Source organism: Micromonospora endolithica, assembly GCF_003626595.1.
Lineage (GTDB): Bacteria > Actinomycetota > Actinomycetes > Mycobacteriales > Micromonosporaceae > Micromonospora > Micromonospora endolithica.
Map to the genome: position 1 here is coordinate 57672 of NZ_RBAK01000016.1, position 57324 is coordinate 114995.

General features: G+C 73.6%; 52 protein-coding genes and 1 riboswitch (2 of these 53 running past the window's edge). Of the genes, 29 read left to right on the forward strand and 23 right to left on the reverse strand.

What is annotated here, in order from left to right:
- The 6 genes from D7223_RS28355 to D7223_RS28380 form a co-directional block, all read left to right on the forward strand.
- Nucleotides 1-613, forward strand: partial view of an alpha/beta hydrolase family protein gene (locus tag D7223_RS28355; protein WP_120732099.1) — the 3' portion only. It extends 284 nt beyond the left edge of the window; the window shows 613 of its 897 coding nt (coding positions 285-897); its start codon lies beyond the left edge, outside the window; its stop codon occupies nt 611-613.
- A gap of 180 nt (nt 614-793) precedes the next feature.
- Complete coding sequence (locus tag D7223_RS28360) at nt 794-1576, forward strand: ABC transporter ATP-binding protein (RefSeq protein WP_120731961.1); 783 nt, start codon at nt 794-796, stop codon at nt 1574-1576.
- Complete coding sequence (locus D7223_RS28365; protein ID WP_186832227.1) at nt 1573-2301, forward strand: ABC transporter ATP-binding protein; 729 nt, start codon at nt 1573-1575, stop codon at nt 2299-2301. The genes D7223_RS28360 and D7223_RS28365 overlap by 4 nt, the downstream gene beginning before the upstream one ends.
- A gap of 20 nt (nt 2302-2321) precedes the next feature.
- Nucleotides 2322-3200, forward strand: coding sequence for a branched-chain amino acid ABC transporter permease (locus tag D7223_RS28370; protein ID WP_120731963.1), 879 nt, complete (start codon nt 2322-2324; stop codon nt 3198-3200).
- Nucleotides 3197-4309, forward strand: a complete 1113-nt coding sequence (locus D7223_RS28375; RefSeq protein WP_120731965.1) for a branched-chain amino acid ABC transporter permease — start codon at nt 3197-3199, stop codon at nt 4307-4309. Before D7223_RS28370 ends, D7223_RS28375 begins: the two co-directional genes overlap by 4 nt.
- A gap of 67 nt (nt 4310-4376) precedes the next feature.
- Nucleotides 4377-5663: an ABC transporter substrate-binding protein gene (locus D7223_RS28380; RefSeq protein WP_120731967.1), complete on the forward strand. Its 1287-nt coding sequence runs from the start codon at nt 4377-4379 to the stop codon at nt 5661-5663.
- A 72-nt stretch (nt 5664-5735) separates the two neighbouring features.
- Here D7223_RS28380 and D7223_RS28385 read toward each other — a convergent pair whose 3' ends face one another.
- Complete coding sequence (locus D7223_RS28385; protein ID WP_120731969.1) at nt 5736-6956, reverse strand: acetyl-CoA C-acetyltransferase; 1221 nt, start codon at nt 6954-6956, stop codon at nt 5736-5738.
- A 129-nt stretch (nt 6957-7085) separates the two neighbouring features.
- On the opposite strand from D7223_RS28385, the gene D7223_RS28390 reads away from it, so the two are divergent.
- The 3 genes from D7223_RS28390 (at nt 7086) to D7223_RS28400 (ending at nt 11370) form a co-directional block, all read left to right on the forward strand.
- A complete protein-coding gene (locus D7223_RS28390; RefSeq protein ID WP_120731971.1) occupies nt 7086-7856 on the forward strand; it encodes an SDR family oxidoreductase in 771 nt (256 codons plus the stop codon).
- A gap of 106 nt (nt 7857-7962) precedes the next feature.
- On the forward strand, nt 7963-8574 hold the full coding sequence (locus D7223_RS28395) for a TetR/AcrR family transcriptional regulator (RefSeq protein ID WP_120731973.1): 612 nt from the start codon (nt 7963-7965) through the stop codon (nt 8572-8574).
- A gap of 63 nt (nt 8575-8637) precedes the next feature.
- Entirely contained in the window at nt 8638-11370 is a 2733-nt protein-coding gene (locus D7223_RS28400) for a helix-turn-helix transcriptional regulator (protein WP_238162266.1), read from the forward strand.
- Between the two features lie 23 nt (nt 11371-11393).
- On the opposite strand, the gene D7223_RS28405 is transcribed toward D7223_RS28400, so the two are convergent.
- From D7223_RS28405 to D7223_RS28415, 3 genes are read right to left on the reverse strand one after another with little or no spacing between them, the layout of a single operon-like run.
- Nucleotides 11394-12467 (reverse strand): alcohol dehydrogenase catalytic domain-containing protein, encoded by a 1074-nt coding sequence (locus D7223_RS28405; protein WP_120731977.1) that lies wholly within the window; start codon nt 12465-12467, stop codon nt 11394-11396.
- Complete coding sequence (locus tag D7223_RS28410; RefSeq protein ID WP_120731979.1) at nt 12464-13882, reverse strand: aldehyde dehydrogenase family protein; 1419 nt, start codon at nt 13880-13882, stop codon at nt 12464-12466. The genes D7223_RS28405 and D7223_RS28410 overlap by 4 nt, the downstream gene beginning before the upstream one ends.
- A 48-nt stretch (nt 13883-13930) precedes the next feature.
- The gene (locus D7223_RS28415; RefSeq protein WP_120731981.1) at nt 13931-14596 is read right to left on the reverse strand and encodes a TetR/AcrR family transcriptional regulator; all 666 of its coding nucleotides are present in this window, start codon (nt 14594-14596) and stop codon (nt 13931-13933) included.
- Nucleotides 14597-14731: 135 nt separating this feature from the next.
- Between D7223_RS28415 and D7223_RS28420 the strand changes: the two genes are divergently transcribed.
- Genes D7223_RS28420 through D7223_RS28440 form a run of 5 tightly spaced genes read left to right on the forward strand, consistent with a single transcriptional unit; the run spans nt 14732 to nt 19873 of the window.
- Nucleotides 14732-15880 (forward strand): acyl-CoA dehydrogenase family protein, encoded by a 1149-nt coding sequence (locus D7223_RS28420; protein WP_120731983.1) that lies wholly within the window; start codon nt 14732-14734, stop codon nt 15878-15880.
- A 16-nt stretch (nt 15881-15896) separates the two neighbouring features.
- Entirely contained in the window at nt 15897-16655 is a 759-nt protein-coding gene (gene fabG / locus D7223_RS28425) for a 3-oxoacyl-ACP reductase FabG (RefSeq protein WP_120731985.1), read from the forward strand.
- Nucleotides 16656-16689: 34 nt separating this feature from the next.
- Nucleotides 16690-17862, forward strand: coding sequence for an acyl-CoA dehydrogenase family protein (locus D7223_RS28430; RefSeq protein WP_120731987.1), 1173 nt, complete (start codon nt 16690-16692; stop codon nt 17860-17862).
- Nucleotides 17859-18323 (forward strand): MaoC family dehydratase, encoded by a 465-nt coding sequence (locus D7223_RS28435; protein ID WP_120731989.1) that lies wholly within the window; start codon nt 17859-17861, stop codon nt 18321-18323. Before D7223_RS28430 ends, D7223_RS28435 begins: the two co-directional genes overlap by 4 nt.
- Nucleotides 18320-19873 carry a long-chain-fatty-acid--CoA ligase gene (locus D7223_RS28440; RefSeq protein ID WP_120731991.1) on the forward strand — a complete coding sequence of 518 codons (1554 nt, stop codon included), beginning with the start codon at nt 18320-18322 and terminating at the stop codon, nt 19871-19873. Before D7223_RS28435 ends, D7223_RS28440 begins: the two co-directional genes overlap by 4 nt.
- 6 nt (nt 19874-19879) lie before the next feature.
- Here the strand turns inward: D7223_RS28440 and D7223_RS28445 are convergent, their stop codons facing one another.
- Nucleotides 19880-21715 (reverse strand): glycoside hydrolase family 15 protein, encoded by a 1836-nt coding sequence (locus tag D7223_RS28445; protein WP_120731993.1) that lies wholly within the window; start codon nt 21713-21715, stop codon nt 19880-19882.
- Nucleotides 21716-21932: 217 nt separating this feature from the next.
- On the opposite strand from D7223_RS28445, the gene D7223_RS28450 reads away from it, so the two are divergent.
- Nucleotides 21933-22592 (forward strand): hypothetical protein, encoded by a 660-nt coding sequence (locus tag D7223_RS28450; protein ID WP_120731995.1) that lies wholly within the window; start codon nt 21933-21935, stop codon nt 22590-22592.
- Nucleotides 22593-22613: 21 nt separating this feature from the next.
- Here the strand turns inward: D7223_RS28450 and D7223_RS28455 are convergent, their stop codons facing one another.
- Entirely contained in the window at nt 22614-23126 is a 513-nt protein-coding gene (locus tag D7223_RS28455) for a DUF6194 family protein (protein WP_120732103.1), read from the reverse strand.
- A gap of 65 nt (nt 23127-23191) precedes the next feature.
- On the opposite strand from D7223_RS28455, the gene D7223_RS28460 reads away from it, so the two are divergent.
- Nucleotides 23192-23914: a MerR family transcriptional regulator gene (locus tag D7223_RS28460; RefSeq protein ID WP_120731997.1), complete on the forward strand. Its 723-nt coding sequence runs from the start codon at nt 23192-23194 to the stop codon at nt 23912-23914.
- A gap of 87 nt (nt 23915-24001) precedes the next feature.
- Here D7223_RS28460 and D7223_RS28465 read toward each other — a convergent pair whose 3' ends face one another.
- Nucleotides 24002-24529, reverse strand: a complete 528-nt coding sequence (locus D7223_RS28465; RefSeq protein ID WP_120731999.1) for a MarR family winged helix-turn-helix transcriptional regulator — start codon at nt 24527-24529, stop codon at nt 24002-24004.
- A gap of 73 nt (nt 24530-24602) precedes the next feature.
- Between D7223_RS28465 and D7223_RS28470 the strand changes: the two genes are divergently transcribed.
- The gene (locus D7223_RS28470; protein WP_120732002.1) at nt 24603-25286 is read left to right on the forward strand and encodes a hypothetical protein; all 684 of its coding nucleotides are present in this window, start codon (nt 24603-24605) and stop codon (nt 25284-25286) included.
- A complete protein-coding gene (locus D7223_RS28475; protein WP_120732004.1) occupies nt 25286-26035 on the forward strand; it encodes a hypothetical protein in 750 nt (249 codons plus the stop codon). The genes D7223_RS28470 and D7223_RS28475 overlap by 1 nt, the downstream gene beginning before the upstream one ends.
- Before the next feature lie 103 nt (nt 26036-26138).
- Here the strand turns inward: D7223_RS28475 and D7223_RS28480 are convergent, their stop codons facing one another.
- Nucleotides 26139-27176: a LacI family DNA-binding transcriptional regulator gene (locus D7223_RS28480; protein ID WP_120732007.1), complete on the reverse strand. Its 1038-nt coding sequence runs from the start codon at nt 27174-27176 to the stop codon at nt 26139-26141.
- Nucleotides 27177-27495: 319 nt separating this feature from the next.
- Here D7223_RS28480 and D7223_RS28485 point away from each other — a divergent pair, with 319 nt between their 5' ends.
- On the forward strand, nt 27496-28461 hold the full coding sequence (locus D7223_RS28485) for an acetylxylan esterase (protein WP_120732009.1): 966 nt from the start codon (nt 27496-27498) through the stop codon (nt 28459-28461).
- A gap of 43 nt (nt 28462-28504) precedes the next feature.
- On the opposite strand, the gene D7223_RS28490 is transcribed toward D7223_RS28485, so the two are convergent.
- From D7223_RS28490 to D7223_RS28520, 7 genes are all read right to left on the reverse strand, one after another.
- Entirely contained in the window at nt 28505-29884 is a 1380-nt protein-coding gene (locus D7223_RS28490; RefSeq protein ID WP_120732011.1) for a pectate lyase, read from the reverse strand.
- A 79-nt stretch (nt 29885-29963) separates the two neighbouring features.
- The gene (locus tag D7223_RS28495; RefSeq protein ID WP_120732105.1) at nt 29964-31343 is read right to left on the reverse strand and encodes a pectate lyase family protein; all 1380 of its coding nucleotides are present in this window, start codon (nt 31341-31343) and stop codon (nt 29964-29966) included.
- 175 nt (nt 31344-31518) lie between these two features.
- A complete protein-coding gene (locus D7223_RS28500) occupies nt 31519-32724 on the reverse strand; it encodes a Gfo/Idh/MocA family protein (RefSeq protein WP_120732013.1) in 1206 nt (401 codons plus the stop codon).
- Entirely contained in the window at nt 32721-34205 is a 1485-nt protein-coding gene (locus D7223_RS28505) for a mannitol dehydrogenase family protein (protein WP_420330352.1), read from the reverse strand. The genes D7223_RS28500 and D7223_RS28505 overlap by 4 nt, the downstream gene beginning before the upstream one ends.
- Entirely contained in the window at nt 34202-35506 is a 1305-nt protein-coding gene (locus D7223_RS28510) for an enolase C-terminal domain-like protein (RefSeq protein WP_120732017.1), read from the reverse strand. Before D7223_RS28510 ends, D7223_RS28505 begins: the two co-directional genes overlap by 4 nt.
- On the reverse strand, nt 35503-36924 hold the full coding sequence (gene uxaC, locus D7223_RS28515; protein WP_120732019.1) for a glucuronate isomerase: 1422 nt from the start codon (nt 36922-36924) through the stop codon (nt 35503-35505). The genes D7223_RS28510 and uxaC overlap by 4 nt, the downstream gene beginning before the upstream one ends.
- A 30-nt stretch (nt 36925-36954) precedes the next feature.
- Nucleotides 36955-38283: a Gfo/Idh/MocA family protein gene (locus D7223_RS28520; RefSeq protein ID WP_120732021.1), complete on the reverse strand. Its 1329-nt coding sequence runs from the start codon at nt 38281-38283 to the stop codon at nt 36955-36957.
- Between the two features lie 250 nt (nt 38284-38533).
- Between D7223_RS28520 and D7223_RS28525 the strand changes: the two genes are divergently transcribed.
- The 7 genes from D7223_RS28525 (at nt 38534) to D7223_RS28555 (ending at nt 44844) form a co-directional block, all read left to right on the forward strand.
- Nucleotides 38534-39664, forward strand: coding sequence for a LacI family DNA-binding transcriptional regulator (locus D7223_RS28525; RefSeq protein WP_120732023.1), 1131 nt, complete (start codon nt 38534-38536; stop codon nt 39662-39664).
- A gap of 19 nt (nt 39665-39683) precedes the next feature.
- Nucleotides 39684-41030, forward strand: coding sequence for an ABC transporter substrate-binding protein (locus tag D7223_RS28530; protein WP_120732025.1), 1347 nt, complete (start codon nt 39684-39686; stop codon nt 41028-41030).
- A 28-nt stretch (nt 41031-41058) separates the two neighbouring features.
- Nucleotides 41059-42039: a carbohydrate ABC transporter permease gene (locus D7223_RS28535; RefSeq protein WP_120732028.1), complete on the forward strand. Its 981-nt coding sequence runs from the start codon at nt 41059-41061 to the stop codon at nt 42037-42039.
- A gap of 122 nt (nt 42040-42161) precedes the next feature.
- Nucleotides 42162-42923 carry a carbohydrate ABC transporter permease gene (locus D7223_RS28540; RefSeq protein ID WP_238162274.1) on the forward strand — a complete coding sequence of 254 codons (762 nt, stop codon included), beginning with the start codon at nt 42162-42164 and terminating at the stop codon, nt 42921-42923.
- A complete protein-coding gene (locus D7223_RS28545) occupies nt 42920-43549 on the forward strand; it encodes a hypothetical protein (RefSeq protein WP_120732032.1) in 630 nt (209 codons plus the stop codon). The genes D7223_RS28540 and D7223_RS28545 overlap by 4 nt, the downstream gene beginning before the upstream one ends.
- On the forward strand, nt 43546-44388 hold the full coding sequence (locus tag D7223_RS28550) for a DUF6807 domain-containing protein (RefSeq protein WP_120732034.1): 843 nt from the start codon (nt 43546-43548) through the stop codon (nt 44386-44388). The genes D7223_RS28545 and D7223_RS28550 overlap by 4 nt, the downstream gene beginning before the upstream one ends.
- Nucleotides 44389-44430: 42 nt before the next feature.
- Nucleotides 44431-44844, forward strand: a complete 414-nt coding sequence (locus D7223_RS28555) for an MmcQ/YjbR family DNA-binding protein (protein WP_120732036.1) — start codon at nt 44431-44433, stop codon at nt 44842-44844.
- A gap of 35 nt (nt 44845-44879) precedes the next feature.
- On the opposite strand, the gene dinB is transcribed toward D7223_RS28555, so the two are convergent.
- The 8 genes from dinB to D7223_RS28595 form a co-directional block, all read right to left on the reverse strand.
- Complete coding sequence (dinB, locus tag D7223_RS28560) at nt 44880-46067, reverse strand: DNA polymerase IV (RefSeq protein WP_120732107.1); 1188 nt, start codon at nt 46065-46067, stop codon at nt 44880-44882.
- Nucleotides 46068-46134: 67 nt separating this feature from the next.
- On the reverse strand, nt 46135-47706 hold the full coding sequence (locus tag D7223_RS28565; protein WP_120732038.1) for an FMN-binding glutamate synthase family protein: 1572 nt from the start codon (nt 47704-47706) through the stop codon (nt 46135-46137).
- Nucleotides 47707-47757: 51 nt separating this feature from the next.
- Nucleotides 47758-48171, reverse strand: coding sequence for a VOC family protein (locus D7223_RS28570; protein ID WP_120732040.1), 414 nt, complete (start codon nt 48169-48171; stop codon nt 47758-47760).
- A gap of 90 nt (nt 48172-48261) precedes the next feature.
- On the reverse strand, nt 48262-49392 hold the full coding sequence (locus tag D7223_RS28575; protein WP_120732042.1) for a peptidoglycan recognition protein family protein: 1131 nt from the start codon (nt 49390-49392) through the stop codon (nt 48262-48264).
- 125 nt (nt 49393-49517) lie between these two features.
- On the reverse strand, nt 49518-50255 hold the full coding sequence (locus D7223_RS28580; RefSeq protein ID WP_120732109.1) for an amino acid ABC transporter ATP-binding protein: 738 nt from the start codon (nt 50253-50255) through the stop codon (nt 49518-49520).
- A gap of 2 nt (nt 50256-50257) precedes the next feature.
- On the reverse strand, nt 50258-51031 hold the full coding sequence (locus D7223_RS28585) for an amino acid ABC transporter permease (RefSeq protein WP_120732044.1): 774 nt from the start codon (nt 51029-51031) through the stop codon (nt 50258-50260).
- A 92-nt stretch (nt 51032-51123) separates the two neighbouring features.
- A complete protein-coding gene (locus D7223_RS28590; protein ID WP_120732047.1) occupies nt 51124-51969 on the reverse strand; it encodes an ABC transporter substrate-binding protein in 846 nt (281 codons plus the stop codon).
- 234 nt (nt 51970-52203) lie between these two features.
- Nucleotides 52204-52315, reverse strand: a riboswitch (SAM riboswitch).
- Nucleotides 52316-52391: 76 nt separating this feature from the next.
- Nucleotides 52392-53084, reverse strand: coding sequence for an RraA family protein (locus D7223_RS28595; protein WP_120732111.1), 693 nt, complete (start codon nt 53082-53084; stop codon nt 52392-52394).
- A gap of 296 nt (nt 53085-53380) precedes the next feature.
- Between D7223_RS28595 and D7223_RS28600 the strand changes: the two genes are divergently transcribed.
- The 3 genes from D7223_RS28600 to D7223_RS28610 form a co-directional block, all read left to right on the forward strand.
- Nucleotides 53381-55048: a serine/threonine-protein kinase gene (locus D7223_RS28600; RefSeq protein ID WP_120732049.1), complete on the forward strand. Its 1668-nt coding sequence runs from the start codon at nt 53381-53383 to the stop codon at nt 55046-55048.
- Between the two features lie 42 nt (nt 55049-55090).
- The gene (locus tag D7223_RS28605) at nt 55091-56326 is read left to right on the forward strand and encodes a hypothetical protein (protein ID WP_120732052.1); all 1236 of its coding nucleotides are present in this window, start codon (nt 55091-55093) and stop codon (nt 56324-56326) included.
- Nucleotides 56327-56410: 84 nt separating this feature from the next.
- Nucleotides 56411-57324, forward strand: partial view of a mechanosensitive ion channel family protein gene (locus tag D7223_RS28610; RefSeq protein WP_120732054.1) — the 5' portion only. The gene runs 79 nt beyond the window's last position; the window shows 914 of its 993 coding nt (coding positions 1-914); it begins with the start codon at nt 56411-56413; its stop codon lies beyond the right edge, outside the window.

The window sequence follows — 57324 nt, forward strand, 5'->3', positions numbered from 1 at the left end:
CGCCATCTCGCCCGGCTACACCGCCTCGTGGTCCAGCATCAGCTGGCTCGGTCCGCGGCTGGCCTCGCACGGGTTCGTGGTCATCGGCATCGAGACCAACAGCCGGTTCGACCAGCCGGACAGCCGGGGCCGGCAGCTGCTGGCCGCGCTGGACTACCTGACCGAGCGCAGCTCGGTGCGCGGCCGGATCGACGCCAGCCGGCAGGCCGTGGCCGGTCACTCGATGGGTGGCGGCGGCAGCCTGGAGGCGGCGTCGTCCCGACCGTCGTTGCAGGCCGCCGTGCCGCTGGCACCGTGGAACCTGGACAAGAGCTGGTCGGAGCTGCGGGTGCCGACGCTCATCATCGGCGGCGAGTCGGACAGCGTGGCCTCGGTCTCGTCGCACTCGATCCCGTTCTACAACAGCATCCCGGCGTCGGCGGAGAAGGCGTACCTGGAGTTGAACGGGGCGAGCCACTTCTTCCCGCAGACGACGAACACGCCGACCGCCCGGCAGATGGTCGCGTGGCTGAAGCGCTTCGTCGACGACGACACCCGCTACGAGCAGTTCCTCTGCCCGGGTCCGACCGGCTCGGCGATCGAGGAGTACCGCAACACCTGCCCCAGTTCCTGACCGGGGCCGGACGGGGCGGTCGCCGACGGCGACCGCCCCGTCGCCATGCTGCCGTCGAAGTGCAGAAAGCGACCCCCTCGACGGCGGAACGAGCCGAGGAAACCTCGAAGTATTGACGCGGTAACCGAGAAATGTACACTGCGAGTGTAAATAACACCCGCCACGAGCGAGGGATGGGTGATGGACGACGGTCTCGCGTTGCACCAGGTCGGAGTGCGTTTCGGAGGTCTCACCGCCCTCGACGACGTCTCCCTGCGGGTGCCTCCCGGCCGCGTCGTCGGGGTGATCGGCCCCAACGGCGCCGGCAAGACCACGCTGTTCAACGTGATCTGCGGGTTCGTCCGCCCGCAGACCGGCTCGCTCACCCTGGACGGCCGCGAGCTGCGCCCGCGCCCGCACCGGCTCACCCGGCTCGGCATCGCCCGCACGTTGCAGGGGACCGGGCTGTTCGCCGGGCTCACCGTCCTGGAGAACGTGATGGCCGGCGCCACACACACCGCGCGCGCCGGCTTCCTCCCGGCGCTGCTCGGGCTGCCCGGCAGCGACCGGGACGAGGCGCGGCTACGCCGACACGCCCTCGACGTGCTCGACGGCCTGGGCATCGCCGGGCACGCCGCCGCCGCGCCGGGCACGCTTCCGTTCGCCGTACGCCAGCGGGTCGCCCTGGCCCGCGCGCTGGCCGCGCGGCCCCGGCTGCTCCTGCTCGACGAGCCGGCCGGCGGTCTCGGCGCGGAGGACATCACCGCCCTGGCCGAGCTGATCCGGCAGTTGCCCCGCCGCGCCGTCGACCCCTGCGCGGTGCTGCTGGTCGAGCACCACATGGACCTGGTGATGGACGTGTGCGACGAGCTGGTCGTGCTCGACTTCGGCAAGGTGATCGCCGCCGGCACCCCGGACCAGGTACGCGACGACCCCGCCGTCACCGACGCCTACCTCGGCGCGGCCGTCGAGGAGTCCCGGTGAGCGCGGGCGACGACGGGCTGCTGGTCGTCCGCGACCTGGTGGCCGGCTACGGTGCCGCGCCGGTGCTGCACGCGGTCGACCTCACCGTCCCGGCCGGCACCATCGCCGCCGTGGTCGGCGCCAACGGCGCCGGCAAGACGACCCTGCTGCGCACCCTGTCCGGCATGCTGCGCCCGTCCGCCGGCCGGATCCTGCTCGACGGCGAGGACCTGGGCGGCACGCCGGTGGAGCAGCTGGTGCGCCGCGGCATGGCCCATGTGCCCGAGGGGCGTGGCGTGATCGGCGAGCTGACCGTGGACGAGAACCTGCGCCTGGGTGGCCTGTGGCGGCGCGACCGCGCCGACGCCGGCCGGGCCCTGGACGAGGTCTACCAGCTCTTCGAGCCGCTGGCCCGACGCCGCCGGCACCACGGCCACCAGCTCTCCGGCGGCGAGCGGCAGATGCTCGCGCTCGGCCGGGCGTTGATCGGCCGGCCCCGCCTGCTACTGCTCGACGAGCCCTCGCTCGGCCTCGCGCCCCGGGTGGTCGCCCGGACCATGGCCCTGCTGCGGCAGTTGCGCGACGACACCGGACTGACCGTGCTGCTGGTCGAACAGAACGTCCGCAGCGCGCTCGGGATCGCCGACCAGGGCGTCGTGATGTCCCTCGGCCGGGTGGTCACCACCCGACCGGCCGCCGAGTTGCGTGACGACGCCGACCTGCGCCACGCCTACCTCGGTTTCTGACCCACCCCCCGGAGGAGAACTTGGACCGCTTCGTCTTCCTCACCCTGGACGGCCTGTCCCGGGGAGCGGTCTACGCCGCGTTCGCACTGGCCCTGGTGCTGATCTGGCGGGCCGCCCGGGTCGTCAACTTCGCCCAGGGGGCGATGGCGGTCGCCGCGGCGTACGTCGCCTACAGCGTCTCGGCGGCGACCGGCTCGTACTGGCTGGGCTTCCTGGCCGCGCTCGCCGCCGGCCTGCTGCTGGGCGCGGTCGTGGACCGGGTGGTGATGCGCCACGTCGACCACGCCTCGCCGCTCAACCCGGTGATCGTCGCGCTCGGGCTGGTGCTGCTGATCCAGGCCGTCCTCGGCATGGTGTACGGCAGCGAGTTCCGGCCCGCCCCGGCGCCCTTCTCGCGCAGCGCGCTGACCGTGGGTGGACTCGCCCTGCTGTCCCCGTACGACCTGTTCGTCTTCGCCACCGTCGGGGTGGTGGTGGGGGCGCTCGCCTGGGTCTTCGCCCGCACCGCGGTCGGTCTGCGGATGCGCGCCGCCGCGTTCGCCCCCGAGGTGTCCCGGCTGCTCGGGGTGAACGTGGGCGGCATGCTGACCCTCGGCTGGGCGCTCGCCTCCTCGGTCGGCGCCCTCGCCGCGATGCTGGTGATCCCCACCGAGCTGGGTCTGCACCCGCACGCGATGGACCTGGTGTTCGTCTCGGCGTTCACCGCGGCCGTCGTCGGCGGGTTGGACAGTCCACCGGGCGCGGTGGTCGGCGGGCTGGTGGTCGGCCTGCTGCTGTCCTACGTCAGCGGCTACGCCGGCAGCGACCTCACCCCGCTGGCGGTGCTGGTCCTGCTGCTGGCGGTGCTGCTGGTCCGTCCCGGCGGCCTGTTCGCCACGGTCGCCGCGAGGCGGGTGTGAGCGCCACCCGGGCGGTCGTGCCGCCCCGCGCCCGGAGCACCGCGGAGTCCCCGCGTCGCGCGCCGACGCCGCGCGGCGGCACCCTGCTGCGGCACCTCGCCGTGGTACTGGTCGCCGGTCTGCTGCTGCTCGGGCTGAGCTACGCCGTCGAGCCGTTCCGCAACTTCCAGCTCGCCACCGTGGCGGCGTACCTGTGCGCGACCGCCGGGCTGACCGTGCTCACCGGCCTCAACGGCCAGCTCTCACTGGGGCACGGGGCGTTGATGGCCACCGGCGCCTACACGCTCGCCCTGACCCAGAACGCCTTCGCCGACGCCGGGCTCACCGGTGGCTGGCTGCTGCCGGTCTCGCTGGCCGGGGCGCTGCTGGTCACCCTCGCCGTCGGCGCGGTGGTCGGGGTGGCCGCGGCGCGGCTGCGCGGGCCGTACCTGGCCGGCGTGACCCTGGCGGTGGCCGTCGTGGTGCCGGCGCTGGCGGTCACCTTCGACGGCGTCCTCAACGGCGAGCAGGGGCTGTCGGTGCCGGTGGAGCCGCCGCCGCTCGCGCTCGGGGCGTACTTCCCGTACGAGCGGTGGCAGCTCTGGATCGCCGCTGGGACCACCCTGCTGGTCCTGCTGCTGCTGGCCAACCTGGTCCGCAGCCGGTACGGGCGCACGTTCCGGGCGGTCCGCGACGACGAGGTGGCCGCCCGGCTGGCCGGCATCCACGTCGCGCGTACCCAGGTCCTGGCCTTCGTGGTCAGCGCCGGCACCGCCGGGCTCGGCGGCGCCCTGCTCGCGGTGCTCGCGCAGAGCGTGTCGCCCGGCGCGTTCTCGCTGACCCTGTCGCTGTTCCTGCTGATGGCCGTGGTGATCGGCGGCCTGGGCCGGCTCGCCGGCGCCGTCTGGGGCGCGGTGCTGCTGGTCGCGCTGCCCGACCTCAGCCACGCGCTCACCGAGCTGCTGGCCCTGTCGCCGGCGGCGGCGCAGCGGCTGGAGGGCAACCTCCCGCTGGCGATCTTCGGGATCACCCTCGTCGTCGTCATGATCGCCGCGCCCGGTGGGGTGCAGGGCCTGCTCACCCGGCTCGGCCGCGCCCTGCTCGCCCGCCGGTCCCGTCGGCGGTCCTGACCCTCCGGTCCGGCTCCGGCCGGGCGCTCCACCCCACCACACACACTCGACGAAAGGCCGGTGTTCCATGCACCGTACGGCACGAGGCGGTCTCGCGATCGCCACCACCATCGCCCTGCTCCTGAGCGCCGCCGGCTGCGGTGACGACGGCGGTTCCGGCACCGGGGGCGGATCGGTTCCGGGCGTCACCGACACCGAGATCGTCGTCGGCACCCACATGCCGCTGACCGGTCCGGCCTCCGCGGGCTACTCGAAGATCGCCCCGGCCACGAAGGCGTACTTCGACCACGTCAACGCCAACGGCGGCGTGCACGGTCGCAAGATCACCTACAAGGTGATGGACGACGGGTACAACCCGGCGAACACCCAGCAGGTCGTGCGTCAGCTCGTCCTTCAGGACAAGGTGTTCGCGATCCTCAACGGCCTCGGCACGCCGACGCACTCGGGCGTGCTGGACTTCCTCAAGAGCAACCGGGTGCCCGACCTGTTCGTGGCCTCGGGCAGCCGCAGTTGGGACCAGCCCGACAAGTATCCGTCCACGTTCGGCTTCAACCCGGACTACACGGTGGAGGGCAAGATCCTGGCCAACCACGTGAAGACCGCGCTGCCCGGCCAGAAGGTCTGCTTCCTCGGCCAGGACGACGACTTCGGCCGGGACAGCCTGGCCGGCGTGGAGAAGGTGCTGGGCGCCGGCGGGGTGGCGGTCAAGCAGACGTACGTCACCAGCAACACCAACGTGGCGCCGCAGATCGGCGCGTTCAAGGCGGCCGGCTGCCAGGTGGTCGTGCTGGCCACGGTGCCCGGCTTCACCGCCCTGTCCATCGGCACCGCGGCCCGGCTCGGGTTCAAGCCGCAGTGGGTGGTGTCCAACGTCGGCGCCGACCACCCGACGCTGGCCAAGCAGCTCGGCGAGGCGGCACCGCTGCTGGAGGGCATGATCGGCGCCAACTACCTGCCGATGCAGAACGCCACCACCGACCCCTGGATCCAGCTCTTTACGAAGATCAACAAGGAGTTCAACGGGGACGCGCCGTTCGACGGCAACACCGTCTACGGCATGGCCGTCGGTTACCTCTTCGTGCAGGTGCTCCTCGCCGCCGGCAAGGACCTCACCCGCGAGTCGGTGGTGGAGGCGGTCCGCAAGGGTGGCTACCAGGGGCCCGGCCTCGCGCCGCTGCGGTTCTCCGCGACCGACCACTCCGGCTACGGCGGGCAGCGCCTGAACCGGGTCAGCGGGGGAGTGCAGAGCTACTTCGGACCGACGTACGAGACCGACGAGGGCGACGGCGCGGTACGCGAGTTCACCGCACAGCCGGCCCCGCCGCCGGCCAACGGCGTACCGACCGCGCCCTGACCCACCACAACGGGCCGGCCCGGTCGCGGCACGTCGCCGTCGACCGGGCCGGCCGGTCCGTGCCGGTCCTGGTCAGCTCAGTCGCTCGATCACCATGGCCATGCCCTGGCCACCGCCGACGCACATGGTGGCCAGCCCGATCTGCCGGTCGTGCCAGCGCAGTGAGTTGATCAGGGTGGTGGTGATCCGGGCGCCGGTCATGCCGAACGGGTGGCCGACCGCGATCGCGCCACCGTTGACGTTCAGCCGGTCCCAGTCCACGCCGAGTTCCTCGGCGCTCGGCACCACCTGCGCGGCGAACGCCTCGTTGATCTCGACCAGGTCGACGTCGCCGACGGACATGCCGGCGTGCCGCAGGGCCCGCCGGGACGCCTCCACCGGGCCGAGGCCCATGATCTCCGGGGAGAGGGCACTCAGGCCGGTGGAGACGATCCGCGCCAGCGGCGTGACCCCCAGCTCCCGCGCCCGCTCGTCGGACATCACCACCAGGGCGGCGGCGCCGTCGTTGAGCGGGCAGCAGTTGCCGGCGGTCACCGTGCCGTCCGGCCGGAACACCGGGTCGAGGGCGGCGACCGCGTCCAGGGTGACGCCGGCCCGGGGACCGTCGTCGGCGGTGACCGTGGTGCCGTCGGGCACCGTGACCGGGGTGATCTCGCGGGCCCAGAACCCGTCGGCGATCGCCCGCTGCGCGAGCTGCTGGGAGCGTACGGCGAACTCGTCCTGCCGGCGCCGGGTAACCCCGCGCAGCTGCGCCACGTTCTCGGCGGTCTGTCCCATGGCGAGGTACACGTCCGGCAGGTCACCGTCCTTGCGCGGGTCGTGCCAGTCCGGCGCGCCGCCACCGGCGCGGCTCTCGGTGCGCTCCCGGGCGGTGTCGAACGCGGCGTTGGTGCTGCCCGGGTGCCCGTCGCTGCGACCGCCGCCGTAGCGGGAGACGCACTCCACGCCGGCGGAGACGAACACCCGGCCCTCGCCGGCCCGGATCGCGTGCAGCGCCATCCGGGTGGTCTGCAACGACGAGGAGCAGTAGCGGTTGACGGTGGTGCCGGGCAGGTGGTCGAGGCCGAGCAGGACCGCCACCACGCGGGCCAGGTTGTGCCCCTGCTCGCCGGCCGGTTGCCCGCAGCCCAGCATCAGGTCCTCGATCTCCTCCGGGGCCAGCTCGGGGACCTGGTCGAGGGCGGCGCGGACGATCGTGGCGGCCAGGTCGTCGGCGCGTACCTCGCGCAGGGAGCCCTTGTTGGCGCGGCCGATCGGGGAGCGGGCGGCGGCGACGATGACGGCGTCGGGCATGTCAGGTCCTCTCCGGACGGGGAATCTATTTGCATCGACAGTGCGGTCACCTTCGCGCCGTGTCAACGCGATGTGGCGCGGTCCTCGCGGTCGTTGACCCGCGGCGACCGGCCCCCTACTATCTGCACTGTGCATGCAGATTCTGGCCGGCTCGCCGGTCGCGTCGCTCTCGTCACCGGCGCCAGCCGCGGCATCGGCCTGGCCATCGCGCGGCGGCTGGTCGCCGACGGCGCGCGGGTCGGCCTGACCGCCCGGCGACCCGAGACGCTCGACGAGGCGGTCGCCGCGCTGGGCGGGCCGGAGCACGCCGTCGCGGTGCCCGGCCGGGCCGACGACGCCGCGCACCGGGCGGACGCGGTGCGCCGGGTCACCGCCGCCTTCGGGCCGGTGGACGTCCTGGTCAACAACGCCGGCATCAACCCGGCGTACGGGCCGCTGGCCACCCTGGACCTGGCCGCGGCGCGCAAGATCCTCGACGTCAACCTGGTGGGTGCGCTCGGCTGGGTGCAGGAGGTCTGCGCCGCCGGCATGACCGAGCGCGGCGGCTGCGTGGTCAACGTCTCCTCGGTCGCCGGTCTCGCCCCGCCGCCGGGCATCGCCTTCTACGGGGTCAGCAAGGCCGCCCTCAACCACCTGACCGCGTGCCTGGCCGTCGAACTCGGCCCCACGGTCCGGGTCAACGCGGTCGCCCCCGGGGTGGTGAAGACCCGCTTCGCCGCCGCGCTCTACGAGGGCCGGGAGGAGCAGGTGGCGGCGGCCTACCCGCTCGGGCGGCTCGGCGTGCCGCCGGACGTGGCGTCCGCGGTCGCCTTCCTCGCCGGCCCCGACGCGGCCTGGATCACCGGGCAGACCCTGGTGTGTGACGGCGGCGCCACGCTGGCCGGCCGGGCCACCGGATGACCGCCGACGCCTCCCGCCATCGCCGCCGGCCGGGCCGTGCCGGCGCGCGTCTAGACTCGGCCCTGCCGCCGGAGGGTCCATGGCGGGGGTGAGGGGGCGAGGGCGGATGAACCGGACCGAGGTGCCGGAACGGGTCGACGGGCGGACCGCCCGCGCCGAGCGCACCCGGGCGGCGATCGTCGAGGCGCACCTGACCCTGATCTCCGAGGGTGATCTCCGGCCGACCGGCGAGCGGATCGCCGAGCGGGCCGGCGTCTCGCTGCGCACGCTCTGGACCAACTTCAAGGACATGGAGACGCTCTTCGAGGCCAGTGGCGTCGAGGTGCTCCGCCAGCAGGACGCCGCCCACCGGCCGATCTCGCCCGCGCTGCCGCTGGCCCGACGGGTCGACGCGTACTGCCGGCAGCGGGCCCGGCTGCTCCAGCTGATCGCGCCCTCGGCGCGGGCCGCCCAGATGCGCGAGCCGGTCTCCGAGCAACTGCGGCGCAACCGGCTCAAGCACATCGCGCGGGTCCGCGACGAGGTCGAGGTGCTGTTCGCCGCCGAGTTGGAGCGGGCCGGCGCGGGCCGGCGGCAACTGCTCGACGCGATCGTGTCGGTGAGCACCTGGCAGACCTGGTCGATGCTGCGCGACGGCCTGGGGCTGGGCGTCGACCCGGCGCGGGCGGTGATGGCCCGTACGGTGGGCGCGTTGCTGGCCGAGGTCGCCGAGCGCTGAGCATCTCCTCTTTCCAACTGGTTACCGATAGGTGACACTAAATGCATGGTTACTGCATCAAGAGTGCAATTAACCGTGCTGCGCGGTCGGGACGACGAGTGCCAGGCGATCCGTCGGCTGCTCGACGGGCTGGCCGACGGCGGGAGCGCCCTGGTGGTGCACGGTGAGCCGGGATCCGGCCGCAGCGCCCTGGTCGCGTACGCCCACCGGCTCGCCGCCGGTCACACGGTCCTCGCCGGCACCGGGCTGACCGAGGAGGCCGCCCTGCCGTACGCGGGGCTGCAGCGACTCCTGGATCCGGTGCTCGACCGGGTCGCCGCGCTGCCCGGCACCCCGGCGCGGGTGCTGCGCCGGGCCCTGACCGGCGGCGGCTGTCCGCCCGAGCGCCGGCTGGCGCTCAACCTCGCGGTGCTCAGGCTGCTCGCCGCCGTGGCCCGGGACCGGCCGCTGCTGTGCACGATGGACGACGTCGACCGGGGCGACCGGTCGACCGCCGAGACGCTGGCGTTCGTCGCCCGTCGGCTGGGCACGCTGCCGGTGGCCGTTCTGCTCACCGCGTCGACCACGCCGCCCGGCGGGCTGCCGGGCCACCGCCTGCGCCCTCTGGACGAGCCGGACAGCGTCGCCCTGCTGGCCGACCGGCTGCCCGAGGCGCCGGTGCCGGCGGTGGCCGCCGCGCTGGCCGCCGCCGCCGGCGGCAACCCGCAGGCGCTGGTCGACCTCGCCGGGGTGCTCACCGCCGAGCAGTGCCGGGGGGAGGAGCCGCCTCCCGCCGCGCCGCCGGCCGACGGCGCGCTGGCCCGCGCGTACCGGCGGCGGCTGGACGACCTGCCCGCCGAGACCCGGCGGGTGCTGCTGCTCGCCGCCCTCGCCGACGACGACGAGCCGGACACGCTGGTCCGGGCCGCCCGCGCCGCCGGCACGGCGGTGGCCGCCCTCGCGCCGGCCGAGGAGGCCGGGCTGGTCCTCCTCGAGGCGCACCGGATCACCTTTCCGCAGCCGGTGGTCCGCACGGTGGTCGCCGCCCTCGCGCCGCTGGCCGAGCGCCGCGCGGCGCACCTGCTGCTGGCCGGCGTCCTGGATGGGCCGGCCGACCGGCTGCGCCGGGCGACGCACCGCAGCGCCGAGGCGGCCGGACCGGACCCGGAGCTGGCCGCCGAACTGGAGCAGGCGGCGGTCGTCGGGGACGGGAACTGGACCCGCGCCTCGGTCGCGCTCCAGCGGGCGGCCGACCTCACCGCGGACCCGGCCCGGGCCGCCGAGCGCCGGCTGACCGCCGCCCGGTACGCCTGGCACGGCGGCGCGGCGGCGCGCACCCGGCTGCTGCTGGCCGGTCTGCGGGCCGTACCCGTCCCGGCGTCGGTCGCCGCGCGGGCCGCGTTGCTGCGCGGTGAGGTCGCGCTGCGGTGCGGACCCGTCTCGGCGGCCCTGCCGGAGCTGCTGGCCGCGGCGGACGGCCTCGCCGGCACTGACCGGGCGCTGGCCCTGGCCGCCCTGGCCCGGGCCGGTGAGGCGGTCAGCTTCTCCGGTGAGCAGTACCGGTACACCGACATCGCCCGTCGCGCCGCGCAGCTGTCCCGCCCCGGCGACCCGCCGGACACCGAGCTGATCGGCCACTACCTGGCCGGGGTGGCCGCCACCCTGCGCGGCGACCACGAGCAGGCCGGGCCCGCGTTGCGCCGGGCCGTCGTGCTCGGTGGCCAGTTGACCGGGCCGGCGCTGACCCCCGCGGCGCTGACCTGGGCGGCGGCGGCCGGGCTGCTGGTCGCCGTCGAGGGCGCGGCGCACCGGCTCGCCGACCGGGCGGTCGACCTCGCCCGGGCCCGGGGTGAGCTGTCCGCGCTGCCGCGCGCCCTCGAACTACGGGCCACCGCCGAGTACTGGCTGGGCCGGCACGAGGCGGCGACGGAGAGTTCGCGGGAGGGGCTGCGGGTGGCGCGGGCCACCGGTCAGGCCGACTCGGCCGGCGTACACCTGGGGATGCTCGCGGTGCTGGCCGCCGTCCGCGCGGACCGTGCCACGTGCCTGCGCCGGCTGCGCGAGACCGGTGAGTCGCCGGCACCGCACAGCCGGCCCCGGGCGCTGGCCCAGTGGGCGCTCGCCGTGCTCGACCTCACCGACGGTCGGCACGAGGCGGCCGCCGCGCGGCTGGCCGCGCTGGCCCGGCCCGGCACCGGCCGGGGTCAGATCCTGGTCCAGGTGATGGCCACCCCGTACCTGGTGGAGGCCGCCGCCCACCTGCCGCACCGGCCGGCCGCGACCGCCGCGCTGGCCGTCTTCGACCGCTGGGCCAGCAGCACCGCGAGCCCGTCGCGGCGCGCCCTGTCGGCGCGCTGTCACGCCCTGCTGGCCCGGCGCGGCAGCGCGGAGGCGCAGGAGCGGTTCCGGGCCGCGCTGCGGCTGCACCCGCTGGACGCGGGCACCTTCGAGCGGGCCCGGACCGCCCTGCTCTACGGCCGTGAGCTGCGCCGGGCCCGCCGCCCCCGGGACGCCCGGGAGCACCTGCACGACGCCTGGGAGGCGTTCACCCTGCTGGGCGCCACCGTCTGGGCCGAGCAGGCCACGGTGGAGCTGCGGGCGGCCGGCGAGTCGGTCGGCGCGGTCGACCCGGCCGCGGTGCGGCTGCTGACCGGGCAGCAACTGCGGATCGCGCAACTGGTCGCCGAGGGGGCCACCAACCGGGAGGTCGCCGCCCGGATGTTCCTGTCCACCCGGACGGTCGACCACCACCTGCGCAACATCTTCCACCGGCTGGGCATCCGGTCCCGCACCGAACTGGCCCGCGCCCTGGCCTGACCGGCCGCCGTGGGGCGGGTTCCTCAGGGCACCACGACGGTGCGGGCGCCCTCGCCCCGGGCCATCCGGTCGAACGCCGCGGCCGCACCGTCCAGGGTGGTCCGGTCGGTGATCAGCGGCGTGAGGTCGAGGCTGCCGTCCAGCACCGCCCGGGCCAGTTCAGGCAGGTCCCGGTCCGGATCCGACGAGCCGTACACCGACGAGCGCAGCGTCCGCGCCGAGTGGAAGATCTCCAGCGCGCCGAGCTGTACCACGTCGTCCTTCGCGCCCATGCCCACCACGGTCACCTGGCCGCCGCGCCGGGCGGCCCGCCAGGCGGTACGGATGGTGGCCCCCCGGCCGACGCACTCGAACGCGTGGTCCACGCCCCGGCCCTCGGTCCGCTCCCGCACCGCGCGGCTGAGCGTGTCGTCGGCGACCAGGAACTCGGTGGCGCCCACCGCGCGGGCCAGCTCCGCCTTGGCCGGGGAGACGTCGACCGCCAGCACCGGGTCCGCGCCGGCCGCGCGGGCGGCCCCGACCACCGACAGCCCCACCCCGCCCAGGCCGATCACCGCCACCGACTGGCCGGGCGTGACCGCGGCGGTACGCCGGACCGCCCCGACCCCGGTCAGTACGGCGCAGCCGAGCAGCGCCGCCGCCTCGAACGGCAGGGCCTCGGGAACCGGGATCACCGCCTGCTCGCCGACCACCACCTGCTCGGCGAGGGCGCCGAGACCGAGTGTCACGTGCAGCGCCTCGCCGGACGCGGTCCGGCCCCGGGCGACCGTGGGCGCGCCAAGGTGCGCGCAGAGCCACGGCTCGCCGTTGTCGCAGAACCAGCAGGCGCGGCACGGCGGCGCCCAGTTCAGCACCACGTGCGCGCCGACGGCCACCCGGGTCACGTCGGCGCCGACCTCGACCACCACCCCGGCCGCCTCGTGGCCGAGCGCGAGCGGATACCGGGCGGCGATGGTGCCGTTGACCATCGACAGGTCGGAGTGGCAGACCCCGGCCGCGCGGATGTCCACCCGTACCTCGCCGGGGCCCGGGGCGGGCAGCTCGATCCCGGTCACCTCCAGTGGCGCGCCGACCCCGCGCGCGAGCAGCGCCCTCATCGCTGGATGGCCTTGGTCTGGAGGAACTCGTCCAGCCCGTACCGGCCCAGTTCCCGACCGATACCGGACTGCTTGTAGCCGCCGAACGGGGCGAGCGGGTTGAACGGCGCGCCGTTGACGTCCACCGCGCCGGTCCGCATCCGCCGGGCCACCCGCAGGGCCCGGTCCTCGTCGGCCGACCAGACCGCGCCGGCCAACCCGTACCGGGAGTTGTTGGCCACCGCGACGGCGTGGTCGTCGTCGTCGACCGGGATGACCGCGAGCACCGGGCCGAAGACCTCCTCCTGGGCCAGGGCGCTGTCCGGGTCGACGTCGGCGATCACGGTGGGCGCGACGAACCAGCCCCGGTCGGGCACCGGCGCGTCCGGTCCACCGGCGACCAGCCGGCCGCCGTCGGCCAGCCCCCGGGCGACGTGCCCGCGTACCCGCTCCCGCTGGGCCGCCGAAACCAGCGGGCCCAGCCGGGTGTCCGGCGCGAACGGGTCGCCGAGCCGGTACGCCTGGGCGGCCTTTGCGGCCAGCGTCAGCGCCTCGTCGTACCGGGAGCGGTGCACCAGCATCCGGGTCCAGGCGGTGCAGGTCTGGCCGGAGTTGAGGAAGGCGTTGCCGACGCCGACCTTGACCGCGGTGACCACGTCGGCGTCGTCCAGGATCACGTTGGCCGACTTGCCGCCGAGTTCCAGCGCGACCCGGGCGATCCGGTCCGCCGCCAGGTGCGCGATCCGGGCGCCGGTCGCGGTGGAGCCGGTGAACGACACCAGGTCGACGTCCGGGTGCGCGGCGATGGCCTCGCCGACCACCGGGCCGGTGCCGGTGACCAGGTTGACCACGCCCGGTGGCAGGCCCGCCTCGTGGATCGCGTCGAACAGCAGGTACGACACCAGCGGCGTCAGCTCGCTCGGCTTGAGCACCACCGTGCAGCCGGCGGCCAGGGCGGGGGCGAGCTTCGCCATCACCTGGTGCAGCGGGTAGTTCCACGGGGTGATCGCGCCGACCACGCCGACCGGTTCCCGGACCACCAGCGAGTTGCCGACCGTCTCCTGCGCCGGCGGTCGGGCGGCCAGGTCCACGTAGCCGCGCAGCACGGTCAACGGCAGGCCGGTCTGCACCCGGGCGGCCAGCTTCAGCGGGGTGCCCAGTTCCCGGGCCACCGTCCGGGCGATGTCGTCGGCCCGGGCGGTGAGCGCGGCGTGCAGCCGGTCAAGGTGGGCGGCGCGCTCGGCCGGCGCGGTCGCGGCCCAGCCGTCGAAGGCGGCGCGGGCGGCGGCCACGGCGCGGTCGACGTCAGCGGCGGTGCCCGCCGGTACGGTCGCCACGACCTCCTCGGTGGCCGGATTGTGCACCGGCAGTGTCGCGTCGGCGCAGGCGTCGACCCACCGGCCGTCGAGGTAGAAGTCGGTCCGTGCGAGATCCATCGCGCCCCTCACCCAGGTTGCCCGAAACTAGCAGTGCAAGTTTGGACCCTAGTACGCGTCGGCGACCGGCGGGAGGGGCGGCAGCGGGCCGACGTGCCGCTCGTAGGTGCGGGACAGCCCGTCGATGAGCGCGTCCAGACCGAGCGCGAAGGCGCCCTCGTCCACCCGTTGCTGGTGCTCGGCGAGGCGGTGGGCCTGGGTGAGGTGCGGATACTGCTCGGCGTAGAGGCCCGGGTCCTCGACGAAGCCCCGGGCGAACGAACCCAGCGCCGACCCGGCCACGAAGTAGCGCATCAGCGCGCCGATGTGGGTGGCCCGGGCCGGCGGCCAACCCGCCTCGACCAGACCGCCGTAGACCGCGTCGGCCATGGCCAGCGCCGCCGGCCGCCGCCCGGGACCGCGGGCCAGGTACGGCACGATGTGCGGGTGTGCGGCCAGCGCGGCCCGGTAGGAGTGCCCCCACCGGCGCAGCGCCTCCCGCCAGTCGACGTGGCCGAAGAACGACACGTCCACCTGTCCGGTGATGCTGTCCGCGACCGCGTCGAGGATCTCGTCCTTGGTGGCGAAGTGGTTGTACAGCGACGGTCCGCGCACGCCGAGGTCGGCGGCGAGCCGCCGGGTGGAGAACCCCTCCAACCCGTCGGCGTCGATGATCGCGGCGGCGGCCTCGACGATCCGTTGCCGGCTGAGCAGCGCCTGCCGAGGTCGGGGCATGTGCTCCTCCGTCCGGTGTCGCGGGTCGCGGTGTCCCGGGTCGGGCCGTCGCGGGTCGTGCTTTCCCTGGTCGGGGAGAAACTCTGCCACAGGAGGCCTGGACGGAATTTAACTTGCACCGCTAGTTTATGGGCCATGGACCTGCATCTGTCCGCCGAGCAGGCGGCGGTCCGCCGGCTCGCCGCCGAGTTCGTCGACCGCGAGGTCGTCCCGCACGCGGCGACCTGGGACCGGCGGGAGTCGGTCGACCCCGCCGTCGTCGGGAAGCTCGCCGACCTCGGCTTCCTGGGCCTGACCATTCCCGAGGCCGACGGCGGCTCCGGCGGCGACCACCTCACGTACTGCCTGGTGCTGGAGGAACTCGGCCGGGGTGACTCCGCCGTCCGGGGCATCGTCTCGGTCTCCCTCGGCCTGGTCGCGAAGTCTCTCGCCGCGTACGGCTCGGCCGACCAGCGGGCCCGTTGGCTACCCCGGCTGTGTGCCGGCACCGCGCTGGGCTGCTTCGCGCTCACCGAGCCGGACAGCGGCTCCGACGCCGCCGCGCTGACCACCCGCGCGGTCCGCGACGGCGACGACTTCCTGCTCACCGGCACCAAGACGTTCATCACCAACGGCACCACCGCCGACGTCGCCCTGGTCTTCGCCCGCACCGGCGGACCGGGGCACCGGGGCATCAGCGCGTTCCTGGTGCCCACCGACAGCCCGGGGCTGACCCGCCGGGAGATCCACGGCAAGCTCGGCCTGCGCGGGCAGGCCACCGGTGAACTGCGCTTCGACCAGGTCCGGGTACCGGCCTCGGCGCTGGTCGGCGAACCCGGCGGCGGCTTCCGGCTGGCCCTGGCCACGCTGGCCAAGGGCCGGATGTCGGTCGCCGCCGGCTGCGTCGGCATCGCCCAGGGCTGCCTGGACGCGGCCGTCGGCTACGCCGGCCAGCGCACCCAGTTCGGCAAGCCGATCGCCGGCCACCAGCTCGTGCAGCAACTGCTCGCCGCCATCGCGGTGGACACCGCCGCCGCGCGGCTGCTGGTCTGGCAGGTGGCCGACCTGATCGACCGGGGCGAGCCGTTCGCCACCGAGGCGTCGATGGCCAAGCTCTTCGCCAGCGAGGCCGCCGTCCGCGCGGCCAACAACGCGGTCCAGGTCTTCGGCGGGTACGGCTACATCGACGAGTACCCGGTCGGCAAGTACCTGCGCGACGCCCGCGTCGCCACCCTCTACGAGGGCACCAGCCAGATCCAGCAACTCCTGATCGGACGCGCGCTCACCGGCGTCAACGCCTTCTGACCGCAAGGAGCACACCGTGACCAGATTCGCCGACCGGGTCGCCGTCGTCACCGGAGCGGGGCAGGGCATCGGCGCGGCCACCGCCCACCGGCTCGCCGACGAGGGGGCGGCGGTGGCGGTGGTCGACCTGGACGCCGCCCGCGCCGAGACCGTCGCCGGGAAGATCGCCGCCGCCGGGGGCCGGGCGGTCGGCATCGGCTGTGACGTCACCGACCCGGACGCCGTCACCGCGATGACCGAACGGGTGGCCCAGACGTACGGCGGGCTGCACGTGCTGGTCAACAACGCCGGCATCACCCGCGACGACCTGCTGTTCAAGATGTCCCTGCCGGCCTGGGAGTCGGTGCTGACCACCAACCTAACCAGCATGTTTCTCTGCTGCCAGGCGGCCCAGGGGCACATGGTGGCCGCCCGCTACGGGCGGATCGTCAACCTCGGCAGCCGCTCCGCGCTGGGTAACCGGGGCCAGGCCAACTACGCCGCGGCGAAGGCCGGGGTGCAGGGCCTCACCGCGACGCTCGCCGTCGAGCTGGGGCCGTTCAACGTGACGGTCAACGCGGTCGCCCCCGGGTACGTGGCCACCGCGATGACCGCCGCCACCGCGCAGCGGGTGGGCAGCACCCCGGAGGACCACCAGCGGATGGTCGCCGAGCACACCCCGCTGCGCCGGGTCGCCCAACCGACCGAGATCGCCTCGGTGATCGCCTTCCTGGCCAGCGACGACGCCTCGTACGTCAGCGGCCAGACCCTGTACGTCAACGGCGGCGCGCGCTGACCGGCACACCACCCGAACACCCGGAGGGGACACCATGGACTTCGCTCTGTCCGACGAGCAGCGGGCCATCCGCGACACCGCCCGCGACTTCATCACCCGGGAGGTGGTGCCGCTGGAGCAGGAGCTGCTGCGGCGGGAACGGGCGCACCGGCCCGGCCTGGAGCGCGCCGAGCTGCGCGAGTTGCAACTCAAGGCGCGCAAGTTCGGCTTCTGGGGCCTGGCCACCCCGGTGGAGTACGGCGGGATGGACCTGCCGGCGGTAACCCAGTCGCTGCTCTGGACCGAGCTGGGCCGCTCGTACGTGCCGTTCCGGTTCGGCGGCGAGGCGGACAACATCCTGTTCCACGCCAACGAGGAGCAGAAGCGCGAGTTCCTGGTGCCCACCATCGAGGGCGAACGGCTGAGCTGCTTCGCGATCACCGAGCCGGGCGCCGGCTCCGACGCGGCGAACATCAGGCTCAGCGCCCGCCGTGACGGCGGCGACTGGGTGCTCAACGGCGAGAAGACCTTCATCACCGGCGGCCACGACGCCGACTTCGCCATCGTCATCGCGGTCACCGACCCGGAGCGGGGCGCCCGCCGGGGCGGCGCGACCGCGTTCCTGGTGGACCGGACGATGGGCTGGCGGTCGGAGTTCATCCAGACGATGGGCGAGGGCGGCCCGGCCGCGCTCGTCTTCGACGACGTCCGGGTGCCCGAGCGCAACATCCTCGGCGAGATCGGCCAGGGCTTCACCCTGGGCATGGAGTGGATCGGCAAGGGCCGCTACACCATCCCCTCGCACGCCGTCGGCATCGCCGAACGGGCGCTGGGCATGGCGATCGACCAGGCGAACACCCGGGAGACGTTCGGCCGGCCGATCGGCGAGAACCAGGCGATCCAGTGGATGATCGCCGACTCGGAGACCGAGCTGGAGGCGGCCCGCTGGCTGGTCCTGCGCGCCGCCTGGACGGTGGACCAGGGCAGCGACCCCCGACACGCGTCGTCGATGTGCAAGCTCTACGCCGCCGGCATGGTCAACCGGGTGGTCGACCGGGTGCTCCAGATCCACGGCGGCATGGGTTACACCCGGGAGCTGCCCATCGAACGCTGGTACCGGCAGGTCCGGCTCTACCGGATCTTCGAGGGCACCGACGAGATGCAGCGGCTGATCCTCTCCCGCGACCTGCTGCGCGGCTACACCAAGATCGGAGGGCACCTGGCATGAGGACGTTCGCCTCGATCGACGACCTGGCCGCGGCCGTCGGGCAGACCGTCGGCCCCGGCCCGTGGCTGCGGATCGACCAGGCCCGGGTGGACCTGTTCGCCGACGCCACCGACGACCACCAGTGGATCCACGTCGACCCGGAGCGGGCCGCCGCCGGACCGTTCGGCGGCACCGTCGCCCACGGCTACCTGACCCTGTCCCTGCTGCCGGAACTGGTCGGCCGGCTCTACCGGGTGCAGGGGGTGGGGATGGGCGTCAACTACGGCCTCAACCGGGTGCGCTTCCCGGCTCCCGTCCGGGTCGGCAGCGCGGTCCGCGCCACCGCCACCATCGGCGCGGTGACCCCGGTGGACGGCGGGGTGCAGGTGGTCACCACGGTCACCGTGGACAGCGACTCCGGCGGCAAGCCGGTCTGCGTCGCCGAGACGGTCAGCCGCCTCTACCGGGGCGCCGCCGGATGACCGCCCTGTCGCTGGCCATGATCCTGGCGGAGTCGGCGCGCCGGCATCCGGACACCGTCGCGGTCGTCGACGGCGACATCCGGGTCACGTACGCCGAGCTGTGGCTGGAGGCCCGCTGTTACGCCGCCGGGCTGCGCGAGCTGGGTATCGGGCCGGGCGACCACGTGGCCCTGCTGGCGCCCAACGTGGTGGACTTCCCCCGGGTCTACTACGGCGTGCTCGCCGCCGGCGCGGTGCTGGTGCCGGTGCACCTGCTGCTGACCCCGGACGAGGCCGCGCACGTGCTGTCCGACAGCGGCGCGAAGCTGCTGGTCTGCCACACCTCGCAGCTGGCGATGGGCGCCGCCGCGGCGGACCGGGCCGGCGTACCGGTGGCCACCGTCGGCCGGGCGGCGGGCGGCGGCACCGACGACACCCGGCTGGAGGACGTGAGCGGGTCGCTGCCGGCGCTGCCGTCGTACGTCACCCGGTCCGCCGAGGACGTCGCGGTGGTGCTCTACACCAGCGGCACCACCGGCGTGCCGAAGGGCGCCCAGCTCACCCACCTCAACCTGGTCCTGAACGCCACCGTCAACGTCTTCGACGCCAACGACTCCCGCACCGACGACGTGGTGCTCGGCTGCCTGCCGCTGTTCCACAGCTTCGGGCAGACGGTGGCGATGAACGGCACCTTCCGGATCGGCGCGACCCTGGTGCTGCTCGCCCGGTTCACCGGGCCGGAGGCGGTGGACCTGATGCTGCGCGAGGACGTCACCGTGTTCCACGGAGTGCCGACGATGTACGTGGCGCTGCTCGCCGCCGCCCGGGACCGGCCCGTCCTGCCCCGGCTCCGGTTGTGCGTCTCCGGTGGGGCGTCGCTGCCGGTCGCCGTCCTGGAACGCTTCGAGGCGGCCTTCGGCACCACCGTCTACGAGGGGTACGGCCTGTCCGAGACCTCGCCCACGGCGACCACCAACCAGCCGTACTTCGGCACCCGGCCGGGCTCGGTCGGGCACCCGGTGTGGGGGGTGGAGGTGGAGATCGCCCGCGCCGACCTGGACGACCGTGTGGAGCTGGTGCCGACCGGCGAACTCGGCGAGATCGTCATCCGTGGGCACAACGTCTTCGCCGGTTATCTCGGCCGGCCCGAGGCCACCGCCGAGGCGCTAATCGACGGCTGGTTCCGCAGTGGTGACCTGGGCCGCAAGGACGCCGACGGCTTCGTCACCATCGTGGACCGGAAGAAGGACCTGATCATCCGGGGCGGCTTCAACGTGTACCCGCGCGAGGTGGAGGAGGCCCTGGCCCGGCACCCGGCGGTCGGTCAGGTGGCGGTGATCGGCGTACCCCACCCGCTGCACGGCGAGGAGGTCTGCGCGGTGGTGGTGCCCGACCCGGCCGCCACGGACGTGCCCGGCGAGCAGGACCTGGTGGACTGGGCGCGGGAGCACCTGGGCCGGCACAAGTACCCCCGCCAGGTCCGCTACGTCGACGCGCTGCCGGTCGGGCCGAGCCACAAGGTCCTCAAGCGGGAGTTGCGCCGCACCGTCGTGGCGTCGGGCACCGACTGAGGGCGGTCACCGGCGGCCCTCGGCGTCCAGCAACTCGTTGAGGGCGACCGCCGTGGTGATCAGCGACAGGTGGCTGAACGCCTGCGGGAAGTTGCCGATCTGCTCGCCGGTCAGGGCGATCTCCTCGGCGTACAGGCGCAGGTGGTTGCTGAAGGTGAACATCTTCTCGAACACCAGCCGGGCGTCCTCCAGCCGACCGGAGCAGGCCAGGGCCGCGACGTACCAGAAGGTGCACATGTTGAAGGTGCCCTCGTCGCCGGGGAGGCCGTCCGGCGCGGCGGCCGGCTTGTACCGGTGCACCAGGCTGTCCGAGACCAGGTCCTCGTCGATGGCCCGCAGGGTGGACCGCCACATCGGGTCGGTGGGGGTCACGAAGCCCACCGACGGCATGATCAGCAGCGAGGCGTCGAGCACGTCGTCGCCGTAGCTCTGCACGAACGTCCGGCGGCCCCGGTGGTAGCCGCGCTCCATGATCTGGTTGTAGATGTCGTCCCGGTGCCGCAGCCAGTGGTTGATGTCGCCGGGGCGGCCGTGCCGGTGGGCCAGGCGCACCGCCCGGTCCAGCGCCACCCACGACATCAGCCGCCCGTACGTGTAGTCGCGCGGGTGGCTGCGGCTCTCCCAGATCCCGGCGTCGGGCTGGTCCCAGTTGTCGCAGAGCCAGTCGACCATCCGTACGGTGCTGCGCCACACCTGGTTCGAGGCGCGGATGCCCTGCTCGTCGGCGAGGTGCATGGCGTCCAGCGCCTCGCCGTGGATGTCCAGCTGGAGCTGGTCGGCCGCGCCGTTGCCGATGCGTACCGGCCCGGAACCCCGGTAGCCCTCGAAGTGTTCGAGCACCTCCTCTTCCAGGTCCGACGACCCGTCCACCCGATACATGATCTTGAGCGGGGCGGCGCTGTCGCCGGCCTCCCGGATCCGCTCGTCGAGCCAGTTCATGTACCGGCTGACCTCCTCGGTGAAGCCCAGGCCGAGCAGGGCGCGGACCGAGAAGGACGTGTCGCGTACCCAGGTGTAGCGGTAGTCCCAGTTGCGGGTGCCGCCGATCTCCTCGGGCAGCGCGGCGGTGGGCGCGGCGATCATCGCGCCGGTCGGCGCGTACGTCATCAGCTTCAGGGTGATCGCCGACCGTTCGACCATCTCCCGCCAACGGCCGGTGTAGCGGGACCGGTCCAGCCAGTGCCGCCAGTAGTCGCGGGTCTCCTCGAACATCTCGTCGATCTCGTCGATGGGGATGACCCGGGGCGGCTGGGCGGTGCCCGAGTCCAGCACGGCGCCGCCGGTCTCGCCCTCGTGCAAGGTCACGAACCCGACGACGTCGCCCTCGTCGGCGGCGGTCTCCCGTTCCCGGACGATCCGCCGCACCCGCCCGACCGGGTTGAGGGTCAGCTCCAGCGAGGGGCTACGGAAGACGTAGCCGTCGTGCCGGATCTCCAGGTCGTGCCGGTCCCGGCCGTAGTTGAACCGGGGCCGGCACTCGACCTTGAAACGCATGCTGCCGCGGATCATCCGGACCATCCGCACCAGCCGGTGCCGGTTGGTCGCCCGCTCGCCGGTGACCGGCATGAAGTCGGTGATCTCCGCGACGCCGTCGGCGCTGATGAACCGGGTGATCAGGATGGGCGTGTCGGGCAGGTAGAGCTGCTTGCTCACGTACCGGACGCCCTCCGGGGCGATGGCGAAGTAACCGCCCCGGCGGAAGTCCAGCAGGGCACCGAACACGCTGGGCGAGTCGAACCGGGGTACGCAGAACCAGTCGACGGTGCCGTCCCGGGTGACCAGGGCCGCGGTCTGGAGGTCGCCGATGAGGCCGTGGTCCTCGATGGCCGGGTACTTCTGCATGCCGGCCTCCCCTGTCGCCGATGTCCCTCCGATCGGAACCTAGGCCGCCGGCTCCGCCGTGGGGGCGGGTACCGCCGGAAGCCACTCCGCCGGGGGATGCGACACCACTTCCGCCTGGCGCGGACGGAAGTTGATTCCCGGCGTTCAGAAGTATCGACGGGCGTCACGAAAGACGGTTAGGCTGCGGTCGCCGATCGTCGCCGAGGAGGAGGTCCGGGTGTCCCGTCGCACCGGCAAGCCGTCGTACCTTCAACCGGCGCCCGCCCGGCGCGCAGCCGGCTTCCCGCGGGTGATCGTCGGTGTCGCGATCGGCCTCGCGCTGGCCCTGCTGGGCGGTCTGGGCGGCTGGAGCGTCGGCCGACCGGACGGGACCGAGGCCGCGATCGCCGACATCGAGGCCGCCGACGCCCGGCGGGACGCGCAGCAGATCGCCGAGTTGACCACCACGGCCCGCCAGGTCCGCGACGAGATCGCGCCGGTCCTCACCGCGATCGGCAAGGAGCAGCCGGACGCCGCCCGCGCCCGGGAGTTCCAGCAGGTCCTCCGGCGTGCGGCGGAACCCTTCGCCGACCCGCCGTCGGGCACCACCGCCACCAACGTCGCCCGCGGCGGCCTGCGCGGCGCGGTGGACCAGGCCGCCCTGGCGGTGGACAGCTTCGCGGCGGCGGCCGGCGCGCCGGCCACCCAGCGGGCGACCCTGACCGACCTGGCCCGCCGGCAGGCCACCAGCGCCGCCGCCGTCTGGGCCGTCGCGGCGACGCAGCTGGACCAGATCAACGTCCATGCCGGGTACGGCCACCAGCACGTCTTCCTCACCACCGATCCGGCCAGCGGCGCCTTCACCCCGGACGGGGAACCGGAGGGCAGCGGCGGCTGAGCCGTGCGCCGCCGCGTGCGGTCATCCGGGGCGCGGTGACCGTACCCGGGAGCGGTGGTGCCGCCGCCGGGCCAGCCCGTGGGCGTGGCCGAGCAGCCGGTCCACCTCGGCCCGGCTCGCCGGTCCGGGGTTCAGCACGCAGGCCCAGCCGTGGGTGCCGTACACCGGATGCGGCACCACCCGGTCGAGGGCGGCGAAGTCGACCGACGCGCGGTGGGCCGGGAACTCCGCCGGCGGGTAGCCGAAGCGGCGGGTGAACTCCGCCCGGCCGAGTTCGACGCTGAGCCGGAACACCCCGGGCCGGTCCAGCCGGGACTCCTCGTCGAAGCCGGCGTGGTCGTGGTCGACGAGGGTGGCGAACGGCCGGCGGCGGTCCGGGCCCACGAAGAAGAACCGGTCACCCCAGGCCGCCGCCGGCGCACCGGACGCCTCGTCGGCGATCAGCACCTCGGCCTCGGGCAGCGCGGCGATCCACGCGGTGACGTCGTCGGCACTCCCGCTCGGCTCGGGTACGGGTGCGGGGAAGGAAGCCATGACCTTCACCGTATCGTTGAACCACCTGTGGATACTTCGACGGCATCCCCACCGGGGTAGGCGATGTGAACCCTCAACACGGCCGACGGTCGTACCGGCCGGTCGACCTGGCCCGTGAGCACGGCCTGTCCACCCAGGCGGTGCGCAACTACGAGCGCGCCGGGATCCTGCCCGCCGCCCGCCGCACCGCCAGCGGATACCGCGTCTACACCACGTCACACGTCCTGGCGCTGCGCGCTCACGTCGCCCTCGTCCCCGCGTACGGGCACGGGGTCGCCGCCGAGATCATGCGGGCCGCCAACCGCGGCGACCTGGACGCCGCACTGCGCGCCGTCGACCACGGCCACGCCCAGCTCCTGCGCGACCGGGAGACGCTGGACGCCGTCGCGGCCACCGTCGACGCGCTCACCGCCGCACCCACCGCCGACCGACCCGACCCGCCGGCCCGACCGCTGCCGGTCGGCGCGCTCGCCCACCGGCTCGGGGTGACACCGGCGACCCTGCGCAAGTGGGAACGGGCCGGCATCCTGGTGCCGCCCCGTGATCCGATCAGCCGGCAACGCCTCTACCGTCCCGACGACGTCCGCGACGCCGACCTGGCCCACCTGCTGCGCCGGGGCGGCTACCTGCTGGACCACATCGCGACCGTCCTGCACCAGGTACGCGCCGCCGCCGGGTCGGCCCCGCTGGCGGCGTCCCTGAACGCCTGGCGGCAACGCCTGACCGCCCGGGGACGGGCCATGCTGGTGGCCGACGGCCGCCTGGCCGAACACCTCGACGCGACCTGACCCCGCCCGCGTACCGATCGGGGTTTCCCGTCGTTCACGACGGTGACCGTCGTCGGTGGGTCGCGGGCCGCCCGACGGGCTGCCGCCCTAGCCTTCGACGATCGAGGCGGTGGCGGGGCGGGGCCAGGCAGCGGCGTGGGGCAGGCCGGGATGGACACCCGGCGGGCTTCCGATATCGGCGGCGAGCCTCTGCAGGACAGCGACGAACTGGGCACGTTCCCCCGAGTCGAGCGTGGCGAGAACCTCCTCCTCGTGCTGGTCGGCGATGTCGCGGGCACGGGGTAGCAGTTCGTGCGCGGCCTCGGTCAGGTGGATGGCGTGGGCGCGGCGGTCGCCGGGGTGGCGCCGGCGTTCCACCAGACCGCGTCTCTCGAGGTCGTCGAGCAGCCCGACCATCACCTTGCGGTGGATGCCCAGCGCGTCGGCGAGACGTTGTTGTGAACTGCCCTCGTTCCGCTCGACGTGCGTGAGGAGTCCGAAGTGGTTCGGCGCGATGCCCAGCGGTGCCAACCGCGCGGCGAAGGTCTGCGCGATGTGGAAGCCGAGCTGGGAGAGCAGGAAGTTCGCCCGGTCGGCCAGTGGCCGGCTCTGGCCAGGTGTGGGGTTGTCGAACACACCGCCAATGTACGCCAAGGTTATTGTCCTCTACGGTAACAGTTACCGATACTCCTTATCCTGGAGGACAAGCGTGCCGACCCATCCGCCACCCCCGTTCGTCCACCCCGAGCCGTACGGTTTCGTCTATCTGGGCTTCCAGGCCGAGCCCGCGCAGCGGTCGCCCGTCCACACCGCCACGCCGCGTCGGCGCAGCGAGGTGGCACGCCTGGTACGGGCCGTGCCGGCGCTCGTGCGCCGCCCAGAGGTCGCCGCCGTCGGTGTCTTCCGGGCGGTGTTCGTCCCGCCCCTACCGGGCGCACCCCGGTACGACCTCGCCATGCTCATCCGCACCGTGGGGATCGACCAGGTCGAGAGCGTACGCGGCTGCGCCGAGGTCGCCGCTCTCGACGGAGCGGAGATCCTGGCCGGCGTGAACGTCGCCCGGATCGGTGACACCGAGGCCCGGACCGACGGCACCTTCCTGTTCAACCACTTCACCGCGGCCCCTCACACCGACGCCGAAGCGGTCTGGCGTTCCCTCACCGGCTGGTACACGGCCAAGACCGGAGTCGACAACTCCACCGCCCTGCGACCCACCGAACCGTCGCCCTTCGCGCTGGTCAACTACGTACGCCTGCCGGCCGGCCCGGTCCGCTTCCTGCTCGGGCAGCTCGTGCGGCCGAGCTTCCACCGTGTCGTACGGGCCACGCTGGACGCCCACGGGATGCGCGCCCTGCCCGTCTTCCACCAACTCGTGTACCGGGAGGGACCCTGATGCGCTTCACCCGTGTCGCCGGTATCGCCGGTGTCGGATTCGTCGTCATCCTGATCGCGGCCAACCTGATCCTCACCGCGGCGGGGTATCCCACACCGTCCGAGGCGGTCACCATCGACGAGATCACCACGGTTTTCGCCGTCGGAGGGGGATCGTTGCGTCTGGCGTCGGCTCTCCTGCCGGCAGCCTGGTTGCTGGCCACCGTCTTCGCCGTCGGGGTGTGCGGCCACCTCTGGCGCCACGAGCCGAGCCGGACCCACCCGTGGTCCCTCGTCGGCCTCGCCGGGATTCTCATGCAGTCGGCGGTGTTCACCGGGGTCGAGGCCACCCGACTCGCGCTGGCCGCCGCCGCTCGCCACGACGGCGGTGGCATCGCCGGCCTCTGGGGTCTCCACAACGCCCTGTTCGGTTTCAACCAGGTGTTCCTGGCTACCGCGCTGGTCGGGCTGTCCGCCTCGGGCATCCGGGCCGGGGTCATCGTCCGATGGCACGCCGGGACCGGGTTCCTCGCCGCCGCGCTGCTCTTCCTCGCTGCCACGACAAGTCCCTACGGCATCGAGGACGTCAACCCAGTGGCCCTGTTCGGCCTCGTCGGCTGGCTGCTCTGGTTGGTATGGATCACCGCCTACAGCGTCATCCTGATCCGCGGCCGGCCCGGGAAGGCCGTCCTGAGCGGTGCGCCGCCGTCCGCCGTCCCGCCGCTGGGGCAACCTCCCCGAACCAGGAGCACCATTCCGGCACCTGAGTAGCTGTGGGCGTCCCGGCCGCCCGTGCGCCGTCGGGTGGCGCGGGTCCGGCATTCCCGGAAATGCGCCTGGGAACTACCGGGACGTCGGCCGATCCTTCCGACCGTCACGCGGCCCGGGGCGACCCGGCCGGTGGGGCGGCCGAGCTGTCCCGGACCACCAGCTCGGTGGCCAGTTCCACCCGGGGGGAGTCGATGCCCTCGCCCTGGGCCAGCCGCAGGACGGTACGGGCCGCCAGCCTGCCCATCTCGACCAGCGGTTGCCGCACGGTGGTCAGCGGCGGTGAGGCCCACCGTGCCTCGGGCAGGTCGTCGAAGCCGACCACGCTGACGTCGTCGGGGACGCGCAGGCCACGCCGGCGGATGGCTTCGAAGACGCCGAACGCCATCTGGTCGCTGGCGGCGAAGATCGCCGTCGGCGGGTCGTCGACGTCCAGCAGCGCGGTGCCGGCGGCGAAGCCGGCCGCGTGGTAGAAGTCGCCCGGCTGGATCAGCCGGTCGTCCACCGGAACGCCGGCGGCCTCCAGGCCGGCCCGGTAGCCGTCGAGGCGGGCGCGGCTGCACAGCATCTGGGGCGGCCCGGCGACGAACCCGATCCGCCGGTGGCCGAGGGAGAGCAGGTGCTCGGTGGCGGCGAGCCCGCCGGACCAGTTGGTGGCGCCGATGGTCGGCACGTCGGTGGCCGGCACGCCGGCCGGGTCGACCACGACCACCGGCACGTTCAGCCGGCGCAACTGGGCGTACAGCGGGGGAGTGACGTGGGAGGTGACGAAGATGACCCCGTCGGTGGCCCGGGCCCGCAGGTTCTGCAGCCACTGGCGGGCGGCGGTGGGCTGCCGGTGGATCGCGGAGACCACGGTGCCGACACCCGCGCCGTGCCCGACGTCCTCCACCCCGCGGATGATCTCCACCGCCCAGGGGCTGTCCAGATCGTTGAAGACCAGGTCGACGAGGCCGGCCGACTGCACGGTCCGGCTGGTGCGCCGGCGGTAGCCGTGGTGTCGCAGCAGTTCCTCGACCCGCTCGCGGGTCCCGGGAGCCACATCGGAGCGCCCGTTGAGCACCCGGGACACGGTCGGCACCGAGACCCCTGCTTCCCGCGCGATGGCGGTGATGGTCACCCTGCGCCCGTCGTCCGCGTCCACCCGCGTCTCCTTCACCTTCTCGGGAACGGGCCGGGCGCCGGCATCGGGATGCCCCGGATCGGCGCGCCCGTCCCACCGGTCATCTTGCCGCACCGGTGGGGGTTGACGACACGGCAGGTCGGTTCTAGCGTTCCCCCGAATTGCGGAAATGTTCCGGAAGTCCGGGGCGCCTCCCGCCGTCGCCACGAAGGGGCTCGATGACGCCAGTTCGTACCGCGCCCGTCCGGGCCGTCGCGGTCGGTGCCACGCGGCGCTTCGTCGACCCCCGGCGGACGCACCCGGAGTTCGCCGTGATCCCGGCAGCCGGTTGAGCACGCCGGTGTACACCGACCTGCCCGAGGAGCAGTTGCGGGCGTACCGCGGCGCGGTGCGGGAGCCGGTGGACTTCGACCGGTTCTGGGCCGACACCCTCGCCGAGTCCCGGGCCGCCGGCTCGCCGCCACGGGTCGAGCCGGTGGCGGTCGGCCTGACCGCCGTGGACGTGCACGACGTGATCTTTTCCGGCTTCGCCGGCCAGCCGGTCCGGGCCTGGCTGCGCCTGCCCCGGGCGGCGGACGGGCCGCTGCCCACCGTGGTGCAGTACGCCGGCTACGGCGGCGGGCGCGGACATCCGCTGGAGAACCTGCTCTGGGCCGCCGCCGGGTTCGCGCACCTGGCGATGGACACCCGGGGCCAGGGTTCGGGGTGGTGCCGGGGTGACACCCCGGATCCGGCCGCCGCCGGGCCGGAGGTTCCCGGGGTGGCCACCCGGGGCATCGGCGACCCGCGCACCTACTACTACCGCCGGCTGATCACCGACGCGGTCCGGGCGGTCGACGCGGCCCGGTCCCTGCCGGCGGTCGACCCGGCCCGGGTCGCGGTGCTCGGGCACAGCCAGGGCGGGGCGATGGCGCTGGCGACCGGTGCGCTGGTGCCGGACCTGCGGGCGGTGGTCGCCGCGGTGCCGTTCCTCTGCGACGTCCCGCGGGCGATCACGGTCACGGCGACCCACCCGTACCGGGAGATCCGCGACTACCTGGCGGTGCACCGGGACGCCGAGGACCGGGTGCTCGCCACGCTGTCGTACGTGGACGGGGTCAACTTCGCCCGGCGCTGCCTGCTGCCGGCGCGGTACTCGGTGGCGCTGATGGACGAGATCGTGCCGCCGTCGACCGTGTTCGCCGCGGTCAACGCGCACGCCGGGCCGACCGAGCTGTCGGTGTGGCGTTACAACGGCCACGAGGCGGGCGGCATCGACGACGACGCCGCGGCGCTGCGGTTCCTCGGCGCGCATCTGCGCGGGTGAGCGCCCCGCGGCCGGGTCGGCCGCGGGGCGCTCGGGCGTCGGCTCAGCGGTACGTGATGTCGGACGAGGAGTAGAGGCAGTTGACGCCGTCGGCGCCCTCGCCGATCTCGGTCGGCTCGCTGCCCTTGGCGACGCCCCGGTACTTCACGCAGATCCGGGTGTCCCGGCCCGGGTCGTCGAGGATGGTGATCCGGGTGAACCGGGCGGTGTCGCCCCAGTTGGTGTTGATGCCGGCCAGGGCGTCGGTGTCCCGGGCGGTGATGTTGTCCAGCACCACGTGGCGCTGGTACGAGGTGGAGCAGTTGCCGCAGGCCCGGTAGAGCTTGCCGGCGTTCTCCACCCGGAAGTTGCGGATGGTGACGGTGCCCGAGCCGTTGTGCTGGAACACCTTGTCGCTGGCGGAGCGGGCGCCGCCGCCGTCGACGGTGTACGCGGAGCCGCCCCGGAAGGTGGCGGCGTCCTCGCCGACGTCCTCCCACCACACGTTGACCAGCGTGCAGTTGCCCTCGCAGTGCACGCCGTCGCCGGCCGGTGCGCCGATCACGACGTTGCGCAGCGTGGCACCGGCGGCGAGCACGAACATCGGGTCCTGGCTCTCGCTCTGTCCACCGTCGCCGATGCCGTAGTACCGCTTGAGCCCGCCGTCGAAGGTGCCGGACACCTGGACGGTCGCGTCCACCTTCTGGCTGCCGGTCGGCGTCGGCCAGTTCGCCGGCGGGTTGGTGGGCGGAGCGGTGGTCGGCGGCGGGTTGGTCGGCGGTGCCGTGGTCGACGGCGGCGTGCTGGGTGTGCCGGCACCGCCGGAGTCCACCGCGACGTCGTCGAAGCTGCCGCTGGCGTACGCGGTGACCAGGCCGATCCGGCCGGCGCCGACCAGGCTGTCGCTGCCCGAGCCGACCTGGGTGCCGTTGACGAAGCCGCGGATGGTGCTGCCGCTGGTCTCGATCCGCAGCGTGTACCAGGTGCCGGTGGCGGCGCCGGTCGACGCCGAACCGATCACGGTGATCTGGCTGCCGTTGACCGCCTGCAACTCGGCCCGACCGGAGCCGAGCAGGGCCAGCCGGTACATCCTGGTGCTGCTGCTGGACCGGGCGGCGAGCCCGACCAGGCTGCTGGACGAGGTGAAGGACTGCGGCTTGACCCGCGCCTGCACCTGGTAGTCGGTCCAACTGGTCTGCCCGGCGAACTGGCGGGCCAGTTCGCTGTCCCGGTTGGTCTGCTGAAGGACCCCGGAGCCGTCGGTGACGACCGACCAGGTGCCGCCGGACTTGGACCAGCCGGAGGAGTTGCCGTCGTCGAAGTTGTCGGAGAAGACGGTGGCGGCGAAGGCCGAGGAGCCGAGGCCCGCGGCCAGGACGGTCGCGGTGGCGCCGGCGGTGAACGCCGCCGCCAGCGCCCGTCGGTGGGTACGTCTGACGTGCACGTCATTCCTCCTTGCGAGGGGTGGTGGTGTGGTGCTCGGGTGCGCGTGGGTGGGGCGGGTGCTGCGGCTGACGGGACGGTCAGCGCAGCAGGCGGTCGGCTCCGGCGAGGGTGTCGACGGCGAGGGGGACCAGCGGCGCCGGCAGCACCGGTCCGCGGCGCAGCGTGGGCGTCCAGCCGGCATCGGGGCTCAGGTCCACCTCGTGGGTGGCGTTGTACGCGGCCACCAGGTCGACCGGTCGGGCCCGGTCGCCGGCGGTACGGACCCAGGTGCCCCGGGCGGTGACGGCGGTGCCGCCCCAGTCGTAGAGCAGGTCCTCGGCCGCGACACCCGCGCCGAGGCTGAAGAAGTTGTTCTCCGCGTACACGGCGGACCGCACGCCGACGCCGATGGCGTACTCGAACCCGTCGCCGGCCAGCCGGTAGTGGTTGTTCCACAGGTCGACCTGGCCGAAGCGCACCCGGGGCAGCCGTTGCAGGGTGCCGTCGAACAGGTTGTGGTGCAGGGTGACGTTCAGCCGCCCGACGTCCGGGCCGACGGTGTTGGACGAGCCGATCAGCATCACCTTGTCCCGCCCGACGAACCGGTTCCACGAGGCGGTGACCAGGCTGGCGGTGTGCGTGATGTCCAGCGAACCGTCGTGCACCTGGTACGGCCGGCCGAAGTGCACCGGCTGGGCGCTGTCCGGGTTGTCGCCGTCGGTGAAGGTGTTGTGGTCGATCCACACGTGCTCGCTTCGGCGCACCGAGATCTGGTCGTACTGGGAGTTCCAGTTGCCGGCGTCGCCGTCGGTGGGCGACCAGGCCGGGAAGCAGTCCCGGGCGTCGTCCAGGGTCAGGTTGCGGACGATCACGTTCGCCACGCTGTCGATCATCAGGGTCAGGCCGGTGAGCCGGGCGCCGCCCAGGCCGACGATCGTGGTGTTCGCGCCGACGTTGATCTGGGTCTGCCGGGTCTGGTTGGCCACCGAGCGCACCCGGGCCGCCTCCACCGGCCCGCTCGGCGCCACCCGCCCCCACACCGCCGGCTCGTACGCGGCCAGGTAGGCGTCGAGCGTGTACTCCGGGTCGGCCAGGTCGGCGCAGTCCAGCAGGGTGCCGTCGGGCCGCTCGAAGCCGTCCACGGTCCCGTCCACATAGATGATCTTCGGGATGGCGTTGGTCCGGTTGGTGGCGTTGTCACCGCCCAGCGCGTCGACCAGCTCGGCGCGGGTGGTGACCACGTGCACCTGGTCGGTCGTGGCGGCCGAGCCGCCCGTGGTGCCGGTGCCGTCGGCGGCCCAGCCGTCCCCGGCCGGCAACGCCTGCCGGCCGAGCAGCCGGGCCAGGGTCGGGATCCGGCTGCTCTCCCGTGCCGCCGGGTCGCCGGTCGGCGCGGCGGTCGCCGTCGCCGGGACGAACACCCCGGTCAGCGTGAGCGCCGCGACGACCAGCGCCGCGCCCGTTCCAGGTCTGCGCATGATGGTCACCGTCTGTTCCTGTCGTCTTATCCACACAGGACAACGGTAGGGTTCGTACCGGAAGGTAATCAATGCGTTCGATATGCAGGTTCGTTGCATTCGTCCGGGCGCAGCGACCGCCGCCCCGGGCATTCGCTGCCGGGGTACGCCCCGCTATATCCGATTCGTCAGGCGGTCACCCGCCGAGATCGTTTGCATCGTGTTGCGGTTCCGGGCCGGCCAGGTCGACCCGGTGCGGCGCGGCCGCCCACGGCACCCCGAACTCCGACGGCAGCGCCCCGGTGTCGGCGGCCTCGCGCAGCACCGCGTTCACCCCGCGCACGGTCAGCACCCGGTCCGCGCCCGTACCGCCGGCGTGCACCCGGTCCCCGTCCAGCAGGACCGGCTCGGGCGCGGTCCGGATCACCTCCATGACGGTGGTGAACGGCGCGGTCCGCGCCAGCGGCGCGATCAGCGCCACACCCGCCGGGTCGGCCCGGTGGTCGAGCAGGTTCTCCAGCAGCCCGCGCCGGCCGGGCACCACCCGGGGTGCCGGGTCGCCGGGCAGCGCCAGGCGGTCCGTCGGGTACTCCAGCACCGCCCGGCCCCGGGTACCGGTCACCACCACCTCACCGGGGACGAACTCCTCGGCGGCGAGGGTCACCGCCGCCACCACCGGCGGTCCCACCCGGGGCGTCACCCGCAGCACGGCGGTGTCGTCCACCTCGATCGGTCGGACCCGGTAGCGCTCCAGCTCCACCCGGCGCGGCAGCACCGGGCCACCGGCCGCGGTGGCGGCGATCGCCAGGCTCTGCATCACCGCGTGCGCGAGTGGGTTCGCCAGCGCGCCGTCGAGCACCGGACGGCCGTGCAGGGTGCGCCGCCCGGCCCAGGGCGCCCGCGCGTAGTAGCCGTCGGTGCGCTGCCACGCGGCCACCGTGGACACCCGGGTCACCTCACCCAGCTCGCCGGCGGCCACCGCGGCGGTCAGCTCGGCCAGCGCCGCCGACCCGAGTGCCTGGAAGCCCACCTGACACACCCGGTCGGTGCCGGCCAGCGCGTCGGCGAGGTCCCGGTGCTCGGCCGCCGACAGCACCGGCGGCTTCTCCAGCAGCAGGTCCGCGCCGGCGGCCAGGACGTCCAACGCGATCGGCAGGTGGGTGTGCGGCGGTGTGCACACCACCACCACGTCCGGGCGTACCGTGCGCAGCATCGCCCGGTGGTCGGTGAGCACGGCGGTGCCGCGCGGCACCGGCGCCGCCGGGTCGGCGTCGACCGGGCGTACGTCCACCAGGGCGACCAACTCCACCCGGCCGGTGTCGTGCAGTCCGGCGATGACCCGTCGGTGCCAGCGCCCGTGCCCGTTGGCGCCGACCACCGCGACCCGGGGAACCCCGGTCACCGGACGCCGGTCAGGGTGCCGGCGACCCCGTGCCGCTCCAGGTCGGTGAGCCACGCGATCACGTCGGCGCGGACCTCCGCGTCCCCGGCCACCTCGGCGGGGAAGACCTCGCGCAGCGCGAACAGCGCGTCGGCCACCCCGGTCGGGGTGCGCGGGGCCGCGTCCAGGGCCGCCCGGATCCGCCCGGCGAGCGGGTCGGCCAGCGGCAGCGCCGCGCCGTCGTCGGCGTACCCGAGGGTGAAGCGCATCCAGGCCGCCACCACCAGCGCCGCCCACCGCGCCGACCGACCCCGGGCCCGCAGGTCGGCGATCGTGTGCAGGACCCGCTGCGGCAGCTTCTGCGAGCCGTCCAGGGCGACCTGGAGCGTGCGGTGGTGGATCGCCGGGTTGGCGAAGCGGGCCAGGGCCTCCTCGCCGTACTCGACCACCGAGACCCCGTCGGGCGGGTCGAAGCTCGCCGCCACGTCCTCGGCGACCAGCCGGCGCAGCACCGTGGTCAGGTGCGGCAGCTCCAGCGCGTCGGCGATCGTCTCCCGGCCGGCCAGCGCACCCAGGTAGGCCGCCGCGGAGTGCACCCCGTTGAGGGCGCGCAGCTTCAGGCTTTCCCAGGGGCCGGCGTCGTCGGTGAGCACCGCGCCGGCCTTCTCCCAGGCCGGTCGTCCGCCGGGGAAGACATCCTCGATGACCCACTGCCGGTACGGTTCGGCGGCCACCGCCGCCCGGTCCTCCACCCCGAGGGCGTCGCGCGCGGCGGCGATAGTCTGGTCGGTGCTGGCCGGGACGATCCGGTCCACCATGGTCCCCGGAAAGGTCACGCAGTCGGCGATCCAGCCGGCCAACCGTTCGGGCGTGTCCGCGTACGCCATGGCCTGCTCGACCATGCCGCGCAGCCGGCGGCCGTTCGCGGGCAGGTTGTCGCAACTCACCAGGGCCAGCGGCGGACCCTGCGCGGTGGCGCGGGCGACCAGCCCGCGCAGCAGCAGGCCCGGCACCGTGCGCGGCGGCCGGTCGGTGCGCAGGTCGGCGGCGACCTCGTCGTCAGGGCGCAGCCGCCCGGTGACCGGGTCCAGGGCGTACGCCTTCTCGGTGACGGTGAGGGTGACCACCCGGATCGCCGGGTCGGCCAGCAGCGCCACCACGGCGTCCGGGTCGGCGGCGGCCCGCCGCACCCCGGTCAGCGCCCCCACCACCCGGGTCGCGCACCCCTGCGCGCTGGTGCTGGTGACGCTGAACAGGTGGTCCTGCGCGGCGAGCACCTCGACCAGGTCCCGGCTGCGCGGGGCGACCCCGACGATGCCCCAGTCCCCGCCGGCCGCCGCCATCGCCTGCTCGGTGTAGACGGCCTGGTGGGCGCGGTGGAACGCGCCGAGGCCCAGGTGCACGATCCCGGTGTCGGCGGTGCCGGGGCGGACCAGCGGGCGGGCGTCCACCGGCAGCCGGCGCAGGCTGGCCAGGCCGAGCCGGGCCACGGCGGCGCTCACCGCCACACCGGCCCGTCCGGGAAGCGGAACTCCGCGACCGACTCCGGCTTCATCGCGGCGCTGTAGCCGGGCGCGGTGGGCAGCAGGTACCGCCCGCCCCGGGTGCGTACCGGGTCGACGAAGTGCTCGTGCAGGTGGTCGACGTACTCCACCATCCGGCCCTCCAGGCTGGTGCCGACCCGCAGGTAGTCGAAGATCGCCAGGTGCTGCACGTACTCGCAGAGACCCACCCCGCCGGAGTGCGGGCAGATCGGCACCCCGAACTTCGCCGCCATCAGGATCTCGGCGAGCACCTCGTTGACCCCACCGACCCGGCACGAGTCGATCTGCATGACGCCGATCGCCTCGGCCTGGAGCAGCTGCTTGAAGATGACCCGGTTGGCGGCGACCTCGCCGGTGGCGACCCGGCACCGGCCGCCGGTCAGCTCGGTGACCGCGCGGGCGATCCGGGCGTGCCCGAGGATGTCGTCGGCGTGCGTCGGCTCCTCGATCCAGTACGGGTCGACCTCGGCGAGGACCGCCATGTGGGAGATCGCCTCGTCGACGTCCCAGACCTGGTTGGCGTCCATCATCAGCAGCGCGTCCGGACCGATCTCCGACCGGATGATCCTCGCCCGCCGCAGGTCGTCCTCCGGTGGACCGCCGACCTTCATCTTCATCGCCCGCCAGCCCTGCGCGTACGCCTCGCGGGTCAGCGCCCGGACCTTGTCGTCCGGGTAGCCGAGCCAGCCGACCGAGGTGGTGTAGGACGGGAAGCCGTCCCGGTCCAGCTCGGCGCGGCGCTCGTCCAGGCCCACCAGTCCCTTGTTCAGGATGGCGGCGGCCTCGTCCGGGGTCAGCGCGTCGGTGATGTGGTGGAAGTCGACGTTGGCCACCAGCTCGTCGGTGGGCAGCTCGGCGAGCAGCCGCCACAGCGGCCTGCCGGCCAGCCGCGCGCGCAGGTCCCACACCGCGTTGACCAGCGCGCCGGTCGCCATGTGGATGACGCCCTTCTCCGGGCCCAGCCAGCGCAGCTGCACGTCGGCGGTGAGCGAGCGCCAGAACGTCACCGGGTCGGCGGCGATGTCCTCCATCGTCCGGCCCCGCACGTGGTGCGCCAGCGCCCGCACCGCCGCGCAGGTGATCTCGTTGCCGCGACCGTTGGTGAAGGTGAACCCGGCGCCGGTGACACCGGCGTCGGTGCGTAGCTCCACGTAGGTCGCCGAGTAGTCGCCCCGGTTGATCGCGTCCGATCCGTCGCCGCTGGCGGCGGTCGGGAAGCGGACGTCGTGCGCGTCGACGTCGGTGATGGTGACCGTCATGCGGATTCCCCGATCCTGAAGACCTTCTTCGGCAGCCGGTACGCGAGGTCGACGATGGTCTCGGCGGCCTCGTCCTCGCCCAGGCGGTGCTCGGTGACCAGGCGGGCGAGGTACCCGGCGTCGACCCGGCGGGCCACGTCGTGGCGTACCGGGATGGAGCAGAACGCCCGGGTGTCGTCGACGAACCCGGCGGTGTTGTAAAAGCCCGCCGACTCGGTTACCGACTCGCGGAAGCGGCGCAGCACCTCCGGGGAGTCCAGGAACCACCAGGGCGCGCCGAGGTAGAGCGCGGCGTACCCGCCGGCGAGCGGGGCCAGCTCCCGGGTGAACGTGTACTCGTCGAGGGTGTAGAGCACCACCCGCAGCCGGGGGTCGTTGCCGTGCGCGTCCAGCAGCGGGGTGAGCGCGTGCAGGTACTCGGTGGCCTGCGGCAGGTCACCGCCGACGTCGCGGCCGTGCCGCGCGTACAGCCAGCGGTTGTGGTTGCGCACCGAACCGGGGTGCAGTTGTATGACCAGGCCGTCGTCCAGCGACATCCGGGCGAACTCCAGCAGCATGTGGGCCCGGAACGTCTCGGCGTCGGCCGCGTCGGCCTGGCCACGCCGGCCCTTGTCGTAGAGCGCCGCCGCCTGTGCCGGGCCCAGGTCCAGGGTGCGTGCGGTCGGATGGCCGTGGTCGGAGGAGGTGGCGCCCGCCGCGATGAACGCCGCCCGGCGCTGCCGCAGCGCGGCCAGGTAGCCGGCGTAGGTGCCGGTGTCCTCGCCGGTGATCTCGCCGAGCCGGGCGACGTTGCCCGCCCAGTCGTCGAACTCCATGTCCACCACGTTGTCCGGCCGGAACGTGGTGATCACCCGGCCGCCCGGCCCGCCCCAGCCGTCGGCGGCCAGCTTGGCGTGCTGCCCGAGGTCGTCCAGCGGGGACTCGGTGGTGGCGAGCACCTCGATGCCGAACCGCTCGAACAGGGCGCGCGGCCGGAACGCCGGCTCGGCCAGCCGGGCGGCCACCTCGTCGTAGACCGCGTCGGCGGTGGCCGGCGACAGCGGCGTGGTCACCCCGAACACGTCGGTGAAGGTCTGCTCCAGCCACAGCCGTGACGGGGTGCCCCGGAACAGGTGCCAGTGCGCCGCGAACCGGCGCCAGATGGTCCGGCCGTCGGCCTCCACCGGGCTGCCGTCCCGGCTGGGCACGCCCAGGTCGGCCGGGGGCACACCCTGGCTGAGCAGCATCCGGGTCAGGTAGTGGTCGGGCACGATCAGCAGCCGCGCCGGGTCGGGAAAGGGGCGGTCCTCGGCCAGGATCGCCGGGTCGACGTGCCCGTGCGGGGAGATGATCGGCTGCGGCGCGGCCAGCGCGTACAACCGGCGGGCCACCGCCCGCTGGGCGGGGTCGGCGGGGAAGAGCAGGTCGTTCGTCGGCACGGATGGGGCTCCTCGGGAGGGGTTCTCGGCTCAGCTCAGGTCGAGCAGGTCGGCGACCCGGACCGGGTCGCCGGTGACCAGGGAGTGGTTCGCGGCCAGGCCGGTGAGCAGGGCGAGCGCACCGTCTCGGGCGGTCGCCGCCCGGCCCAGCGGGTCCGGCTCACCGCCGAGCAGCACCCGGTTCATCCGGACGTCGGCGCCGCCGTGGCCCTGCCGGGTGTGACCCTCCACCGGCACCGGGACCGGCGGTCGCCAGTACGGGCGCAGGGTCAGCGTCGCCCCGCCGGTCTCCTTCGCGGCCTCGTCGCCGTGCAGGGCGGCGCCCTTCAGCGCGCCGGCCGCGGCCGGGCTCACGTGGTCGCTCTCCACCACCTCCAGCTCGACGCGGCCCCGGCTGCCGTTGACCATGACCCGGTAGCCCTCGTACGGCGCGTACGCGGTGAGGTGGTAGGTCATCGTGGCGCCGCTGGAGTAGCGGGCCAGCACCGCCATGTCGTCCTCGATACTCACCCCGGGGGCGAAGACGTTGCGGTCGCGCTGGTAGCCGTCCTCGGCCTCGGCGTCGAGGTACAACTCGCGCAGCCGGGGGTGCCCGGCCAGCCGCAGCGCGAACGGGTCGTCCTCGGCGGCGGGGGAGCCGTGCGCGCGGTCGTAGTCGCGGGCGTAGCCGTGCCGGCGGCCGGTCTCCCCGTAGAAGAACAGCCTGCCGGCCGCGAAGACCTCCACCGGTGTGGCGTCCAGCCACCAGTTGACCAGGTCGAAGTGGTGGCCTGCCTTGTGCACCAGCAACCCGCCGGAGCGGGACTTGTCGCGGTGCCAGCGCCGGAAGTAGTCCGCGCCGTGCCGGACGTCGAGCAGCCACTCGAAGTGCACCGAGCCGACCTCACCCACGGCGCCGTCGGCGATCAGCTCGCGCAGCCGCTCGTGCAGCGGGTTGTAGCGGTAGTTGAACGCCACCCGCACCTGCCGGCCGGTCTCGGCGACCGCGTCCAGGATGCGCCGGCAGCCGGCGACGTCGGTGGTCATCGGCTTCTCGGTGACCACGTCGCAGCCGGCCCGCAGGGCGGTCTCCACGTGCTCGGCGTGGGTGTCGTCCACGCTGGTCACCAGCAGCACGTCGACGCGTTCCTTGGTGAGCATCGCGGCCAGGTCCGCCGCCCGGTAGGTAGGCACCGGCGGGTGGCCCAGCTCGCCCAGCCACCGGTTGTGCGCGTCCATCCGGGCCTGGTTGACGTCGGCGAACGCCACCAGCTCGGCGGTGTCGGCGTGGTCACGCACCAGCGCCCGGACGAACATCTCGGCCCGGGACCCGGTGCCCACCAGGGCGTGCCGGATCCGCCCGTCGGTTGTGGACGACATGCCACCGCCTTCCCGCGATGCTGCAAACCTTTGCAGCCGAAGTAACCATGACCCGGGTGACCACGTCAACGATCGATACGAAAGCGGTGGCATTTATTTGGTTTGTTGGCAGTTTGAGCACGTGGTGGGAGCGTGGTGGGAGCGTGGCCGCAACACATCTGTAATCATCGACCGTTGACAGCGGCACAACCGTTTGCATTAATTGGCGACACCTGACGTGACCCCAGCCACATTGGACGAAGGGCCCGCCGTGCCAGCCACCATCCGAGACGTCGCCCGGGCCTCCGGCGTGCACATCTCCACGGTCTCCCGCACGTTCTCGGCCCCGCACCTGGTCAATCCGGAGACGCGGGGCCGGGTGCTGGCCTGCGCCGAGGAACTGGGTTACCGCCCCAACCGGGCCGCCCGCGCCCTGATCACCGGCCGTACGCACAACATCGGGCTGATCATCGCCGACATCGCCAACCCGTTCTTCCCGCCGCTGATCAAGGCGGCGGAGAGCCAGGCGCGCCAGCGTGACTACCACGTGTTCGTGGCCGACACCAACGAGGACCCGATCGCCGAGGAGGAGCTGGTCCACGCCCTCGCCAAGCAGGTCGACGGGGTGCTGCTGTGCAGCCCGCGGATGAGCAACAGCCTGATCGAGCAGCTCAGCCGCGAAGTCCCGCTGGTGGTGATAAACCGCCAGGTCGCCGGCCTGCCCTGCGTCACGATGGACGTCGGGCAGGGCACCCGGGCGGCGATGGAGCACCTGCTCGACGCCGGGCACCGGCGGATCGCGCTGCTCAGTGGGCCGCGCGGCTCGTGGACCAGCCGGGAGATCCGCCGCGCCGCCGGCGTGGCCGTCCGTGCCGGCGGCGGCGAGCTGACCGTGCTCGGCCCCAACCCGCCCACCGAGACCGGGGGCAGCGCGCTCGCCGAGCAGGTACGCCGGGCCGGTGTCACCGCCGTGCTCGCCTACAACGACCTGATGGCGATCGGCCTCATCGAGGGCCTGGACGCCCTCGGGCTGCGCGTCCCGCAGGACGTCAGCGTCGTCGGCATCGACGACATCACCCTCAGCCGGCTCACCCGGCCCAAATTGACGACGGTGGCCACGCCAACCGCGGCCGCCGGCCGGACGGCCGTCGACATGCTCCTGCAACACGACAGCGTCGCCACCCGCGGAGCCCGCGGCGGCGGCCGGAGCGGCACCATCGACGACCGTCGCACCACCGCACAGGTAATGCTCCGCACCGAACTGGTCATCCGTGATTCGACCGCAGCCGCACCGGCTGACGGTCGGCACCGTCCCGACGCCGAGGTGGTTGCCCCGGGTCCGCATCGCCTTGCGGGCCCGGGGCGCCCGACCGTGGCCACCGGTGGCGTCGTCGCCTCCTAAGCCCAAGGAGTGAGCGCACATGCACCCCGCAACGCCCCCCACCCATGGCACGATGGCCGTGCCCGTTCACCGTACCCCTGTGCCCCGACGCCGACTCCTGCGCCGGCTGCTGGCCGCGGCCGTCGCCGTACCACTGCTCCTCGGAGGTGCCGTCGCCTGCGGCGGCGACGACGAGGCCGGCTCCGACGGCAAGGTCGAGTTGTCCATCTTCTGGTGGGGCGGCGAGGCCCGGGCCCAGCTCACCGAACAGGCGCTGGCGCTCTACACCGAGAAGAACCCGAACGTCACGTTCAAGAAGACCTGGCAGGCCAACCAGGGTTACTTCGACAAGCTGGCCACCCTCACCGCCGGTGGAAACCCGCCGGACATCTTCCAGATCGACGACAACTTCCTCACCGAGTACGCGGCCCGCAACACCACCCTCGACCTGACCGAGTACAAGGACAACGGCAAGCTCGACGTCTCCAAGTTCCCGGAGAGCCTCTGGCAGTACGGGGTGGTCGACGGCAAGCTCGCCGGCCTGGCCGCCGGAGAGAACACCCAGGGCCTGGTCTACAACAAGACCCTGTTGACCAAGAACGGTCTTCCCGAGCCGACCACCGGCATGAGTTGGGAGGAGCACATCGCCTGGGCCGAGCAGGTCGCCAAGAAGACCAAGGTTCCCGGGACCATGGACGCGAGCGCCGTGGACAAGGCCTTCTGGGTGTGGCTGCGTCAGCAGGGCAAGGACCTGTACAAGGGCAACGACCTCGGCTTCACCGTCGAGGATGTGACCAAGTGGTTCGAGCTGTGGAAGGGCGCCCGGGACCGGGGCGCCACCCCCACCCCGGACGTCATCCACGAGGGCAACGCCACCGACATCACCAAGCAGCTCGTGGTCACCGGCAAGGCCGGCACCTCCTGGGTGTGGGTCAACCAGATGCCGGAGCTGAAGAAGAACACCAAGGACGAGTTGGGCGTGGTCGCGTACCCGGGTGATCCGGGCGCGCAGTGGGCCCGTGCCGCGATGTACTGGTCGGTCTTCCGAGGCAGCAAGCACAAGGACGCCGCGGTCGACGTGCTGAACTTCCTGTCCAACGACCCGGAGGCGGTCAAGCTGCTGGGCACCGACCGGGGGCTGCCGTCCAACCTCGAGCTACGCGACCAGGTCAGCCAGAGCGTCACCGACCCGGCGATGAAGCAGTCGATCGAGGTGGAGACCAAGCTCGCGGAGACCTTCGGTGCCGCGCCGCAGGTGCCGATCAAGGGCCACAGCAAGGTCCGCGCCGAGCTGACCAAGGCCGCCGAGGAAGCCCAGTACGGCCGGCTCACCCCGGCGCAGGCAGCCGAGCAGTTCTACGCCGCCTGCAAGTCCGCGATCGCCTGAACAACGAGGTTCGGAGAGGAGCCGGCTCGTGGCCCTGACCACGGCGCCCGGACCCACCCGACGTGACACCGGTTCCGTCCGGCCCCCCGCCAAGCGCGGGGCCGGACGGAACCGGCACGGCGAAGGTCTGGCCGGATACCTGTTTCTGTCGCCCTGGCTGCTCGGCCTGATGGCTGTCACGGCGATTCCCATGCTGTTGTCGCTGTACCTCAGCTTCACCAACTACGACATCCTGACTCCCCTGTCGGAGGTCGAGTGGGTGGGGCTGGCCAACTACGAGCGGATGTTCACCAGCGATCCGTCGTACTGGCACGCGGTCCAGGTGACGCTGAAGTTCGCGCTGATCGCGGTGCCGCTGAAGCTGGCTGCCGCACTCGGCGTGGCCCTGCTGCTCAACCGGGCCTGGCGGGGGGTCGGCCTGTTCCGCAGCCTGTTCTACCTGCCCTCGCTGCTCGGCGGCAGCGTCGCGCTGGCCATCGTCTGGGTGAGCATGTTCAACCGGGACGGCGCCTTCAACTCCCTTCTGAGTCTCTTCGGCATCGAGGGCAAACCCTGGGTCAACGACCCGGACTGGGCCCTGCAGACCCTGATGGTGCTGGCCATCTGGCAGTTCGGCGCCCCGATGGTGATCTTCCTGGCCGGCCTCAAGCAGGTCCCCACCGAGCTGTACGAGGCCGCCTCGGTCGACGGGGCGAGCAAGGTCAGCCAGTTCTGGAACGTCACCCTGCCGATGCTCTCTCCGGTCATCTTCTTCAACCTGGTGCTGGAGACCATCAACGGCTTCCAGGGCTTCACCGCCGCGTTCGTGCTGAGCAACGGCACCGGCGGTCCGGTCGACTCCACCCTGATGTACACGCTCAACCTCTACATCTCCGGCTTCACCAACCTGGAGATGGGTTACGCCTCCGCGATGGCCTGGGTCTTCCTGCTCGCCATCGCGGTCATCACGGCCATCTTCTTCAGCACCGGACGCTTCTGGGTCCACTACTCCGACGGGGAGGACAGGTGACGGCGACGGCAACCACGGCGGCGACCCGACCGCGCGCGCCACGCCGGGCCGGGCGCGGCCAGGCCGTGCGCCTGGTCATCCTGATCGCGATCGTCGCGGTCGTGCTCTACCCGCTGTTCTGGATGATCGGTACGTCGGTCAAGAGCCAGGAGGAGATCGTCAACAACATCGGGCTGCTGCCCGAGACGTTCACCCCGGGCAACTACGTCGACGGGTGGTCGAACTTCGACCTGAGCTTCGGCCGGTTCTTCCTCAACAGCGCGATGGTCAGCCTGCTCACCGTGGTCGGCAACGCGGTGTCCTGCCTGCTCGCCGCGTACGCCTTCGCCCGGCTGCGGTTCCGGCTGCGCGGCGTCTGGTTCGCCGTCATGATCGGCACGTTGCTGCTGCCCGGGCACGTGCTGATCGTCCCGCAGTACATCCTGTTCCGCAGCCTGGGCCTGGTCGGCGGGGAATGGCCGTACCTGCCGCTGCTCATTCCGCAGTTCCTGGCCACCGAGGCGTTCTTCGTCTTCCTGATGGTGCAGTTCATGCGCGGCATCCCGCGGGAGCTGGACGAGGCCGCCAAGATCGACGGCGCCAACGCGTTCGGCATCTTCCGGCACGTGATCCTGCCGCTGAGCCGTCCGGCGCTGGTCACCACCGCGATCTTCTCGTTCATCTGGACCTGGAACGACTTCTTCCGGCAACTGGTGTTCCTGTCCGACCTGGAGGACTACACGGTGCCGGTGGCGCTGACCCTGTTCATCGACTCCACCAGCCAGAGCGCGGTCGGGCCGATGTTCGCCATGTCGGTGCTGTCGCTGCTGCCGGTCTTCCTGTTCTTCCTCGCCTTCCAGCGGATGCTGGTCGAGGGCATCAACACCAGCGGGCTCAAGGGATGAGGCCGCCGCAGGACGGGCCCGTCCGCTCCGACTGGCGGGACGTGCTCACCGACGCCACCGACCTGGCCCTGCTCGGCGTGCTGCTGAGCGTGGCCGCGCTGCCGGTGTTCACCGCGGGCGCCGCCGTCGCGACCGCCAGCGCGGCCGTGCACGACCGGCTCACCACCGGCGGTTGGCCCGGTGCCCGGCAGACGCTGAGCCGCTTCGTCCGGGCGGTCCCCGCCGGCGTCGCGGTGGGGGCGCTGGCACTGGCCGCGTTCGGGCTGCTCGCCCTCGACGTGGCCGCGCTCGCCGCCGGCCGGGTACCCGGCGGCGGACCACTGCTCCTGGTCACCGTCGGGGCCGCCGCCGCGCTGGCCGGCTGGGCCGGCCTGGCCGTCGTGCAGGTGGGCGCCGGCCGGGGTTGGCGCGCCGCCGCCGGGGCGGCCACCGAGGTGTGCCGGGCCCACCCGGGCACCTGGGCCGCCGCGGGTGCCACCGCGCTGGTGGCCGCGCTGCTCGCGGTGCTGGTCACCCCGATCGCGCTGCCGATCCTCGCCGGGTACGCCCTGGCCGCCCTGCACGCGGTCGCCCGCCGCGTCGCCGGCACCCCCGCCGTCGCTCCCGCCCCGGCGCGGCCGCGGTGACCGCCGACCCGCGCCTGTGCGTCGGCGACGTGCCGGTGGCCCGTTACGCGCTCGACCCGCCACTGGACGTCCGGCACGGCCGCCGGCCGTACCTGCACCCGGTGCGGACCCTCGGCGGCACCGTGGTCACCGACGCGTTCCCGGCCGACCACGTCTGGCACAACGGCGTCTCCCTCGCGGTGCCGGACGTCAACGGCACGAACCTCTGGGGCGGGCGCACCTACCGCCGCGACGAGGGCTACGCCTGGCGGGACGACCACGGGCGGATCGCGCACACCGGCTGGGAGGCCCGTGAGCCGCACCGGCTGGCCCACCACCTCCAGTGGCGCGATCCCAACGGCGTCGTCCTGCTCACCGAGCGCCGGGAGTTGACCGCCCGGCCGCTTACCGAGCGGGCGTGGGCGCTGGAGGTCGGGTACACGCTGACCGCTCCGGAGGATCGCGACGTCACCCTGGGCAGCCCGGCGACCAACGGCCGGCCCGGCGGGGCCGGCTACGGCGGGTTCTTCTGGCGGGCGGTCACCGCCGCGCCGGGCCGGGTTTTCACCTCGCGCGCCGACGGTGAGGAGGTGGTCAACGGCAGCACCGAGCCGTGGGTGGCGTTCGCCGGCACCGGCCCGGACTCGGCCGCGTACACCCTGGTCTTCTCGGGCCTGGCGCCCGGCGACCGGTGGTTCGTGCGGACGTCGATGTATCCGGGCATCTGCGTGGCGTTCGCGTTCGACCGGCCGCTGGTCCTGCCGGCCGGGACCGGTCGCACGGCCCGGCACCGGGTGGTCGTGGCCGACGGCACCCTGGATCGGGAGGTCGCCGCCGCGCTCGCCGCCGGGGACCGCTGACGGCGGCCGATCCTGTCGGTGGGTGGGCCTACCGTGTCGGGGGTGACCAGTTACGGGGATGTGCCGCCGGAGGTCCTCGACCAGCTCCGCCCGATCTGCCAGGCGTTCCCGGAGAGCTACGAGGAACCCGCGTGGGCCGGGGTCCGCTGGCGGGTGCGGCAGCGGACCTTCGCCTACACGCTCACCGTCGATCCCGGCCATCAGCGGTCCTACGCGCGGGCCGCCGCCGTGGACCGGCCGACCTGCGTGCTGACCTTCCGGGCCGGCGGCGACGAGCTGCGCGCCCTGCTCGCGGCCGGGCCGCCGTTCTTCGCGGCGCCCTGGCCGGCCGACGCGGTCGGCCTGCGGCTGGACGGCGTCGTCGACTGGGAGGAGGTGGCCGAGTTGCTGACCGAGAGCTACTGCCTGCTCGCGCCCCGGAAGCTGGCCGCCCGGGTCGACCGTCCGGCGGGATGAGGCGTCTGCCCGAGACGGCCGGGATGCGCACGGAGTCAGTCCGGCAGCAGGGGCATCTCCACGCCCGGCGCGCGGCCGAGCAGCGCCGCCCGGGTCAGCGCCGCCGACCCGAACCGGTCCCGCACCGCGTCGACCGCCGCGTCCAGGTCCGCCCCCGGATCCCGGTCGAAGGGCAGCGGCGGCTGGACCGGCGCGTCGTCGAGGTTGCCCACCGAGACGCCGATCAGCGTGATGCCCCGCCGGTCGATCTCCGGCGACGCCGCGCGCAGCAACGCCCGCGCCGCACCGAGCAGCGGTGCGGTGTCGGCGGTCGCCTTGTCCACCGTGTGCGAGCGGGTGGCGCGGGTGTAGTCGGCGAACCGTAGCCGCAGCACCACCGTCCGACCCGAGCGGGACGCCGCCCGCATCCGCCGGGTCACCCGGTCGACCAGCCCGGCGAGGATCGCCTCCAGCTCGGCGGGGGAGTGCGGCGTCCGCCCCAGGGCGTGCTGCGCGCCCATCGACGAGCGGCGCCGGCCCACCTGCACCGCCCGTGGGTCGCGGTTGTGGGCCAGCGCGTGCAGGTGCCGGCCGGCACCGCCGCCGAGCAGCGACACCAGGGTCGCCTCGCCGAGCCGCGCGACCTGACCGACGGTACGCACCCCGCGCTCCCGCAGCTTGGCCGCGCTGACCGGGCCGACCCCCCACAGTCGCTCGACGGGCAGCGGATGCAGGAACGCCATCTCGTCGGCCGGTCGCACCACCAGCAGGCCGTCGGGTTTGGCCACGCCACTGGCCACCTTCGCCAGGAACTTCGTCCGGGCCACCCCGACGGTGATCGGCAGGCCGACCCGCTCCCGGACCGCCACCCGGAGTCGGGCCGCGATGTCCGCCGGCGCCCCGGCCAGCCGACGCAACCCGGCCACGTCGAGGAACGCCTCGTCCACCGAGAGCCCCTCGACCAGCGGGGTGGTGTCCCGGAAGATCTCGAACACCGCGCGGCTGGCCGCCGTGTACGCCGACATCCGCGGCGGCACCACGACGGCGTCCGGGCACAGCCGGCGGGCCTGGTGACCGCCCATCGCGCTGCGGACGCCCCGCGCCTTCGCCTCGTAACTGCACGCCAGCACCACCCCGCCGCCCACGATCACCGGCCGGCCGCGCAGGCGCGGATCGTCCCGCTGCTCGACGGAGGCGTAGAACGCGTCCAGGTCGGCGTGCAGGATGGTGGCCTCGGTCGACACGAACACATGTTCGCACGCCCACCCCCGCCAGCACGACTGACCAGCGCCAACGCCCCTCCGTCCCGGGTCAGGGGATGGCGGTGGGGGAGGGTGGGGCGGTGCTGCCCTGCGGGGCTTCCGGGACCATCAGGCGGATGATCTCGGCGCGGTCGGCGGCCGAGGGCAGGCCCCACTCGCGGCGGTAGCCGTACACCTCGTGCAGCGGGGTGGAGGAGGTGCGCCCGTCGAGGATCTCGACGGCGTCGGTGTCGATCAGCCCGGGATGCTCCACCCCGCACGCCTCGGCGACCTTGACCAGGTCGCGCCGCAGCGTACTGATGTAGTTGGCGGCGCGGACCGACTTCAGGGTCGGGTCCAGACCTCGGGCCAGCCACGGGTTCTGGGTGGCCACGCCGGTCGGACAGGTGTCGGTGTGGCATTTCTGGGCCTGGATGCAGCCGATCGCCAGCATCGCCTCCCGCCCGACGTTGACCATGTCGCAGCCGAGCGCGAACGCCACCACGGCGTTGTCCGGCAGGCCGAGCTTGCCGGCGCCGACGAAGACGACGTCCTCGTGCAGGTCCCGCTCCGCGAAGACCTGGTAGACCCGGGCGAAGCCCTGCTGGAACGGCAGCGACACCGAGTCGGTGAAGATCAACGGCGCGGCGCCGGTGCCGCCCTCGCCGCCGTCGACGGTCACGAAGTCCACGCCCCGGCCGGTGTCCCGGATCAGCGTGGTCAGCTCGGTCCAGAAGCCCAGGTCGCCGACGGCGGACTTGATGCCGACCGGCAGGCCGGTCTCGGCGGCGAGCAGTTCCACCCAGTCGAGCAGGCTGTCGCAGTCGGAGAACTCGGCGTGCCGGGACGGGCTCACGCAGTCCTGGCCCTCCGGGATGCCCCGGGTGGCCGCGATCTCCGCCGACACCTTCGCCCCCGGCAGCAGTCCACCCAGGCTGGGCTTCGCGCCCTGGCTCAGCTTGATCTCCAGTGCGCGTACCGGCGCGCCGGCCACCAGGTCCTTGAGCCGGGCGAGGTCGAAGCGCCCCCGCGCGTCCCGGCAGCCGAAGTACGCGGTGCCGAGCTGGAACACCAGGTCGCCGCCGTTACGGTGGTACCGCGACAGCCCGCCCTCGCCGGTGTTCTGTAGGCAGCCGGCCAGCGCCGCGCCCTTGTTCAGCGCGGTGATCGCGTTGCCGGACAGCGAGCCGAAGCTCATCCCGGAGATGTTGACCACCGACTCCGGCCGGAACGCCTTCGCCCGGCCGCGGGCACCGCCGAGCACCTTCGCCGCCGGCAGGCGTACGTCGTGACCCGCCGTCGGCGACGACGGCGGCACCGCCCGGCCGAACGTCCGGTGCTTGATGATCGGATAGCCCGGCGTGTACTCGATGTCGTTGTCGGTGCCGAACCCGAAGTAGTTGTTCTCCCGCTTCGCCGAGGCGTAGATCCAACGCCGCTGGTCGCGGGTGAACGGCCGCTCCTCGTTGTTGCCCGCCACGATGTACTGCCGCAGCTCCGGCCCGATCGACTCCAGCAGGTAGCGGGCCCGCCCGATCACCGGGAAGTTGCGCAGCAGCGCGTGGTCGCGTTGCAGGACGTCACGGGCGGCGAGGCCGGCGAGGGCGGCGACGACGGGCACGGCTCGAGCGGTCCACTTCATGTCCGCGTTGTTTCTCCGCCCGCGGGGCAGGTCAAACGGCGTTCGTGCCGCTCACGTCGACGGGGTGGTGATGTTGACCATCCAGGGGGTGCCGAACCGGTCCTCGCACTGCCCGTACTCGTCGCCCCACATCTGCTTCTCCAGCGGCACGCCGACCGTGCCGCCGACGCACAGCTGCTCCCACCAGCTCCGCAGCTCGTCGGCGTCGTCCCCGCTCAGGCAGACGGTGTGGTCGTTGCCCCGCCGCAGCTCCTCGCCGGGCGGCAGGTCGGAGGCCATCAGCACGTGACCGGCGGCGGTACGCAGCAGGCCGTGCATGATCTGGTCGGCGTACGCCGGGTCCTGCGTCCCGAACTCACCGAAGGTGGTCAGCGTGAGGTCCCCGCCGAACACCCGCCGGTAGAACTCCATCGCCTCGCGGGCGTCGCCGGCGAAGGTCAGATACGGGTTGAGCTGCGCTGTCATGACGTCCTCCTCGTGGTGCGACGACCGGGGTCATCGTCGCACCACGAGGCGTCACCGCCCGGCGCACACGCCGGGCGGACGGGCGGCCGGTCAGCGGCGGAAGGACCGCCGGACCACCCCGCCGACCAGGACGCACCAGGTGTCGGTGGTGACCTTGCCGTTGCGCGGCAGCCGGTGCAGCTCCTGCAACTCCTGGACGGCCTTCCGGGTGGCGTGGTCGTACTCGCCGGTGACCGTGACGTCGGGGTAGCCCCGGAAGACGAGCAGGTCCTGGATGGCGGTGACCGGCAGGCCGGACGCGTGCTTGTCCAGTTCCGGGGCGAGGGTTTCCCAGGTCGGCGCGGTGAGGGTGGCGTCGACGTCGACCGGGATGCCGTTGCGGGCCTGCCAGTCCTGCACGGCGGCGACGGTGGCGGCGTCGAACACCCCGGTGGTCGGCACGGCGTAGCCCCGGTGGGCCAGCAGGTACTGCGCGAGGCGGACCGTCGGCGCGCTGACGAACCGCCACAGGTCCGGCCAGCGGCGGGCCGGCACGTCGGCCAGGTCGGTGCCGAGCGCGGTGAAGACCCGCCGGCGCAGGGTGGGGAACTGTCGGTAGAAGGCGGCGCCCGGGCACTGGGTGGTGCGGAAGTCCCAGTGGCCGAAGATGTCGTGGGCGTGCAGCCCGTACTGCCGGCAGATCGTCACGCAGAGCTTCACCAGCGAGTCGAGCAGCGCCTCCGGCGGTGTCTCGGTGACGTACGTGCCCTCGTTCTCGATGCCGATGGCCCGGCCGTTCTCGCCCGGGCAGTGCGCGGAGACCATCTGCCGGTCGCCGGCGGCCAGCCGCTCCAGACTGCCGCGCCGCCCCTCCAGCACGTACCCGCCGCGGCTGATCGTGAAGTGCTGCCCCGTGTCGGACCAGCCGTTGCCGTCGATGTGCAGGTCCTGGCAGTCGCGGGCGAGCTTGACCGCCTGCGCCTGGGAGTAGTCGGTGACGTTGGGGAACGCCATGTGGTGCACGATGATCTTGTTGGTGGGGATCGTGCTGACCGACAGCGGGTCCTTGGGCGGCCGGGCGCCCCACTCGTCGCAGCTCAGGATCCAGTCCAGGTCGGTGCCGGGATCGGCCCGCGCGGCGCTGGGCAGGGCGAGTTCGGTCCCGACGACCGCGACGGTGGCGGCGCCGAGGCCGGCCCGCAGCAGGGTCCGGCGGTCCAGTTCGGAACGGTCGACGGGCATGACATCTCCTCGGCGTCCGGTGGAGGGGGCCGGGAGCCCTCTGAAAATCAGCTCCATTCCCCCTGCGTCCCGTGGAGGATATTGCCAACCGTGCGCCCGGCGCCAGACCCCGGGCCGCGGCGGATTCAGAGCACCTGGGACAGGAAGCGGCGCAGGCGGGGGTGCTCGGCGGACTCGAAGATCCGCGCGGGTTCGCCGGCCTCCAGCACCACGCCCCGGTCCATGAAGGCCACCGTGTCGGCGACCTCCCGGGCGAAGCCCATCTCGTGCGTCACCACGATCATCGTCATGCCCTGCGCGGACAGGTCCGCCATCAGCGCCAGCACACCCTTGACCAACTCCGGGTCCAACGCCGAGGTGGCCTCGTCGAAGAGCATCACCTGCGGCTGCAACGCCAGCGCGCGGGCGATGGCCACCCGCTGCTGCTGCCCGCCGGACAACTGCGCCGGCCGGGCGTCGGCCTTCGCGGCCAACCCCACCAGCTCCAGCTGGGCGCGGGCGACCGCCACCGCCTCGTCCTCGCCCAGTCGCCGGACGCGCCGCAGCGCGAGGGTGACGTTGCGCAGCACACTCAGGTGCGGGAAGAGGTTGAACTGCTGGAACACCATGCCGACCCGCTGCCGCAGGGCGTCCGGGTCGTCGCCCCGCACACTGCGCCCGTCGAGCAGCACGTCGCCGCGGTCCGGCTCGATCAGCCGGTTGACCGTCCGCAGCAGAGTGGACTTGCCGGAGCCGGACGGGCCGATGACGCAGGCCGTCGCGCCCCGGGGCACGTCCAGGTCGACACCGCGCAGCACCCGGTTCGACCCGAAGGACAGGTGCACGTCGCGGACCCGCACGCTGACGCTCTCGCTCGTCGCCACGGTCATCGGGGGCTTCCTTCCACCGCGCCGGCCAGCGCGAGATCGTCGTCGTCGCCGTCCGGTGCGCCGGCCGGGCGGCCCTGCCGCAGCCGCCGGTCGATGGCGTTGACGGCGTGGGTCAGCGGCACGGTCAGCGCCAGGTAGAACAGGCCGGCCAGCAGCAGCGCCGACTGGTTACCGGTGTTCGCCGCGTAGTCCTGCCCGATCCGGAACAGTTCCCGCTGGCTGGCCAGCAGGCCCAGGAAGTAGACCAGGCTGGAGTCCTTGATCAGCGCGATGAGCTGGTTCACCCAGGCCGGCAGGACCCGGCGTACGCCCTGCGGGATGATCACCACCCGCATCGCCGTACCCCAGGACAGGCCCAGCGCGCGGGCCCCCTCCAACTGCGCGGCCTCCACCGACTGGATGCCGGAGCGGAAGATCTCCCCGATGTACGCCGCCGCGATCAGCGACAACGCCAGGATGCCCAGCGGGTACGGGTTCGGGCCCCACACCCGCATGCCCAGCGGGGCGAGGCCGACGCCGATCAGCAGGATCGTCGCCGCCGCCGGCAGGCCCCGGAAGATGTCGGTGTAGACGCGGGCCGGCCAGCGCAGCCACCGCGTACGCGAGATGCCCGCGACGGCCAGCGCCATGCCCAGCACCGAGCCGAGCAGGGCGGCGGAGACCGCCAGGATCAGCGTGTTGGGCAGCCCGACGGTCAGCATCTCGGGCAACGCCTCGCGCATGGAATCGACGTCGAAGAACGTCTCCCACAGGGTGCGCAACGGATCCATCGTCTCTCCTACCGCCCCGCTCGTTCGTGTCCGGTGGTGGGTTGGGAAGGGACCCCTGTACAACGCCAGGCGTTAACAGGGGGCCCTTCCTTTCATGCCTTCGGCGGGGCGACCGCGCCGCTGCCGGGCGTGAAGTCGGCCGGGACGGGGCGGCCGGGGTAGTACTGCGTCTGGAGCTTCGTCCAGGTGCCGTCGGCGATCACCTCGTCCAGGGCCTTGTTCAGCGCCTCCCGCAGCGCGTCGTTGTCCTTGGCGAACGCGTACGCCGTCGGGGCCGGGCTGAGTTCCTTGGCCGCGACCGTGATCGTGCCCCTGCTGTCGGCGGCCGACTTCTCGCCGATCTCGGCGGGAGCGATCCAGGCGTCCACGGTGCCGGCCTTGAGCTGGTTGATCGCACCGTTGTAGTCGGGCACCCGCACCGGGTCGAGGCCCTTGCCGGTGGCGTAGTCGTCCTGCACGGTGCCCTGCACGACCACGACCCGCTTGCCGCCGAGCTGGTCGAAGCCGGTGAGCGTCGAGCCGGCCGGGACGTCCAGGCCGAAATAGCCGAAGTCGTAGCCGTTGCCGAAGTCGACGGTCTTCTTCCGCGCCTCGGTGATGGTGATCGAGGAGCTGCCGACGTCGAACGTGCGGTTGGCGACCTGGGACAGCAGCGCGGAGAAGTCGGTGCCGACGAACTCCACCCGCAGGCCGAGCTTGCCGGCCGCCGCGACCAGCAGGTCGTTGTCGTACCCGGTGAACTTGCCGTCGGAGAGGAAGACGTTCGGCGGCGCGTCGGTGAGCGTGCCGGCCCGCAGCACCCCCGGCTGGAGCAGGCCGTACGGGTTGTCGGCGGCGGACGACGCGGAGTCGTCGCCGCAGGCGGTGAGGGTGGTCGCGGCGAGTACGGCGGCGACGCCGAGGGCGGCGGCACGGGTCAGGGCAGGAAGAAGTCGCACAGGTGTCTCCGGGAGGTCGGGTGGGCGGCGGGCGCGGGCGTGCGCCACCGGCGGTCCGCCGGGAGGGCGTACCGCGGGAAGGGGTGCGGCGGAAGGGAAGCGGCGCGGTCAGCTACACGCGGCGCTGTGGACCCGCATCAGGTCGACGTGCCGACGACGGATCAGCACCGGCGAAGGGACGCAACGGGAAGTGGACATGGTTCTCCTCAACGGGCCGGGTCGGCCTGGGGAACCAGGCCACGCTTGCACCGGAACGACTCCGGTGCCTGGTCCTCACCCGGGGCACCCCTACGTGGACGAGGGTTGCCGGCCAGCGAGCCGGGGCTTGACGCTGGCGCTCATGACCTGCCGACGACACTAGCAGCGGCCCACGGCGGATCGTCCAGCCGTTATGACCGTCCTCACCCGCCGGGCCGGCCTGCTCACTCCTCGATCGCGCCGCCGACGCGCCGCAGGTGGGCCCGGAACGTGTACCCGGGATCGGCCGCGCGCCGGTCCAGGTAGTCGGCGAAGCCGGTCTGCCCCCGCAGCGTCTCCCCGGCCCGGATCCGCCGGGCCTGCGCGCGCTCGGTGCGCCGGATCCCCTCCGCCACGGCCCGGATCTCCCCGGCCCGGGCGACCGGCAGGAACATCGCCCCGTCGTCGTCGGCGACGACGACATCGTCGCCGGTCACCAGGTGCGGCCCGAACCGGGCGCTGGTCAGCGTCGCCGGCTCCCGGTCGTCCAGCCGGGTCGGGCCCAGCGGCAGGCTCCCGTAGCTGAACACCGGCAGGCCGATCTCGATCAGTTCCGGGGTGTCCCGGTGCAGGCCCCACACGACCAGCCCGGCCAGGCCCGCCGCGACCGCCTCCAGCACGGCCAGGTCGCCCACGCACGCCTCGTCCGTCCGGCCCGCGTTGTCGATCACCAGCACGTCGCCCGGGGCGGCGTCGCCGTAGGCCTCCAGGAAGACGTCCACGCTGCCGTGGTGGCGGACCGGCCGCGCCCGACCGGCGAGCCGGTGGCCGGGCACGACCGCCCGCAGGCCGGCCGGCGCCGCCCGGAGCGGCACCCCCAGGCGTACGCAGGCGTCGGCCAGGGCCGGCGTGGACAACTCGGCGAAGGGGTCGGTCATCGCGTCCTCCCGGTGGTGGTGAGCCGTCATCGTGCGGGGCGGCGCGGCCCGGGGACGAGGCCCAATCCGCACCCGCTGGACCGGCCGGCCCGCTGCACCGCCGGCGGGCGCTTGCGCCCGGCTGGTACCAGTGACCCTGTGTCCGTGACCGACCATGCCGCCGGGACGCCGGGCCGGGCCGCCGACCGGGGAACCGGAAGCACCCGTTGCGCCGATGGCCGGCCGCCGCGACGCGACCACAATGACCAGCAGGGCGGGTGGCGGGACCGTCCACCCGGGGCGGGAGAGGTGCGCACGTGACCGGTTGGCGGCTCTCCGGCTACACCACGGTCCGACAGCTCGGCGCCGGTGCGTCGGGCCGCGTCGACCTCGCCGTCCACGACGCCACCGGCACGCCGGTGGCGGTCAAGTATCTGACCGCCGGCATCGGCGACGATCCCTCCTTCCGGGACACGTTCCGCGCCGAGGCGCGGCTGCTGGCCGACATCGACGACCCGCACGTCTCGCGGCTGTACGAGTACGTCGAGTCGCCGGCCGGCGCGGCGATCGTGATGGAACTGGTGAACGGCGTCTCGCTGCGACAGATGCTGCGCGCGCACGGGGCCACCACCGGTGAGTCCGCGCTGTGCGTCCTGAAGGGGTCACTGGCCGGGCTGGGCGCCGCCCACGACCGGGGCGTCGTGCACCGCGACTACAAGCCGGAGAACGTGCTCGTCACCGCCGAGGGTGCGAGCAAGCTGGCCGACTTCGGCATCGCCATGCCGGTCGGCGAGGACTCCGGCGGCAGCGTCACCGGCACCCCCCGCTACATGGCGCCGGAACAGTGGACCGGGGCGCCGGCCAGCCCGGCCTGCGACATCTACGCGGCCACCGCGACCTTCTACGAGTGCGTCACCGGTCGGCCGCCCTACGACGGCCGGGACCTGTTCACGCTGCGCCGCCAGCACGCCGAGGACCCGGTCCCCACCGACCTGGTGCCCCCGCCGCTGCACGAGCTGCTACGCCTGGGCATGGCCAAGCGGCCCGACGAGAGACCACAGCCCGCCCAGGTCTTCCTCGCGGTGCTGGAGCAGGTCGCCGCGGACGCGTACGGGCCGCGGTGGGAGGAGCGGGGGCTCGCCGAACTGGCCCGGCGGGCGGCCCTGCTCGCCGCGCTGTTCCCGTTCCCCGACGGCACCGCCGGCGCCACCAGCGTGGCCAGCACCCGGCTGGGCGGGGGCGCCGGCCGGTTCGGCCACCTGCGTACCGGCCGGGCCCGACCGGCCCTGCTCGCCGCCGGCGTCGTGGTGGCGTTGCTGCTCGGCGGCGCCGGCCTCAGCTACGCCGCCCGCGACGCCCCGCCGGCCACCGCGGTCGGTGACCCCGAGTCGGTCGCCGGCACCACGGTCGGACCCCCCGCCGGCCCGGCGCCGGTCACCGGCACGGTGGCACCGACCGGCACCGCCGGTCCCCCGGCGGGGACCACCCCGACCGCCCCGACCACCGCCGCCGCGCCGGCTTCGCCAGACGAACCGACCGGCGGCACCGCGCCGACCACCCCCGCCGCCCCACCCACCTCGGCACCGGCGACGACCCGCCCGACGGTCACCACCAGCCCGCCGCCCCCACCGGACCGGGTCGCGCCGACGGTCGAGAAGGTCGGTGCCGACCCGACGGTCCTCGACCCGGCCGGTTGCCCGTACGGGCCCACCGCCAGCACGGTCACCGCCGTGGTCACCGACGACCGCTCCCCGGCCGGGCAACTGCGGGTCAGCCTCCGGTACACGGTGGAGAAACGCGGCGGCGCGGTCACCATGACCTCCGTCGGGCGCTCGCGGTTCACCGGCGTCCTCGGCGACCTGCCCCGACCGGGCAGCACCACCCGGATACCGGTCACCGTCGTCGCGGTCGACGCCGCCGGCAACACCTCGGCGCCGAGCCCGCCGCTGTACGTGACCCTCTACTCCTTCTGCACCCCCGGCTGACCGGGGCGACCACGTCGACCACCAGGACGGAGGCGGGCCGCGATGAGCCAGCCGCACGACGCCACCGAGGCGCTGCCCACCCGACGGATGCCCGCCGCCGGTGACCCGACGGTGCGCCTGGACGCGCACCCCGCGGCGTCCCCGCCGGACGAGCCGACCGTCCACCTGCGGTCCGACCGGGCCACCGGCCACGGCACCCCGGAGGAGGCCACCATCCACCTGACCGCCGACCAGGCGACGACCCGGCTGGTCGTGCCGTCCGGCCCGGACGACGCGGCGACCGCGCGGCTCGCCGTGCCACCGGGTCCGGACGAGGAGGCGACGACCCGGCTGGTCGTGCCGTCCGGCCCGGACGACGCGGCGACCGCGCGGCTCGCCGTGCCACGCGGTCCGGACGAGGAGGCGACGACCCGGCTGGCCGTGCCGCCCGGCCCCGACGACACGGCCACCGCGCGGCTGGCCCCGGCCGACGAGGCGACCACCCGGCTGGCTGCGTCCACGGCCGACGAGGCGACCACCCGGCTGGTCGGCACGGGTCCTTCCGGAGCGGGGGAGGCCACCGTCCACCTACCGGCCGACGTCGGCGCGACGTACCCCGCCGCGACCGGACACCTCGACGCGACCGTCCACACCGGCCCGGGACGGTCCACGGCGCACCGGCCGGGGGAGCCGACCGGGGTGAACCGCACCGGCACGTACGGGCGGCCGACGTCGGCGGCGTCCACCGGGACCGGCGCGGCGCGGGTGGGCGCGTCGGGGCGTACCGGATCGGGTGTGGCCGCCCAGGCGGGCGGTGAGGTGCGGTTCGGGCCCGGCGTGCCCACCACGCCGCCGCCCGCGCCCGCCTGGCCGGTCTCGCCGCCGCCCCGCCGCCGGCCGGTCTGGCGCCGGCTGACCTCGCTGCTGTCCGGCCTGCTCACCGTGGTCCTGGTGGTCGTCGTCGGGCTCTACCTGTGGCAGCGGCTGCGCCCCCTGGAGGTCGACGGTGTGACGGTGGCGACGCCGCCGCCGGCCGGATGCGACGCCACCGTGGACGTGGTGGCGACGGTGGCCACCAACGGCCGGGCGGGGGAGATCCGCTACCAGTGGCTGCGCTCCGGCAGCACCCCGGGGACGCTGCTCACCGAGCGGGTCGGCTGGGGTCAGCGGAGCGTGACGCTGACGTTGCGGTGGGCGTTCAGCGGCGTCGGTGCCGCCAGCGAGACCGCCACCGTCAACATCGTCTCCCCGTCCGCGATGCAGGCGCAGACCCCGGTCCGGTACGACTGCCGGGGCTGACGCGTCCCGCGGGTCCGGTGTTTCCGGCGCGGGTCACCCGGGTAGGTGCGGCCGGACAACGGATGCGCGTAGTGAGGACGAGGGATGACAGACAGATTCGGCGACGCGGTGGGCGACGCCCTGCGCTCGGTGATGCTCTTCCTGCCGAAGGCCGTGGCCTTCGTGGCGATCCTGGTGGCCGGCTGGCTGATCGCCAAGGCGGTGCTGAAGATCGTGGACAAGGTGCTGGAGCGGGTCGGCTTCGACAAGGCCGTGGAGCGCGGCGGGATCCGGCGGGCGCTGGCCCGCTCCCGCTACGACGCCAGCGACATCGTGGCGAAGCTCGCCTACTACGGGGTCCTGCTGGTCACCCTCCAGCTGGCCTTCGGCATCTGGGGCCCGAACCCCATCTCCGACCTGATCGCCGGCGTCGTCGCCTGGCTGCCGCGTGCCTTCGTCGCGATCGTCATCGTGGTGGTCGCCGCCGCGATCGCCAACGCGGTGCGGGACATCATCGGCGGTGCCCTGGGCGGGCTCTCCTACGGCCGGATCCTGGCCACCATCGCGTACGTGTTCATCCTCGGTCTCGGCGTCATCGCCGCGCTGAACCAGATCGGTGTCGCCACCGCGGTCACCACCCCGGTGCTGGTCGCCGTGCTGGCCACCGTCGGCGGCATCCTCGTCGTCGGGGTCGGCGGTGGCCTGGTCCGCCCGATGCAGAGCCGCTGGGAGTCCTGGCTGACCCGCGCCGAGCAGGAGTCGCAGCTCATCGCCACCCACGCCCGCGCCTACCAGGCCGGCCGCCGGGACACCGCGGCACACCTGGCCGGCGCGTCCGACACCACCCAGGTGGTGCCGCCCGCCGCCGGGGACACCGGCCTCTCCGACGTGGAGGCGACGCAGGTGGTGCCGCGTCCCGCCGACGCCGACATCACCCAGCCGGTGCCGCGCGGCGCGGCCGGCTCCACGTCCGGTGCGGACACCACCCAGGTCAGCTCGCGGGCCGGGAGCATCCCGAC

What these genes read in the sequence shown, in the direction of transcription:
- D7223_RS28575 (WP_120732042.1), bottom strand. Translation starts at nt 49,392, where the DNA reads ATGCCCGTCGACCGTTCCGAACTGGACCGCCGGACCCTGCTGCGGGCC.
- D7223_RS28395 (WP_120731973.1), top strand. Translation starts at nt 7,963, where the DNA reads ATGAACCGGACCGAGGTGCCGGAACGGGTCGACGGGCGGACCGCCCGC.
- D7223_RS28605 (WP_120732052.1), top strand. Translation starts at nt 55,091, where the DNA reads ATGAGCCAGCCGCACGACGCCACCGAGGCGCTGCCCACCCGACGGATG.
- D7223_RS28410 (WP_120731979.1), bottom strand. Translation starts at nt 13,882, where the DNA reads ATGGATCTCGCACGGACCGACTTCTACCTCGACGGCCGGTGGGTCGAC.
- D7223_RS28440 (WP_120731991.1), top strand. Translation starts at nt 18,320, where the DNA reads ATGACCGCCCTGTCGCTGGCCATGATCCTGGCGGAGTCGGCGCGCCGG.
- D7223_RS28510 (WP_120732017.1), bottom strand. Translation starts at nt 35,506, where the DNA reads ATGACGGTCACCATCACCGACGTCGACGCGCACGACGTCCGCTTCCCG.
- D7223_RS28360 (WP_120731961.1), top strand. Translation starts at nt 794, where the DNA reads ATGGACGACGGTCTCGCGTTGCACCAGGTCGGAGTGCGTTTCGGAGGT.
- D7223_RS28385 (WP_120731969.1), bottom strand. Translation starts at nt 6,956, where the DNA reads ATGCCCGACGCCGTCATCGTCGCCGCCGCCCGCTCCCCGATCGGCCGC.
- D7223_RS28455 (WP_120732103.1), bottom strand. Translation starts at nt 23,126, where the DNA reads ATGGCTTCCTTCCCCGCACCCGTACCCGAGCCGAGCGGGAGTGCCGAC.
- D7223_RS28530 (WP_120732025.1), top strand. Translation starts at nt 39,684, where the DNA reads ATGCACCCCGCAACGCCCCCCACCCATGGCACGATGGCCGTGCCCGTT.
- D7223_RS28415 (WP_120731981.1), bottom strand. Translation starts at nt 14,596, where the DNA reads ATGCCCCGACCTCGGCAGGCGCTGCTCAGCCGGCAACGGATCGTCGAG.
- D7223_RS28520 (WP_120732021.1), bottom strand. Translation starts at nt 38,283, where the DNA reads ATGTCGTCCACAACCGACGGGCGGATCCGGCACGCCCTGGTGGGCACC.
- D7223_RS28475 (WP_120732004.1), top strand. Translation starts at nt 25,286, where the DNA reads ATGCGCTTCACCCGTGTCGCCGGTATCGCCGGTGTCGGATTCGTCGTC.
- D7223_RS28420 (WP_120731983.1), top strand. Translation starts at nt 14,732, where the DNA reads ATGGACCTGCATCTGTCCGCCGAGCAGGCGGCGGTCCGCCGGCTCGCC.
- D7223_RS28595 (WP_120732111.1), bottom strand. Translation starts at nt 53,084, where the DNA reads ATGACCGACCCCTTCGCCGAGTTGTCCACGCCGGCCCTGGCCGACGCC.
- D7223_RS28540 (WP_238162274.1), top strand. Translation starts at nt 42,162, where the DNA reads ATGATCGGTACGTCGGTCAAGAGCCAGGAGGAGATCGTCAACAACATC.
- D7223_RS28445 (WP_120731993.1), bottom strand. Translation starts at nt 21,715, where the DNA reads ATGCAGAAGTACCCGGCCATCGAGGACCACGGCCTCATCGGCGACCTC.
- D7223_RS28545 (WP_120732032.1), top strand. Translation starts at nt 42,920, where the DNA reads ATGAGGCCGCCGCAGGACGGGCCCGTCCGCTCCGACTGGCGGGACGTG.
- D7223_RS28565 (WP_120732038.1), bottom strand. Translation starts at nt 47,706, where the DNA reads ATGAAGTGGACCGCTCGAGCCGTGCCCGTCGTCGCCGCCCTCGCCGGC.
- D7223_RS28585 (WP_120732044.1), bottom strand. Translation starts at nt 51,031, where the DNA reads ATGGATCCGTTGCGCACCCTGTGGGAGACGTTCTTCGACGTCGATTCC.
- D7223_RS28430 (WP_120731987.1), top strand. Translation starts at nt 16,690, where the DNA reads ATGGACTTCGCTCTGTCCGACGAGCAGCGGGCCATCCGCGACACCGCC.
- D7223_RS28570 (WP_120732040.1), bottom strand. Translation starts at nt 48,171, where the DNA reads ATGACAGCGCAGCTCAACCCGTATCTGACCTTCGCCGGCGACGCCCGC.
- D7223_RS28435 (WP_120731989.1), top strand. Translation starts at nt 17,859, where the DNA reads ATGAGGACGTTCGCCTCGATCGACGACCTGGCCGCGGCCGTCGGGCAG.
- D7223_RS28495 (WP_120732105.1), bottom strand. Translation starts at nt 31,343, where the DNA reads ATGCGCAGACCTGGAACGGGCGCGGCGCTGGTCGTCGCGGCGCTCACG.
- D7223_RS28380 (WP_120731967.1), top strand. Translation starts at nt 4,377, where the DNA reads ATGCACCGTACGGCACGAGGCGGTCTCGCGATCGCCACCACCATCGCC.
- D7223_RS28405 (WP_120731977.1), bottom strand. Translation starts at nt 12,467, where the DNA reads ATGAGGGCGCTGCTCGCGCGCGGGGTCGGCGCGCCACTGGAGGTGACC.